40 protein-coding genes and 2 pseudogenes are annotated in these 50,838 nt (G+C 62.7%); 26 read left to right on the plus strand and 16 right to left on the minus strand.

The genetic code is table 11. The features are described from left to right. Nucleotides 1-126 precede the first annotated feature (126 nt). From LN996_RS13745 to LN996_RS13790, 10 genes are all read right to left on the minus strand, one after another. Nucleotides 127-1,365 carry a DUF3500 domain-containing protein gene (locus LN996_RS13745; protein WP_231340929.1) on the minus strand — a complete coding sequence of 413 codons (1,239 nt, stop codon included), beginning with the start codon at nt 1,363-1,365 and terminating at the stop codon, nt 127-129. Beyond that, a complete protein-coding gene (locus tag LN996_RS13750) occupies nt 1,343-3,067 on the minus strand; it encodes an FAD-dependent monooxygenase (RefSeq protein WP_308102724.1) in 1,725 nt (574 codons plus the stop codon). Before LN996_RS13750 ends, LN996_RS13745 begins: the two co-directional genes overlap by 23 nt. Next, the gene (locus tag LN996_RS13755; protein WP_231340930.1) at nt 3,064-3,921 is read right to left on the minus strand and encodes a fumarylacetoacetate hydrolase family protein; all 858 of its coding nucleotides are present in this window, start codon (nt 3,919-3,921) and stop codon (nt 3,064-3,066) included. Before LN996_RS13755 ends, LN996_RS13750 begins: the two co-directional genes overlap by 4 nt. Nucleotides 3,922-4,010: 89 nt before the next feature. Further along, nucleotides 4,011-4,865: an alpha/beta hydrolase gene (locus tag LN996_RS13760; RefSeq protein WP_231340931.1), complete on the minus strand. Its 855-nt coding sequence runs from the start codon at nt 4,863-4,865 to the stop codon at nt 4,011-4,013. Between the two features lie 98 nt (nt 4,866-4,963). After that, entirely contained in the window at nt 4,964-5,941 is a 978-nt protein-coding gene (locus LN996_RS13765; protein ID WP_231340932.1) for an alpha/beta hydrolase, read from the minus strand. Continuing rightward, nucleotides 5,938-6,948, minus strand: coding sequence for an alpha/beta hydrolase (locus LN996_RS13770; RefSeq protein WP_231340933.1), 1,011 nt, complete (start codon nt 6,946-6,948; stop codon nt 5,938-5,940). Before LN996_RS13770 ends, LN996_RS13765 begins: the two co-directional genes overlap by 4 nt. Nucleotides 6,949-7,000: 52 nt before the next feature. Then, nucleotides 7,001-8,008, minus strand: a complete 1,008-nt coding sequence (locus tag LN996_RS13775; RefSeq protein ID WP_231340934.1) for an ABC transporter ATP-binding protein — start codon at nt 8,006-8,008, stop codon at nt 7,001-7,003. Then, nucleotides 8,005-10,044, minus strand: coding sequence for a dipeptide/oligopeptide/nickel ABC transporter permease/ATP-binding protein (locus tag LN996_RS13780; RefSeq protein ID WP_231340935.1), 2,040 nt, complete (start codon nt 10,042-10,044; stop codon nt 8,005-8,007). The genes LN996_RS13775 and LN996_RS13780 overlap by 4 nt, the downstream gene beginning before the upstream one ends. After that, complete coding sequence (locus tag LN996_RS13785; RefSeq protein WP_308102725.1) at nt 10,041-10,994, minus strand: ABC transporter permease; 954 nt, start codon at nt 10,992-10,994, stop codon at nt 10,041-10,043. The genes LN996_RS13780 and LN996_RS13785 overlap by 4 nt, the downstream gene beginning before the upstream one ends. Before the next feature lie 54 nt (nt 10,995-11,048). Beyond that, complete coding sequence (locus LN996_RS13790) at nt 11,049-12,605, minus strand: ABC transporter substrate-binding protein (protein WP_231340937.1); 1,557 nt, start codon at nt 12,603-12,605, stop codon at nt 11,049-11,051. Between the two features lie 237 nt (nt 12,606-12,842). Between LN996_RS13790 and LN996_RS13795 the strand changes: the two genes are divergently transcribed. Next, entirely contained in the window at nt 12,843-13,667 is an 825-nt protein-coding gene (locus tag LN996_RS13795; protein WP_231340938.1) for an IclR family transcriptional regulator, read from the plus strand. Here the strand turns inward: LN996_RS13795 and LN996_RS13800 are convergent. After that, nucleotides 13,664-14,311: a TetR/AcrR family transcriptional regulator gene (locus LN996_RS13800; protein ID WP_231340939.1), complete on the minus strand. Its 648-nt coding sequence runs from the start codon at nt 14,309-14,311 to the stop codon at nt 13,664-13,666. The two genes, LN996_RS13795 and LN996_RS13800, sit on opposite strands and share 4 nt — an antisense overlap. A 111-nt stretch (nt 14,312-14,422) precedes the next feature. On the opposite strand from LN996_RS13800, the gene LN996_RS13805 reads away from it, so the two are divergent. Both LN996_RS13805 and uvrA read left to right on the plus strand, forming a co-directional pair. Beyond that, nucleotides 14,423-16,813 carry an alpha-L-rhamnosidase gene (locus tag LN996_RS13805; protein ID WP_231340940.1) on the plus strand — a complete coding sequence of 797 codons (2,391 nt, stop codon included), beginning with the start codon at nt 14,423-14,425 and terminating at the stop codon, nt 16,811-16,813. A 65-nt stretch (nt 16,814-16,878) separates the two neighbouring features. Next, nucleotides 16,879-19,401 (plus strand): excinuclease ABC subunit UvrA, encoded by a 2,523-nt coding sequence (uvrA, locus tag LN996_RS13810; RefSeq protein ID WP_231340941.1) that lies wholly within the window; start codon nt 16,879-16,881, stop codon nt 19,399-19,401. Between the two features lies 1 nt (nt 19,402). Here the strand turns inward: uvrA and LN996_RS13815 are convergent, their stop codons facing one another. Beyond that, the gene (locus LN996_RS13815) at nt 19,403-21,151 is read right to left on the minus strand and encodes a pyruvate dehydrogenase (RefSeq protein WP_231340942.1); all 1,749 of its coding nucleotides are present in this window, start codon (nt 21,149-21,151) and stop codon (nt 19,403-19,405) included. A gap of 631 nt (nt 21,152-21,782) precedes the next feature. Here LN996_RS13815 and ligD point away from each other — a divergent pair. The 3 genes and pseudogenes from ligD to LN996_RS13830 form a co-directional block, all read left to right on the plus strand. Further along, nucleotides 21,783-23,027 (plus strand): non-homologous end-joining DNA ligase, encoded by a 1,245-nt coding sequence (gene ligD / locus LN996_RS13820; RefSeq protein WP_231340943.1) that lies wholly within the window; start codon nt 21,783-21,785, stop codon nt 23,025-23,027. Nucleotide 23,028: 1 nt separating this feature from the next. Continuing rightward, nucleotides 23,029-24,306: a cation:proton antiporter gene (locus LN996_RS13825; protein WP_231340944.1), complete on the plus strand. Its 1,278-nt coding sequence runs from the start codon at nt 23,029-23,031 to the stop codon at nt 24,304-24,306. Between the two features lie 35 nt (nt 24,307-24,341). Beyond that, a pseudogene (locus tag LN996_RS13830) lies at nt 24,342-24,950 on the plus strand (SDR family oxidoreductase); the annotation flags it as partial. A gap of 54 nt (nt 24,951-25,004) precedes the next feature. Here LN996_RS13830 and LN996_RS13835 read toward each other — a convergent pair. Next, nucleotides 25,005-25,085 (minus strand): annotated as a pseudogene (locus LN996_RS13835) (HVA1 family protein); the annotation flags it as partial. Between the two features lie 42 nt (nt 25,086-25,127). Next, nucleotides 25,128-26,603, minus strand: coding sequence for an APC family permease (locus tag LN996_RS13840; RefSeq protein ID WP_231340945.1), 1,476 nt, complete (start codon nt 26,601-26,603; stop codon nt 25,128-25,130). Between the two features lie 205 nt (nt 26,604-26,808). Between LN996_RS13840 and LN996_RS13845 the strand changes: the two genes are divergently transcribed. From LN996_RS13845 to LN996_RS13855, 3 genes are all read left to right on the plus strand, one after another. Continuing rightward, complete coding sequence (locus LN996_RS13845) at nt 26,809-27,621, plus strand: hydrolase (RefSeq protein ID WP_231340946.1); 813 nt, start codon at nt 26,809-26,811, stop codon at nt 27,619-27,621. 94 nt (nt 27,622-27,715) lie between these two features. Next, nucleotides 27,716-28,648 (plus strand): ABC transporter ATP-binding protein, encoded by a 933-nt coding sequence (locus tag LN996_RS13850; RefSeq protein WP_231340947.1) that lies wholly within the window; start codon nt 27,716-27,718, stop codon nt 28,646-28,648. Between the two features lies 1 nt (nt 28,649). Further along, entirely contained in the window at nt 28,650-29,948 is a 1,299-nt protein-coding gene (locus LN996_RS13855; RefSeq protein WP_231340948.1) for an ABC transporter permease, read from the plus strand. 80 nt (nt 29,949-30,028) lie between these two features. Here the strand turns inward: LN996_RS13855 and LN996_RS13860 are convergent, their stop codons facing one another. After that, nucleotides 30,029-30,454, minus strand: coding sequence for a ChaB family protein (locus LN996_RS13860; protein WP_231340949.1), 426 nt, complete (start codon nt 30,452-30,454; stop codon nt 30,029-30,031). Nucleotides 30,455-30,677: 223 nt separating this feature from the next. Here LN996_RS13860 and LN996_RS13865 point away from each other — a divergent pair, with 223 nt between their 5' ends. The 15 genes from LN996_RS13865 to LN996_RS13935 all read left to right on the plus strand — a co-directional run bounded on the left by LN996_RS13865 (nt 30,678) and on the right by LN996_RS13935 (nt 46,622). Beyond that, nucleotides 30,678-31,457, plus strand: coding sequence for a type 1 glutamine amidotransferase domain-containing protein (locus LN996_RS13865; RefSeq protein WP_231340950.1), 780 nt, complete (start codon nt 30,678-30,680; stop codon nt 31,455-31,457). Nucleotides 31,458-31,605: 148 nt separating this feature from the next. Then, entirely contained in the window at nt 31,606-32,805 is a 1,200-nt protein-coding gene (locus LN996_RS13870; protein ID WP_231340951.1) for a pyridoxal phosphate-dependent aminotransferase, read from the plus strand. Further along, nucleotides 32,802-33,761 (plus strand): D-glycerate dehydrogenase, encoded by a 960-nt coding sequence (locus tag LN996_RS13875; protein ID WP_231340952.1) that lies wholly within the window; start codon nt 32,802-32,804, stop codon nt 33,759-33,761. Before LN996_RS13870 ends, LN996_RS13875 begins: the two co-directional genes overlap by 4 nt. Nucleotides 33,762-33,840: 79 nt before the next feature. Further along, entirely contained in the window at nt 33,841-34,221 is a 381-nt protein-coding gene (locus LN996_RS13880) for a bleomycin resistance protein (protein ID WP_231340953.1), read from the plus strand. A 144-nt stretch (nt 34,222-34,365) separates the two neighbouring features. Further along, entirely contained in the window at nt 34,366-35,058 is a 693-nt protein-coding gene (locus LN996_RS13885) for a histidine phosphatase family protein (RefSeq protein WP_231340954.1), read from the plus strand. 24 nt (nt 35,059-35,082) lie between these two features. Next, nucleotides 35,083-35,652 carry a DUF3090 domain-containing protein gene (locus LN996_RS13890; protein WP_231340955.1) on the plus strand — a complete coding sequence of 190 codons (570 nt, stop codon included), beginning with the start codon at nt 35,083-35,085 and terminating at the stop codon, nt 35,650-35,652. Then, nucleotides 35,652-36,419 (plus strand): SCO1664 family protein, encoded by a 768-nt coding sequence (locus LN996_RS13895; RefSeq protein ID WP_231340956.1) that lies wholly within the window; start codon nt 35,652-35,654, stop codon nt 36,417-36,419. Before LN996_RS13890 ends, LN996_RS13895 begins: the two co-directional genes overlap by 1 nt. A 395-nt stretch (nt 36,420-36,814) precedes the next feature. Continuing rightward, a complete protein-coding gene (locus LN996_RS13900; RefSeq protein WP_231340957.1) occupies nt 36,815-38,314 on the plus strand; it encodes an aldehyde dehydrogenase in 1,500 nt (499 codons plus the stop codon). A gap of 26 nt (nt 38,315-38,340) precedes the next feature. Further along, complete coding sequence (locus tag LN996_RS13905) at nt 38,341-40,404, plus strand: primary-amine oxidase (protein ID WP_231340958.1); 2,064 nt, start codon at nt 38,341-38,343, stop codon at nt 40,402-40,404. A 25-nt stretch (nt 40,405-40,429) separates the two neighbouring features. Then, nucleotides 40,430-41,164 carry a TetR family transcriptional regulator gene (locus LN996_RS13910; protein WP_231340959.1) on the plus strand — a complete coding sequence of 245 codons (735 nt, stop codon included), beginning with the start codon at nt 40,430-40,432 and terminating at the stop codon, nt 41,162-41,164. Nucleotides 41,165-41,221: 57 nt separating this feature from the next. Next, entirely contained in the window at nt 41,222-42,565 is a 1,344-nt protein-coding gene (locus tag LN996_RS13915) for a phenylacetate--CoA ligase family protein (protein ID WP_231340960.1), read from the plus strand. Continuing rightward, entirely contained in the window at nt 42,562-43,752 is a 1,191-nt protein-coding gene (locus tag LN996_RS13920) for a thiolase family protein (RefSeq protein ID WP_231340961.1), read from the plus strand. Before LN996_RS13915 ends, LN996_RS13920 begins: the two co-directional genes overlap by 4 nt. Next, nucleotides 43,752-44,546, plus strand: a complete 795-nt coding sequence (locus LN996_RS13925) for a S9 family peptidase (RefSeq protein WP_231340962.1) — start codon at nt 43,752-43,754, stop codon at nt 44,544-44,546. Before LN996_RS13920 ends, LN996_RS13925 begins: the two co-directional genes overlap by 1 nt. 69 nt (nt 44,547-44,615) lie before the next feature. Continuing rightward, nucleotides 44,616-46,061: an APC family permease gene (locus LN996_RS13930; RefSeq protein ID WP_231340963.1), complete on the plus strand. Its 1,446-nt coding sequence runs from the start codon at nt 44,616-44,618 to the stop codon at nt 46,059-46,061. A 3-nt stretch (nt 46,062-46,064) separates the two neighbouring features. Continuing rightward, nucleotides 46,065-46,622, plus strand: a complete 558-nt coding sequence (locus LN996_RS13935) for a hypothetical protein (protein WP_231340964.1) — start codon at nt 46,065-46,067, stop codon at nt 46,620-46,622. Between the two features lie 236 nt (nt 46,623-46,858). Here the strand turns inward: LN996_RS13935 and LN996_RS13940 are convergent, their stop codons facing one another. Then, a complete protein-coding gene (locus LN996_RS13940) occupies nt 46,859-47,797 on the minus strand; it encodes a LysR family transcriptional regulator (RefSeq protein WP_231340965.1) in 939 nt (312 codons plus the stop codon). 238 nt (nt 47,798-48,035) lie between these two features. On the opposite strand from LN996_RS13940, the gene LN996_RS13945 reads away from it, so the two are divergent. Beyond that, nucleotides 48,036-49,154: a PrpF domain-containing protein gene (locus tag LN996_RS13945; protein ID WP_231340966.1), complete on the plus strand. Its 1,119-nt coding sequence runs from the start codon at nt 48,036-48,038 to the stop codon at nt 49,152-49,154. A 12-nt stretch (nt 49,155-49,166) separates the two neighbouring features. Beyond that, nucleotides 49,167-50,612, plus strand: a complete 1,446-nt coding sequence (locus LN996_RS13950) for an SLC13 family permease (protein WP_231340967.1) — start codon at nt 49,167-49,169, stop codon at nt 50,610-50,612. Nucleotides 50,613-50,838: the final 226 nt, after the last annotated feature.

The following is a 50,838-nucleotide window of genomic DNA, read 5'->3' on the forward strand; positions in this document are numbered from 1 at the left end:
CTCGCCGGTCTTGAATCTACACCCCCCCCCCCCCCCCCCCCCCCCCCCCCCGCTCTTTTTATGCCCGCCCCGCGCGGCGCGCCCGTCGTGTTCGCGGGGGCGGGCCCCCCACCGGCGTTCACCTGCTTAGTGGGTGCCGTACTGTTCAACCAGCGCACGGCCGTAGTCATTGCCGTTCGGGGTGCGGACCACAGTGTGCATGTGGAACGGAGCGGGTTGGTCGTTGTCCAGGAAAACTCCGCTGTGGTGGTCCAATTCCAGGATGACCACCGGGCTCTGGATACGGAAGTAGAAGGCTTCTTCGCCCTGCCAGCCGCCGATCCACGAGAACCAGGTGTCTGAGTAGTGCTCCCGGATTTCCCGATGGCGGGCTGACCGAGGCCCGGCCGGCAGGTAGGCGATGGAGTCTTCCACGATCTTGTCCAGAACTGCCAGGGCCGCCGCCGGCACCGTACTGACCAGGATGCCCTCGTAGGGAATGACCCTGTTGTCCTGGAAGCACCCAGCCAAATGGCGTTCGTCCCCCGGATGCAGGCGCCCTTCGGGCATTGCCGGGTCCTGCATATGCTCGAAGATGACGGCTGCGGCACGGAGCTCGTCCGGCAAAGCGGCCATGAACTCCCGGGCCCAGTGGATGCGTTCCTTGAAGACCTTGACGCCTTGGTGCGGGCCGGCGTCGACGATGTCTGGTTCCGCACCAAGGAAGACCGGCGAAATCACCAACTGGCTGCCGACCACAAGGCAGTTGAGCGCCAGGTGGTGGCCGAACAGCTGCCAGCCCCAGGGATCCGATGAGGACGGTGTGCCGTAGAGCGCAAAGTTGTAGCTGAACTCGTTCATGAGCAGTGGCAGGTCCACCAACCCGCCGAGGAACCCATTGATCCGCATCAGGTTCCGGGCCAGGGCATGTCCCTCCGGACTCAGGCCGGCCTCCACCACGGCCAAGGCGGCGTCCCGGACTGCGGGGTCGAGTTCGTCCAGGCGCAAGCCGGTGTCGTGCTGCATGAATTCCGGGTTGGCCCAGCTTTGCCATTCCAGGGCGTCCACGGCGTAGTTCAGCCGCTCCCGCTGGGCAGAGGTCAGCAACGCCAGCAGCTTTTCGGCTGCGGCCACCATGTCCGACGTCGGCGCCTCCTCACCGGGTTTGGCTTGGCTGAGGGGGTACAGTCCTTCACGGACGGCGCCGTCGCTGGTCACCCCCACAAACGGCGCCGGGTACAGTTTCTTCCACCCCTCGATCATGGGTCCTGCGAAGGAGTCATCCTTGGCAGTCTCCGCATAGGAGCGTGCGTCCAGGCCCCGGAGTTCCGCTACGCGGGGATGGTCCGGCGCGTAGAGGTAGTCACGAAATGACGGCGTCGGCATGTGCGGCCTCCTTGGCTTTCAGTGATGCGGGGCCGTTCCAGCCCGCAGCGATGGTCAGTGCGTGTGCAGCTGCTTCGGCGGACGAACCGCGCCATGCAATGTGCTGGTCGGGACGGACGAGTACAGCGTCGGCGGCCCACAGCTCAGCCATCGGAATTCCGTTGCTGTCCGGTCCCGGTGCGATGACGGCCGCCGGCACGCCCAGGCCACCGGCAGATGCCACAACAGGAGCGTATACATCCTCCAGAGCTGCGCCGGCCAGGGATCCGGCGTCGACAAGCAGGGTGAAACCTGGACCCAGGAGATCATAGATCGACGTTCCATCCTCCAGCCAGGCATGCGGAAGCAATGCTCCTGGTGAGGCAGAGGGCGTGTAGCGGATGGGATCCTCGGCCGGTACAGGAGAGCCGTCGGGGACCACCAGCGGCGACCCGGAATAGCTGTACCCGAGGACAAGTCCCAAAGAATCGAATTCACTTTGCTTCACGCCAAGTGCGCTGTGGGCGCCCGCCCTGGCGGCGTCGCCTTCGGCTCCTTCACGTTCCAGGGCCGGATCCGCAAAGTGGTACGCGAGGGCCTTGCCGTTGGCGGCAGCATCGTTGATGGTCCGCTCGGCAACGGGTCGGCGCTCAAGGCCGTAGCTCTCAAGCAATTCCGGCCCCGCCCAGCCGTCCATGGCAGCTGCGATCTTCCATGCAAGGTTGGCGGCGTCTCCGATGCACGTGTTGAATCCGTGTCCACCCCACGGCGGGTTCTGGTGGGCTGCGTCTCCGACGAGGAAGACACCATCCCTGCCATAGGAAGGCGCCAGGAGCATCCGTGCTGTCCAAGGATCTGTGGCGACAACGTCAACATCGACGTCGGCCCCCACCAAGGAACGAACCAGCGTTGCGGGATCCGGGTCCTCTGCACCTGCTGAACCGTCCACGCCCTGGATGATGGCCCACCACGTCTGGTCCATGTTCATGCGCCCCACCATGCCTGCGGTGCCCGGGCCAAGGACCCAATACTGCACTGCGGGGTCCAGGCTGATGGTCTCGGCCAGGTCTCTGGAGCGGAAAAGGATGCTGACGTTGGACAGTGCTGCCGATCCGCCGTTGAGTCGGATACCCAAGCTTCGCCGCACGGTGGACGAACCGCCGTCGGCCCCTGCCAGGAAACGGCTGCGGACCGTTCGGCCCTGGCCCGCCGCGTCAACCACGTTAACGTGCTGCCCTTGTGCCCCGGCGGCAAAGGACTCCACGCGCAGTCCCGTCAGCATGGTGGCATGCCCAGAGGCAGCCACGGCTTCACGAAGTACGGACTCCAACACCGGTTGGGGAACCTGTTGACCGCCTTCGGGTTGGGGCCCGTAGCGGTCGGTCACCAGCTGGAAGGCGTTGGAAAAGCGGCGGATCTCCCGGCCGGTCAACGAGGAACAGAAGATGACGTCCTGGGAGAACTCCACGGGAAGGGGCGCCGCGTCACGTAGCGCCGTAGCCAGTCCAATCCGGCGCAGATGCGTCATGGTGCGCGCATTGGTGGTCTTTGCCCGCGGCCGGTCCTGGTCAATGGAGGTTCGTGGCTCAATCACCAGGCTGCGGATCCCCCGGTGGGCCAGGTCGAGGGCCAGGAACAGCCCGCTGGGTCCGCCGCCGGAGATCAGCACGGGGACCTCGTCCGGAACGTCCTGGAGCCGCGCGTCCTGAACGGCGCTCATCATGCCCTCGCCCGGATGGACTGTTCACCGATGGGGGTAACCAACGTCCCCAGCTTGTCGATCTCGACCTCCACGGTGTCGCCGGCCTGCAAGAGCCACTGCGGTGTCCTGGCATAGCCCACGCCTTCGGGCGTACCAGAAGCAATGACGTCGCCCGGGTGAAGCGTGAACGTCTGGCTGATCAGCGAAATGATGGACGGCACCGGGAAGATCATGTCCCGGGTGTTGCCGTTCTGGACTTCGATGCCATTGACCCGGGTGCGGACCTGGAGGCCATCGCGCAGGTCGCCAACTTCGTCCCGGCTGACCAACGGGCCAAGAGGGCCAGTGAAGTCGCCGTTCTTACCAAGTGTCCACTGGGACGTGAGTTTTTGGGCGCGGCGGGCAGTGATGTCGTTGAAGGTGGAATAGCCGAACACGGCATCCCCCGCCGCAGCCTCGTCGGCGGACTCGACACGCTTGCCGATGTACGCGGCAACTTCGCCTTCCCAATCCAGGCCGTCTTCGCCGCCCGGTACTGGAACGGGGATGTTTCCTACGGACAGGGACGCTGTCCAGCGCCCGAACAGGGTGGGATACGCCGGCAGTTCCTGGTCTTTGTAGCTGCCTTCGGCTGCGTGGGCTTTGTAGTTGAGGCCAACGCAGATGACACGTGCAGATGCAGGAACCAGGGGCACTTCCGTGACGTCCTGTCGCTGCAGGCCGGCTGCGGAGTCAGCGATGGCGTCCGGTGCTGTCTCCTGCCAGCGGGCTGCCTCCGCCCAAAAGTCCGTGACGGACGCCAGCGGGAAAACACGCTCACCGCTGAGGGCCGCAACCCAAGTGCCGCCGTCGTGGTTGATGCCTATGTAGTGCATGGTGGGCCTTTCAGCTTCGCCCGGAGGCGGTCATGGGTAGAAGGGCACGGCAAATTACCCCAAGGGTGATGCCGAACAGGTTCGTGGGACTAGGGAAGACCGGCCTGCTGCCGGAAAAACTTGACCGTGGCAGCCAGCGCCTTCTCAGCTGCTGCTGGACTGCCGTCCGGAAGGGACCACATGTGGTCCGCATCCTCGATCAGGAGAAGCTCGACGTCGGCACCGGCCTTGTCGAGCTCACTCGCCAGGGATTGCGACTGGGCTGCGGGAACGAAGCGATCAGCCGTGCCGTGGATCAGCAGGAACGGCGGGGCGTCTGAGCTCACGTGACTGATGGGGCTTGCGGCAGAGGCGAGGTCCGGGTTGTCGGCCAGAACCGCGCCGACCAGCAGCTCTTCGCGCGAACCAGGATCGCTGGAGCGCGCGACGGCGTTGGGCAGCGCCTGCGCCCCCATGCGGTTCAGGTCCGTGGGCGGGTACCAAGCGGCAACTGCTGAGACACTGCTCCCTCCCTGCTGGCCGGCTCCAGCAAGACCCACAAGGCTGGCAAGGTGGCCGCCCGCTGAGTCGCCCCAGGCATAGATGCGGCCCGGGTCCACACCGTACTCATCGGCATGGTTGCGGAGCCACCGGACCGCGGCTCGGGCATCATCCATTTGTGCAGGGAAATGGGCCTCCCCGCTCAACCGATAGTCGGTGGAAGCGACCACAAAGCCTGCGTCGGTAAGGACTTCGAACGGAGTCAGCCCGAACCCGTCACACACAGGGCCCAGGGAGGAACGCTCACCTACGCGCCAACCGCCGCCGTGGAAATGGACGATGGCGGGCCGGGCCGTTGGGCTTTCCTGGTTGGCCGGGAAGTACAGGTCCAACAGCAGGGGGCGCGAACCGTCGTCGCCGGTCCGGGCGAATTCAACGCCCTTCAACACGCGACCATCCGTCATCATCGACTCCCTCTGTTGCCTTCGCCGGATCGGGTACGTTCCGGCCTGTTCATCCAAGAATGTCGGACTGGAGGCCTCAGCTGAACTGTTGATTCCAATCATTGAAACCGCGTCGCTGACACCAGTTCCGCCGCGAGGAAGGCCAAGCCCCGCTGCACGATGCCCATGGCGGCAGAGTGATTGAGGTAGCCGTGGGTGGCCCCTTGCTCCAGGCGGAACTCCACAGCGACTCCTGCTTCCCGAAGACTGGCCGCGTAGAGCTCAGCCGAACCGCGCAGGTCGTCATATTCGCAGGCGAGGATTGCTGCGGGCGCCATTCCGGCGGGATCTGATTCACCGGGTACCGCATATGACGATGCCATGCCGACAGGTCCGCCGACATAGTTTTCCATCATGGCCGCGCAATCGTCGGCGGTGAAACGGAGGATGCGCGGAAGGGAGGACAACACGTCCGAATGCTCCTCGAACGGCGGCAACGCCGCGTGCAGCAACGGATACGCCAGTAGCATCTTGGCTGGCTGAAGCTCTCCGATGTCCTTGAGGTACATGGCTGCTCCTACGGCCAGGTTGGCGCCGGCGCTTGCCCCTCCCAGGCACAGCCTGTCCGGATCGATTCCATAGTCACGGGCCCAACGAACCGCCCAGAACCAAGCGGCGAGGACGTCTTCGTGCGGTACCGGGAAGTGCACGCCCTCCCGGGCAAGGCGGTAGTCCACGGAAAACACCAATCCACCGCTTCGCTGCGCAACTTCGCGAGCCAGCTGATCGGCCTCCCGCATGTCCAGGTCGCCGCCTGCGAATCCACCGCCGTGCAGCCACACAAGGCCGGGAACACCGGCGTCGGGATCACCGGGCTTTCCTGGAACCGAAGTTCCATAAACGCGGATGGGCACCGGACCGTTCGGCCCGGGTGCGAGGACTGCTTGAATAGGCATCTCCGGGACCGAATAGTCCAAACGGCCACCGCTGAAGGCCTCAAGCCTGTCGGGTCCGGATGGTATGGAAAGCAGTTCTGCGAAGGTTTCCACCCCGGCCACGTGCTCCATGACGCCTGCGAGCTCGTGATCCAGGCTCATGGCCGGGCAGAATCAGCGGATTCCGGGCTTTGTCCAGGCTCGGCAGGCCCGCCCAGGCCAAATTCGCCCCGGAAGTAATCGATGCTTGTCGCCAGGATCCGGTCCAGTTGGTCTTCGGCAAAGAAGAAGCAGTGATCAGCGCCCGCAACGGTGATGAGTTCGTGTTTGACGTTGGACTTCCTGAGCAAATCGGCCAACAGTTCACTTTGGGCCAGGGGCACCAAACCGTCGGAGTCACCGTGCACCAGAAGGAACGAGGCGGCCTCCCCGGTGACATAGCTGCTGGGGCTGGCCGCGTCCAGGGGTGCAGGGTCAGTTGAACCACCTACCAGCATGGTCTCCGGACGCACCGACACACCATCGGGCACAGCGGCCAAGAGTGCCGGTCCCATGAAGTCGTTGGCCGCGGTCATCGGGGGCATGTCGTTCAGCGAGGACACGCCGTAGAAGTCCACAACCGCGAGTACCGAACTGGGCTGGCCCTGAACTCCCAAACCACCTTCGAGCTCTTCCCGGGATCCGGTGAGTCCAAGCAACGCCGCCAAGTGGCCGCCTGCCGATTCACCCCACGCACCCATCCTGTCCGGATCGATGCCCAGTTGGTCTGCGTGGTGCCTAAGGTACCGGACGGCGGCTTTGACGTCGTGCAGCTGGGCCGGGAACGGAGCTTCCAAGGAATGCCTGTAGTCCACAGTTGCGCATGCGATGCCTGCCTCGTTCAGAAGCCGGAACACAGAGTCGGGCTCGAAAGTTGGGGGTAGTTCCCTCCGGTCTCCCAGCTGGAACGCGCCTCCATGGATCCACAGCACCAGCGGGACGGCGGTTCCTGCCTTCTTTCGCGGAAGCCAGATGTCCATGGAGAGGCGGCGGAACCCGACGGCAATCGCATAACTAAGTTCCCGATGGACCAGCGAGTCAGCGGACACTTCCACGGGCCGGCCTGGGGAATGGAAAGCCGGAAACGGAGGTGGCTTGGGCGTACGGTGTTCAGCGGTTTCGAGTGTCAAGACGTGCTCCTGAAAGATTCGGGGATAGTGGTCGATTCGGTTCTGGGTCCGATCAGGCGTAATGGCAGGCAACATCCGCTTCGCCCACCCGTCGCAAGGCCGGCCGCTCAGTGGCACAAAGATCAGTGGCCAAGGGACAGCGCTGACGGAAGGGACACCCACCCGGCGTTGCTGCGACAGCCGCGGCGGTCCGGACACCGAGTGACTCGCGGACGGCGCGGCGCTCTGCCTGCTCGGCGGGCCGCGGGACAGGTGAAGCGGCTACCAGGGCTTGGGTAAAAGGGTGCTTCGGGTTCTCGGTCACGGCCGCGGCCGGACCGGACTCCATGACCTGTCCCCGGTACAGCACCACAACGCGCTGGGCGAGGAACTGGACCACGGAGATGTCGTGGGCAATGAACAGGTAGCTCAGGCCCAGCTCGTCCCGCAAATCCGCCAAGAGGTTAAGCACCTGTGCCTGCGTGGACAGGTCCAGGGCGCTGACTGCTTCGTCGCAGACCACCAGCTTGGGCTCGCAAATCAGCGCCCGGGCAACGGAAATGCGTTGCCGCTGGCCGCCCGAGAATTGACTGGGGTACCGGTCCACGGCTTCCCGTGGAAGCCCGACCCGCTCCAGCATGTCTTCGGCCTTGGTCCGGGCCTCGGGTGCCGGGACGCCGCGAACCCGCAAGGGTTCGGCCAGTGAAGCTCCGACGGTTTTGCGGGGGTTCAGGGACGAGTTGGGATCCTGGAACACGGCCCGGAGCTCGCTGCCAATGGCCCTGCGCTTGGACGGATTGGCTTCGGTGATGTCCTCCCCCTGGAACGCAACGGTGCCGCCGGAGGTCTTCTGCAGTCCCAGGATCGCCTTGCCGATGGTTGATTTTCCCGATCCCGACTCCCCCACCAGCCCCACAGTTTCGCCGCGCTGGATCGTGAAGCTGACACCGTCGACGGCGGGCTGTGCGGTGGCTGCCTTCCGACCGCGGCCGTAGCGGACCACCAGGTCCTGGACCTGAAGCATCGGCTGGTGCTGGACGGTGGTACCGGCGTCCTGCCTGAGTGGAGTTTCGATGCTCATGCCATGTCCTTTTCGATGATGTCCAATCGGTGTCGGGCGGGAACTTCCGCCGGCACCGGGTTTACCACGGGAACGTCGGTTGCCACCCACGCCAGTCCTTCCATGGCGAGTTCGTCGGCCTTGACGCAGCGCACCCTGCCCTCGCCGGATCCTGAAGGAAGCAACGGAACCGGCACTTCGCATGCAGATCCGGCGAACTGGCAGCGTGCGGCGAACCGGCAGTCCGACGGCCAGTCCTTGGGCTGGGGCACCTGGCCTTTGATGGTGGCAAGACGCTCAGGCATGTCGTGGGCAGAGTTCGCGTGGGGATCCGCAGCCAGGAGGGCAAGCGTGTAGGGGTGTCGTGGATCGTCGAGAATACTGACCATTGCACCGTTCTCCACCACCTGGCCCGCGTACATGACGGCTACCTGGTCACAGATATCGGCAACAACGCCGAGGTCGTGCGTCACCATGACCACGGACATGCCGGTGTCCTTCACCAGTGAACGCAACAGGGAGAGGATCTCCGCCTGGACGGTGACATCAAGGGCTGTGGTGGGCTCATCGGCCACCAGCAAGCGAGGCTTCCCGGACAGCGCCAGGGCGATGGCGACCCGTTGGGCCATGCCGCCGGAGATCTGGTGCGGGTAGGTTTTCAGGATACGTGGGGCGTCAACAATGCCAACCTTCTCCAGCAAGTCCAGGGCCTCGGCCCTGGCTGCGGCCCTGCCAAAGGAGCGCAGCCGCCGGATCGCGGAGGTCAGTTGATAGCCAACGGTAAACATGGGGTCAAGGGCCCGCATCGGTTCTTGGGAGATCAGGGCAATGTCGCGTCCCCGGACAGCTTCCATGTCCTTGTCTGTAGCCGCGGCAAGGTTCTTGCCGTTCCACAGGATCTGGCCCCCGGTCACGGCGACGCCGGAGGGCAGCAACCCCATGAGTGAAAGCGCGGTCATCGTCTTGCCGCAGCCCGACTCGCCAACCAGGCCAAGGACGGTGCCGGGTTCGACGTCGAAGGAGACGTCCGTGACCAGTGGCGTGCCGCCGTCGACCCCTACCGAGAGTCCGCGAACGCTCAGCTGGCCCGCTACGGGAGGATTCTGCACGACTGGTGCGGCCGCCGCAGCGGCGGCGGCCTGGATGGCCCTCTTCCGCCGGATGGCCGCCGAGGGCAGGTGCGATGCCGTGGCGTTGGGGGCCTTGCCCAGGGCGTTGCCGATGGCGTTGGCAGAGAGCACAGTCAGTGCCAGCACCACCCCGGTCGGAACCATCAGCCAAGGGGCGTCGTAGACGTGCTGCGAAGCGCTCTGGATCATTCCACCCCAGCTGGGCTGCGGGAGGGGTGGACCGAAGCCGATGAACGCAAGACCAGCCTGGATCAGCAGGCCTACCGCGAAGATCAGTGCGGATTGCACCACGATGGTGGTGGACAGGCCCGGCAGAACGTGACGGACGCTGATGGCAAGTGGATTCAGCCCATCCACCTTGGCGGCATCCACGTAGAGCTGGTTTTGCAAGGACTTCGCCTGGCCCAGCATCACACGGTAAATACCGGCGGAGATGAGTACGCCCAGGATTCCCATGATCAGTGGAATGTTGGTACCCACGGCGCCGATGACCGCCAGGATGATCACCGTTCCGGGCAGGGACATCATGATCTCGGTAACGCGGCTGATGACGCCCTCCGCACGCTGGCTGTTCGCCGCCGCCAAAGCCATCAGCGTGCCGAGCCCGACGCCGACCATCACCGTGATGAACGAGGTCCCCAGGGTTTCGGCTGCTGAGGCGAAGATGCGGCTGAGGATGTCCCGGCCCAATTCGTCAGTGCCCAGCCAATGTGCTGCTGTTGGACCGGAAAGGACGGCAGTGAAGTCCTGGTCTTCGGTCTTGAAAGGCATCCACCACGGCGCTGTCAGGGAGGCGATGATCATGGCAGCGAGCCACACCGTGCCGGCCAGGCCCGCAGGAGATGCGAGCAAGCGATGCCCTGACAGCCTGGTGAGGGCACTCTTACGCTGGGTGGAGGGAGTAGTTGCCGGGAGTGTGGGAATCATGAGGCACGCAACTTCGGGTCAAGGAATTTGGTGGCGAGTTCGAGCACCAGGTTCACGGCGACCACCACGACGGTGGCGATGACCACCACGCCTTGTACTGCGGGGGCGTCGTGGGTGCTGACGGACGTCTGGACGGCTTGGCCAAGGCCCGGCATGGCAAACAGCTGCTCGGCAATGACTGAGCCACCGAAAAGGCCGATGAACTGTAACGCGATGCCGGCCACGATGGGGAGGCTCGCATAACGCAGGGCGTGGACATAGAGGATTTTCCACGTGGGGGTTGCCGTGGCACGAAGGGTGCGGATGTGTTCCTGCTGCAAGGCTTCAAGCATCGATGCCCGGGTTTGGCGGGCGATGAAAGCGGCACCGCCCACGGCCAGGGTGATCACGGGCAAGGCCAGGGACATCGCCCAATCCTGCGGGGAAACGTCGAACGGTACATACCCCGTGGCGGGAAAGACGGATGACTGGACTGCGAATAGATAGACGAAAATGACGCCGATCCAGAAAGCGGGGAGGGCAACAAGGAGGCCAACGAAACCGCCGATGAGCTGGTCCAGCAACCCGCCACGCACAGCGGCCGTGACTCCGAGGACGATTCCGAAGACGGCGCTCAGGATGGTCGCGCCGGCGGCGAGGGATGCAGTGACCGGGAGCCTGTTGGCAAGATCGGTAGTGATGGACCTGCCGTCAATCAACGAGTTTCCAAAGTTTCCCTGAGCGGCATCACCCAGCCAGCGGAAGAACTGGACCAGCAACGGGTCATTCCAGCCGAGTGTCTGGTTCAACCGGTCGATTGCGTCCTGCGAGGCGCCCGCACCGAGGGACACCGCCCCCGGGCTGCCCGACATGGCGTGGACCAGCAGGAATGCCAGCACCGCCACCACCAGCACGGTGGCAAGCGCCATCAGCAGGCGCTTGGTGATGAACATTGCCATGGTGACCTCCATTGGTCGGACCGGACGCCAATCCCCTGAAGGACTGGCGTCCGGTCTATCGGTGGATCAGTTGGTGGGGGCGTAGGACGAGAGCAGCGGGTATACGTTGGTCCCGGCAAACTTCACCTGCTGGACCTTTTTGGTGTTGTACCCCTGGTTGGTCAGGGACTCGTACAGCGGGATCATCCAGCCGGACTCCACCAAGCGGGTGTTTACCTTGGTCAGGGCTGCCTTCTTGGCGGCGTCGTCCTTGGCCGCTGCGGCCTCGGCGGTTGCCGCGTTCAGCTGATCATCCGTGGCCTTCTGGACGTTGGTGAAGCCGCTGAGGATCGCCCCATACATCAGGCCGACCGGGTTGTCCCAGCCCAGCGGGGCATAACCCAGCGGGGTGGTTGCCACTGCGGCAAATGCTTCATCAGTGGAGGCTGCCAGTTTGACGTTCATGGTGATCCCGACGGCTGCCAGGTCTTTCTGGACTGCCTGCAGATCCGTCTGCGTCTGGGCGCTGGCGATGATGGTGAAGTCGAAGCCGTCGGCATAGCCTGCCTCAGCCAGCAGGCTCTTTGCCTTGGCAGGATCGTAGGCGTAGGTGGTGTTCAACTTTTCAGTGAAACCTGCCGAGTCCTTGGGCAGGGCGTTCCACGCCGGGATGTCACCTTTGTGCAGGGCATCAACCAGTGCCTGTCGATTGATGGCGTACTGGAAGGCCTGGCGGACTTTTTCGCTTGCGAAGGCCGGCGCGGTCTTGCCGGTCTTGTCGAACGAGATCATGGTCTGGACGGTTCCACCGATCTGGGATACCCCCACACCCTTGGACTTGGCGAAGTCAACCGTGGGCGAGGTCAGGGAAGCAACGTCTGCCTGCCCGGAAACCAAGGCGTTCGCCCTGGCTTGGGGATCCATGATGACGCTGAACGTGATCTTGTTGTACGGGTACTTGGAAGCATCAGCGTTCTTGTCGTTCTTGGTGAACACGTACTTGTTGCCCTTGACCGTGGTGGCGCTGTCCAGCGTGTAGGGGCCCGAGCCATCCGGGGTGGTCGCCAGGCTGGCGGTGTCAGTGACCGCGTTCTTTCCCACGATCATGCCCAACGTGGAGGTGAGGTTCTTTTCAAAGCCTGGCTGGGCCTTGGCGAAGGTGATGGCCACCTGGGTGGGAGTCACCACATCAACGGACGTAATTTCCTGCGCGCCACCCTTGGCCACGGCCGAGTAGGCGCTGAGGGCAGTGTCACTGCGGCGGTCGAGATTGGCCTTAATCAGTGCGGCATCCAAAGTGGAACCATCGGTGAAGGTCACGCCTTCCTTGAGGGTCAGGGTGAGGACGGTGTTGTCGGCGTTGTAGCTGAATTCCTTGGCGAGTCCCGGGCCGACGCTGCCATCGGGCTGCAGCGTCATCAGGTTTTCGTACAGGCCTTCGAAGAACTGCCGCTGGGCATCTGAAACACGCAAGGGGTCGTAGCCGAACGATGCACTGTCGCTGTCTGTTGCGATGGTCAGCGTGCTCTTGTCCACGGTGGACGTGGCAGCTGTACCGCCGCCGCAGGCTGTCAGGGATCCCAAGAGGAGCGCCCCGGCCAGGACGGCCGCGCTCCGACGTGCAGGTGAGGTGAGGAGATTCATGTGCTGCGCCTTCGCATTCGTGATGGAATCGTGAGTCGAGATGTGGGACCGGCGGCCTGAACAAGATCGGCTATGACCTGTACGGACCGATCCGTCGGCGCCCTCTCGTCAGATGGCTTCCGGTAACCGACTTCTTCAAGAGTCGTAGACGGGCAGCACGATGCCCCCTGTGGATTTCATTGGTTGAAACAGTATTGTGGTGGAGATCACTCAATAACTTGAAAGGATTCAAGCTTCATGTCGATGGACGACGGGACTGCAGCCGACAAACCGCAGCGCGGCAAGCGGCCAAAACAAGGCGAACCCGTCATTGACCGCGCACTGAGCCTGCTCGCAGTCTTCAGCGACCGGCGTCGTGCTTTGACCCTGTCCGACATGGCGCGGTTGGCAGGCATACCGGCCCCCACCGCCCTCCGCCTGATCGCGCGACTGGTCGCATGGGGAGCGCTGGAGCGAATGGAAGATGGCCGTTACGTCGTGGGTGTCAGGCTGTGGGAGGTGGCGTCTCTTTCGCCCCGCGGCCATGGCGTCCGTGAGATCGCGCTGCCCTATCTCGAGGACCTTTACGCTGTGACGCGCCACCACGTCCTCCTGGCCGTGCGCGATGGGAACGAAGCCGTCCTGATCGAGCGGTTGTCGTCCAAGGAAGCGACGGAAGTCGCCTACCGCGTTGGCGGACGCGCGCCCTTGAGGTCGACGGCGGTGGGCCTGGTCCTGTTGTCGGGGGCCGATACAGCATTCCAGGAGTCAGTCATCAACCAACCGCCCGACGTCGAAGCGGGTGTGGATTCAATGCCGGAAGGTCAATTGAGGCGGACGCTGTCCGACGTTCGGCGCACGGGAGTAGCGATGATCCGCCGGTCGGCGCCATCGCGGACGGTGTCGGTTGCCTCACCCATTTATGGCGCCGAGGGGACGGTGGTTGCGGCATTGTCAATCGTGGTTCCCGATGGCGCGACGCCTCCAAACGTCCTCGCGCCGGCCGTGCAAGCCGCTGCCAGGGCGGTCTCGCGAAACTTGGGCTACAACGCTGGGCCGAGCGAAAGTGTCCGGATGCGCTAGAGCGAGTCCGCAGCGTTTACGTGTTTGGGCGCCAGCAGCGCGCGGGCCAGTCGGCGTGCGTAATCCCGGATGGCCGCCACCAGATCCAGTTCGCCGCCGGAAAGCACCCATTGCAGCTGCAGCCCATCACTGACGGCAATGATCTCGCGGGCGCAAAGGCCCACATTGGTGTCCGTCCTCAGGAAACCGCGCTCGACGCCGAATGCCAACAGTTGGGAAGTTTCCCCCACCGCCCGTTCATACCAGGTGGCATATAGCTGGTGCGCCGGTGTGGAGGCATCCGCTGCTTCGGCCGAGATCAGGACGAACAACTCAATGAGGCCCGGCTCCCGCACCAGTTCACGGGTGGATTCGACCATGTTCGTGAAAACTTCGAGCGGGTCATCGCCGTCGTCCCGCCGCTGGGAACTCCACCACAAAGCCGTTTGCTCCAGTCGACGTTCCGCGACGCCCAGGAGCAGGTGCTTCTTGGAACGGAAGTGGTGGAGCAGGCCGCCTTCACTGAGTCCGACATCTGAGGCGATCTGCGAAAGCGGCACCTTGTGGTAGCCGGACGTCGCAAACAGCAGCGTGGCGGCCTCCAGGATTTCGGCCCGCTTGGCCCGCCCAACTTCGTAGCTTCCTGTCTTCCGCCTTGTTCGCACATTCTCAGGGTAGCTTTACCGCCCTCGAATAAAAACAGTGTGCACTCAGTTTTTATGGTTTAGCATTGGCACAACGTCCAGGCCAGGCCGTCCAGCCCCAGAGGAGTCCCCTTGAATGACCACAAGTTCCCCGATTCCCCCAGCGAAGCCCTGCGTCACGCCTCCTGGATATCGCCCGCAGAGACACATCCTGCTGAACTACATCCGACCAAAGCAGGCACCCGGCCCGCGTACTGGCTGCGAAGCAGCTTCGCTTGGTCTCCTGCCCAAGGGACTGCGACGGTCACCGCTACAGCCCACGGCATCTATGAACTGTTCATCAACGGCACCCGCGTGGGAGACGAAGAGCTGACCCCTGGTTTCACCTCCTACCGCAAGCGCCTCCAGGTGCAGGAATGGGACATCACGGACCTCCTTGTTGAGGGAATGAATGCCATCTCTGCCCTGCTTTCCGACGGCTGGTTCCGGGGCCGGCATGGCTTCGAGCGTCGGGCCGACGGCTTTGGCACGGAGACTGCTTTCCTCGCCTCCGTTTGCTCACCCGCGGGGGTGCTGGCAGCAAGCGACGAAACCTGGGAGTCAAGCGAAAGCCACATCACCAGGGCAGACCTCATGGACGGACAAACGGTGGACTTCCGGCGCTTCCGCAGCCAAAGCGACACCACGACGGCGGATGGCTGGCTTCCGGTCGTCGCCCGCCACGGTGGGCTCTACGACAACCGCGATCGCCTGGTGCGGCCGGTTGCTCCGCCCGTCCGGCGCACTGAGGAACTCAGCCCCGTCAGCATTGCCGCACCCGCCCCAGGTGTGACGGTGGTGGATTTCGGCCAGAACATCAACGGGTGGGTCCGTTTGGGAGGACTCGGTCCGGAAGGCACCCGGACGACACTGCGGCATGGTGAGGTCCTTGACGACTCCGGCCTGTTGTCCACCACGAACATCCAAGCTTTTGACTTCGCCAGCAAGGCTCCCCTGCCCGCGGGCCAAATCGACGAGGTGATCTCCGCAGGACGCCCCAGTGATGTATTCGAGCCACGGCACACAACGCATGGCTTTAGGTACGTGCAGATTGAAGGCAAGGCAGGACCCATCCCCCCGGAGGACATCACCGCGGTGGTGGTCCACACGGACCTCAAGCGCTCGGGGACGTTTGAGTGCAGCGATCCCCGGCTGAATTCCCTTCACGACGCCATCCTCTGGAGCTTCCGGGGAAATGCCTGCGATGTTCCTACGGACTGTCCACAGCGCGAACGGTCCGGCTTCACCGGTGATTGGCAGGTCTTCGTCGATACTGCCGCCCTCATGTTCGATGTGTCCGGTTTCAGCACCAAGTGGCTGCGTGACCTGGTCGCTGATCAGTGGCCGGACGGCCGTGTTCCCACGGTTGTGCCCAATCCTGCCGGCGACGGACCGTCAGGAAACGTCTTCGAAGACCTCGCTACCGGCTCGGCCGGTTGGGGCGATGCTGCGGTGTTCGTCCCGTGGTCGCTGTGGCGGGCCTACGGTGACCGGGAAATACTGGCGGAGGCGTTTCCGTCCATGTGCGCCTGGGTCGATTACGCCGCCAGCTCCGCAGCCGACGGACGCCACCTTGACCGGTCAGCCGAGCGGCCCATTCCCCTGCCCCACGAGCCATACCTGTGGGACACCGGATTCCACTTCGGCGAATGGCTCGAGCCCGATACCCCACCGAATCCCGACCCCTCCCGCGATCATGGCGTCGTTGCCACTGCTTTCCTCTACCGATCCGCGACACTGCTGGCGCGGACAGCGACCGTACTCGGCGATTCCCGGGCCGAGACCCGCTACGCAACACTGGCCGGCCACGTGCTCGCCGCGTGGCAGGCAGAATACCTGGACAGCAAGGGCCGCCTCAGCGAAGAATCCCAAGGACACTACGTGCGGGCGCTCGCCTTTGGATTGGTTCCGCCCGCCCTCCAACCCTTGACCGCCGCCCGGCTCGTGGAACTGATCCGGCAAAATCACAACCGCCTCGGCACAGGGTTCCTCGCCACCGGCCTCCTCCTGCCAGCCCTGGCCGACCACGGCTACCCCGATGTCGCCTATGAACTGCTGCTCACGGGCGGCACACCATCCTGGTTGGGAATGCTCGACGCCGGCGCCACCACCATGTGGGAGTGGTGGGACGGGATCACCAGCGGCGGGGCTCGGGGTTCCCTCAACCACTACAGCAAGGGTGCGGTGGGTTCATTCCTGTACACGCACGTGGCCGGAATCCGCCTGCCGGAGAACCCGGATGTTACTGGGACTGCCTACCGAACAGTGACCATCGCCCCACAACCAGGCGGGGGCATCACCTCAGCGCGTGCCGCCGTCGAGACGCTACATGGCCGCATCAGCAGTGCCTGGCAGATCGAACGCGGTAAATTCACCCTGCAGGTCGGCATCCCTCGCGGCGTAGCGGCCACCATCGAACTGCCCGATGGAACAAGCCACACGGCATCGGCCGGTACGCACCACTTCATCTCTGCCACCGGGTAGCGCCAAGGGCGAACTTAGGGTCTGTTCCACGCGTGCCCGGCCCGGGCGCCGATAGAGTCATTCCAATGGACAGTAAACTGAGAAATTCGAAGCGGCCCGTTCCCCACCAGTCGACCCCACAGTTTGCAGACCCTGAAGATGGCTTTGTCAGAGTCCGGGGAGCCCGCGAGAACAACCTCCGCACCGTGGACGTGGACGTCCCCAGGGATGCAATCGTAGCCTTCACCGGAGTCTCCGGCTCAGGAAAATCCTCCTTGGCCTTCGGCACCATCTTCGCCGAAGCCCAGCGGCGCTACTTCGAATCCGTGGCACCCTATGCCCGTCGGCTCATCCAACAGGGCCACAATCCCAAGGTGGAGTCCATCACGGGGCTGCCACCCGCCGTCGCGCTCCAACAACGCCGCGGCACGGCGACCGCCCGCTCCAGCGTCGGCACAGTAACGACTCTTTCCAACTCCCTGCGCATGCTCTTCTCCCGCGCCGGAAGTTACCCGGAAGGCGCCAGCCAGCTGGACTCTGACGCATTCTCCCCCAACACAGCCGCCGGAGCCTGTCCCCAGTGCCACGGCCTGGGCGTCGCGCACACGGTCAGCGAATCATCCCTGGTGCCCGACCCATCCCTCAGCATCAGGGACGGGGCGATCGCCGCATGGCCCGGAGCATGGCAAGGCAAGAATCTCCGTGACATCCTCACCCACCTGGGCTACGACGTGGATACACCCTGGCAAAAGCTGCCGAAGAAAGACCGCGACTGGATCCTCTTCACCGAAGAGCAGCCAGTGGTGGAAGTGACGCCCCAGCGTGACCGTGTAGCCAAGCCCTACAAAGGCCGGTTCTGGAGCGCCAAAAGCTACGTCCTCCACACTCTCGCGGACTCCAAGAGCACCACCATGCGTGACCGGGTGCTGCGTTACATGGAGACCGGCCGGTGTCCGAAATGCCAAGGCAGCGGGCTCAGGCCCGAAGCGCTCGCAGTCACCTTCGCCGGAAAGACCATCGCCGAACTCAATGCCCTGCCGATGACCGATCTGGCGGCGGTCATCCGGCCCACGACAGAACTCACCAGCGCCGGGACGGCTTCCCGCACCCACTCTTCCGGAGAAAGCAACGAGGTTGCCGTCGCCATCACCCGGGACCTGCTCAACAGGGTCACCGTGCTCCTGGAATTGGGCCTGGGCTACCTGGCCCTTGGGCGGGCGACACCAACTCTCTCGCCCGGGGAGATGCAAAGGCTCAGGATCGCAACGCAACTGCGCTCCGGCCTCTTCGGCGTCATCTACGTCCTCGACGAGCCCTCCGCCGGGCTTCATCCAGCGGACGCCGAGCCGCTGCTTGACGTCCTGAACCAGCTCAAGGCCTCCGGGAACTCCGTGTTCGTGGTGGAGCACAACATGGACTTCGTCCGGGCCGCGGACTGGTTGGTGGATGTGGGACCGCACGCGGGCGAAGGTGGCGGAGAGGTCCTCTACAGCGGCCCCGTGGACGGGCTGAAACATGTCCATGATTCTGTGACCAAGCCATTCCTCTTCCCGGGAAGTGGCAAAAGGAATCACCGTAGTCCTCGATCCTGGACTGAGTCGCTGGAGCTTCGAGGGGTCACCAGGCACAACCTCCGCGATCTGGGGATTGAGTTCCCTTTGGGCGTGCTCACGGCCGTGACGGGTGTTTCCGGCTCAGGCAAGTCCACGCTGGTCAGCCAGGTTCTGGCAGACCTTGTTGGCGCAAGGCTGCATCCGGAATCATCGGAGAACGAGGCTGCCACAACGGCACCGGACACAGGATCCGTGTCGGGACTGCACCGGCTCGACCGGCTCGTGAAAGTTGACCAGAAGCCCATCGGCCGTACGCCGCGTTCCAACTTGGCCACCTACACGGGCCTCTTCGATGGTGTCCGGAAGGAATTCGCGGCGACGGATGGCGCCCGTGCCAGGGGGTTCGGTGCAGGAAGGTTCTCCTTCAACGTCGCCGGAGGCCGCTGCGAAACGTGCCAGGGAGAGGGGTTTGTGGCGGTTGAATTGCTCTTCCTGCCAGGAAGCTACGGCCCCTGCCCCGAGTGCGACGGTTCCCGGTTCAACCCGGACACTCTGGAAGTGACCTTCCGTGGCCGGAACATTGCCGAGGTCCTTGGTATGACCGTCACCGCAGCCTCTGACTTCCTCTCCGACATCCCGTCCGTCTCGCGAAGCCTCCAGACCTTGCAGGAAGTAGGGCTGGGATACCTCAGGCTTGGACAGCCTGCCACCGAGCTCTCAGGCGGTGAAGCGCAACGCATCAAACTCGCCACCGAATTGCAGCGCATCCAGCGAGGCCACACGCTCTACCTGCTGGACGAACCCACCACCGGCCTGCACCCCGCTGACGTCCAACTGCTGATGAAGCAACTCAACAGGCTCGTCGATGCCGGCAACACCGTGATCGTCGTGGAACACGGGATGGACGTAGTGGCGGACGCGGATTGGGTGATCGACTTGGGACCCGGCGGAGGCGACGCCGGCGGCATGGTGATCGCCGCCGGCCCGCCCGCCGTCGTGGCACGCTCAAAGGGAAGCAGAACGGCACCGTACCTCGCCGCTGCGCTCGGGCAGTGAGCTAGCGCCGCGGGATGTTGCGCAGGTTGCTGCGCGCCATGCTCACAGCTTCCCCCGCGCCCCGGTTCAGGACCACCTTGGACATGGCCGTGGCGAAGCCGATCACCTGCGATCCGGAGATCTTCGGCGGAATGGACAGCGCATTCGGATCAGTGATGAGCTCCACCAGGGACGGACCCGGGTGTGCAAAGGCAGACCTGTACGCAGCCTCGATATCCGCTGGATCCGTGACCCGCACGGCGTGGAAGCCCAGCGCCTTGGCTACCCCGGCATAGTTGGCGTCCGGCACATCCACGCCAAAGTCGGGAAGGCCGTCCACCAGCATTTCCAACTTGACCATGCCCAAGGTCGAGTTGTTGAACACCACCACGTTCACGGGTAACTTGTGCGCCGCAATGGTGATCAGCTCGCCCAGCAGCATGGACAGGCCACCGTCGCCGGAGACAGATACCACCTGACGGCCGGGATAGGCCACTTGTGCGCCGATCGCATGCGGAACGGCGTTGGCCATGGAGCCGTGCAGGAAGGAACCGATCAGCCGTCGGGTACCCAACGGGTTGATGTACCGGGCGGTCCAGACGTTGCACATGCCGGTATCGGCTGTGAAGACAGCGTCGTCGGCTGCGACCTGGTCCAGTAATGAGGCCGCATATTCGGGGTGGATCGGCTGCTTCTTCTCCACCTTGCGAGTGTAGGCACCTACTGCTTTATTCATCAGGCGGTCGTGCTTCTTGAGCATCTGATCCAGGAATCGGCGGTTCTTCTTGGGGTGCACCAAGGGCAGCAGCGCTTGGAGTGTCGGCAGCACGTCACCGTGGACGGCAATGTCGACGTCGGTCCGCCGCCCCAGCCGCTGCGCCGCCCGATCCACTTGGGCTGTCCGGGTATCGGGCAGGAATTGGTCATACGGAAAATCAGTACCCAGCAGGATCAGCAGGTCCGCGTCCTCGATGCCCTCCGCCGCGGCACCATAGCCGAGCAGTCCGGTCATGCCGATGTCGAACGGATTGTCGTACTGGACAAAGTCCTTGCCCCGGAGTGAATGGCCAATGGGTGCCTTGGTCAGTTCGGCCAGCGCAATGAGTTCGCTGTGGGAGCCCTCGACGCCGGCACCGGCGAAAATGGCGACCTTGCCGGCGTCGTTAATTGCCTCAGCCAGTTGCTGGACGCTGTCGGGGTCGGGGACCAAGCTGGCGGTCCGGAACGTGGCAGGCAAGGGGGTGGGGGCTGTGGCCTCAAGACCGGCGATGTCACCAGGGAGGGTGACCACGGCGACTCCCCCGAGGCCAATCGCGTTCTGGATGGCACTATGCATCACACGCGGCGCCTGCTCGGCCGTACTCACCAGCTCCGAATACACCGAGCACTCATTGAAGAGCCTGTCAGGATGCGTTTCCTGGAAGAATCCTGATCCAATCTGCTTGCTGGGGATGTGGGAGGCAATGGCCAGAACCGGGGCTCCGGTGCGGTTGGCGTCATACAGTCCGTTGATCAGATGCAAATTGCCGGGACCGCAGGATCCTGCACACACAGCGAGCTTGCCGGTTAATTGAGCCTCCGCAGAGGCGGCGAACGCGGCCGCCTCCTCATGGCGCACGTGGATCCAGTCGATGCCTCCCTTCGCCGAACCTCCGGTTTGGCGAACAGCGTCCACGATCGGGTTGAGGCTGTCACCGACGATTCCGTAGATCCGCTGCACGCCGGCAGCCTGAAGTTGTTCGATGAGCTGGGTGGCAAGTTCCTTGGCCATAGTGTGCAGGCTCCCTCAGTTCGTGGTGGTGGGCTGACATGGCCAAATATAGTCGGCTTGGCTTAGCCCCGGCTGGGATCAACACCTCTGCGCGAGGGTTGGGAGGAAGGGAAATGTATGTGGCCTCGTCATTCAGGAAAACGTGTTAACCCTGTCCGTTTATTGTTTCCACGTTGCCCTCCACGAGTTTCTCTCAAACTCCCAGGTCATGTCCTATGAATTCGAGTCGCAGGGGGTATGGGACGCCTCGCAGGCATAACGAGTGCGGTGAATTCGAACTTCACGTCCGCACTTTTACGTCTTCCACAAATGCCGCCCATAATTTTGGCGGATTGCCATGGAGGGTTGCCATGAACAGTCGGAGCAGAACGGCTGACGACCGGCATCAATCCATGCCCATTGGTCGGGGCGAACAGGGTTACCTTTGGTCTTTGCGAGTTTCTTTGATTTTCCATTACCTGGGGATTGTCCGGGCAATCCAATCACTCCATTCTTTGATGCTTTACCATTACCATACCTGCTTATATTTTAACGGCCAGCGGAGGAATTCAGGGTCGGGCTGGGGTGGCATAGAAGCACTTTTTGTTCAGTTCCTCTGGCTGGGACAGCTGTTCGTTGCTAGCGTGACCGCATGAGCCCCTCCAAGACCCCAGCGGAGATCCTCGACATTGACGGCGCCGAGGTCCGTATCTCGAATCCGGACAAGGTGGTTTTTCCCGAACCCGGGCTGACCAAACTCGATCTGGTCCGCTACTACCTTGCTGTTGCAGAAGGCGCGCTGCGTGGGGCCGGTGGCCGGCCGATGGTCCTCAAGCGCTTTCCCAAGGGCATCGACGCCGAGCCATTCTTCCAAAAACGCGTGCCCGAAAACCACCCTCCGTTCATCGACACCGCAACCCTGCATTACTCATCCGGAACATCCGCGGAAGAGACCGTCCTCCGGGACGCCGCAGGGTTGGCTTGGGTGGTCAATCTGGGCTGCCTTGACCTCAACCCCCATCCCGTCCGCGCCGAGGACCTGGACCACCCTGACGAGCTTCGGGTGGACCTTGACCCCATGCCAGGGGTGGACTGGTCGCAGATCGTCGATACCGCGTACGTCGCACAAGAAGTCCTCGACGACGTCGGGCTGGTGGGGTGGCCGAAAACCAGCGGCTCGCGGGGACTCCACATCCTGGTCCGGATCGCGCCGGAATGGTCATACCGCGACGTGCGGCTTGCCGCTGAAACCTTGGCCCGCGAAGTGGAAAACCGTGCCCCCGGACTCGCTACAGCGCGGTGGTGGAAAGAGGAACGGGGTGAAAGTGTCTTTGTCGACTTCAACCAGAACGCAAAGGACCGAACTGTCGCTTCCGCCTACTCGGTCCGTTCCCTGCCGGATGCCCGCGTCTCAACACCGCTCACCTGGAAAGAAGTGCGCACGGCTCGGCCGGACCAGTTCACCGTGCGCACCGTGCTCGATCGCTTCTCGGACGTGGGTGATCCCCACGCCGGCATAGACGACGCTGCAGGTTCGCTCGATGGGCTGCTGGCATTAGCGGTCGAACTGGGCCCTGCCGAGAAGGCTCCCAGGAACGGGGATGGCTCGGGTCGCCGGATGTCCACGATGCCGCTCATTGAGGTGGCCCGGACGAAGACCAAGCCTGAGGCCCTCACTGCCTTGGATGAGTGGAAAGCGAGGCACCCGGATCTCGTTTCGGCGTTGCACCCTGCTGACGTCCTTGTTGACGGCATGAGGGGGTCCAGCTCGCTCTGGTACAGGGTGCGCGTGAACCTGCAGCATGTTCCTGAGCCCGAACGTCCGGCGCAGGAGGAACTCATTGCCGACTACGACCCGTGGGCCGGCAAGGAGTGGCCGGGGCGGCCAGGGTCCTGACATGCAAGGCCTGTCCGCTTCGCTGGTCCTGATCGCAGCATTGGCAGTTGCAGCACCCATTGCCGCGCGTTTGCTTGATCCCGTGATCAAGGTGCCCATCGTGGTGTTCGAGATTCTCCTGGGGATCCTGCTTGGCCCCAGCCTTTTGGGGTGGGTCCACTCCACCCCATTCACCGACACTTTGGCCGACTTCGGCCTGGCCATGCTCTTCTTCGTTGCGGGGAACGAAATCGACTTCACGGCAATCCGGGGTCGCCCCATCAAGCGAGCCTCGGCAGGCTGGGTCATCTCCCTGGCGGCCGGGGTCGGCGCCGGATTTGTCCTGGCGCCTGCTCCCGAGGCCGCCGTGATCATCGGTGTCGCCCTGTGCTCCACCGCCCTGGGCACGCTGCTGCCCATCATCCGCGACGCCGGCGAATCGAAGTCGCCGCCGGGGATTGCCGTTGCAGCCCTGGGGGCCGTCGGGGAGTTTGGTCCGCTGATTGCGATCTCACTGTTCTTCACCGGCAAGCAAGTGGGCACCGCGTCCGCTGTGCTGCTGGGGTTCGTTCTCCTGACCGGCATAGCCATCGTCTACGCCTCACGGGCAAAGCACACGTTGTTCCATGCCCAAGTCACCAGGACCCTCCACACCAGCAGCCAGTTCGCCATGCGGTCCATCATGCTCATTCTCAGTTCACTGGTAGTCCTGAGCATGGTGCTGGGGCTCGATATGCTGCTGGGCGCTTTCGCCGCAGGTGTCCTCTGGCAGGTCATCATTGCCCGGGCACCTGAAGTTGACCGGCGGGTCATCGAGACCAAAATCGACGCCGTCGCCTTCGGCTTCCTGGTTCCAGTCTTCTTCATCGATACCGGCATTGATTTCGATCTTGGCGCGCTGACATCAAGCCCGGCAACTCTCGCGCTCATCCCCCTGTTCCTGGTCCTCCTGCTGATCATCCGCGGCTTGCCGTCCTTGCTTGCTGCTCCCCGTGGCTCGACCCGTGCCGTCAAACGTGCCCTGGTCCTGTTCGGAGCAACGGGCCTGCCGATCATCGTGGCCGTGACCACCATCGGGCGGGAACACGGATTTATCACCAGTGGAATCTCCTCCGCACTGGTTGGCGCAGGAATGCTCTCAGTCCTGCTGTTTCCACTGCTGGCGCTTCGACAACTGCAGCGCGAGGAACCACGGCTCCCCAACGTTCCGCTTCCATCCGACAACAGTCCGGACCAAACGCACCAAGCGCCCGACGGCGACCTCCCGCCGTCGGACGCTTCACCCACCGGCGGGAACTAGACACTCGCCTCGGGACTTTGCAGACGTATCCCTGCATGCCTGTCACCGCCTGCGAACAAATTTCGCCGCCCAAACAGCACCAGCCTGAACCTGGACTGGATGTGGAGCTGACACCCAAGGCCGACCTCGGCGAAGCGAGCTACCTTGGAACCGGCCGCCTGGAAGGCCGCAAGGCGATCGTCAGGGAGCGGATTCGGGAATCGGCGCCGCCACCGCAATTGCCTTCGCACGGGAGGGCGCCGACGTCGTCCTTTCCTACCTGCCCGAAGAGGAAGAGGACGCGGCCCAATCGCAGGCATTATCGAAGCTGCCGGCCGACAGGCAGTGAAAGTGCCTGGCGACCTCAAAACCCGGAGACGTGCCAGGACGTGGTGGATACCGCCGTCGCCGTCCTGGGCGGAGTCGACATCCTGGTCACCAACGCCGGCAAGCAAGTGGCGCGGGAAAGAACAGCGGACATCACAGACGAGCAATTCGACCACACGCTGAAAACCAATGTCTACGCGATGTTCTGGCTGACCAAGGCCGCCCTTCCCCATCTGCCCGTGGGTTCCACCATCATCAGCATCAACAACTTCACCAAGGGGTTGGCCCGGCAGCTGGCACCCCAGGGCATCCGGGTCAACGCCGTAGCACCCGGACCCAGGTCCGGGCGGCGGCTACCGGTATGGAGATGGACGCAGTGACGGGACATCGTGCTACGTCGCCTCTGTCAGCGCGGAGCCTTTGTGCGCGGCCCGGGCGCCGGTTTTATCGGATTCCACCACATACTGTGGCTTCCGGCTCTGACTTCAAGCGCCGCACAATCGTAAGCATAGTGATTATTGTCGGGGAACCCTCCCGCGGCCCTGCTCCGGGTCGCTGGGCCCCACCGTGCTGTTGGACTTTCTGGTGATTAGCCACGTGATGAACCAAAGCACAATTCCGATGGCCATCAGCCCACCGGCCACCTGGTATTGGATGGGGTTCCTGCCGACCCACGGACCCGCAAGGAAAGCGCAGAGGACGGCAGCCACCAGTGGCAGTTGCCCTGGCGAGGTGAAGAAGACCTTGCGGTTCGGGTCCTTCTTGCGGCGGAGCACAACGCACGCCACGTTGACCACAGTGAAGACGCACAACAGCAGAAAGGCCGTGGTCCCGGACAGGTTGGCCACGATGTTGCTTCCCGGATCGCTGCTGACGTACACGATCAATCCCAGGGCTAGAAGGGTGGAGAACGTGATGCCGGCCCACGGTGAACGGCGACCCGGCAGTACCTTGCCCAGACCTCGTGGCAGGACGTTCTGGCGGGCCATTCCGTAGATCAGGCGGCTGGCCATCAGCATGTTGATCAGCGCTGTGTTGGCAACCGCGAAGACTGCCAGGAACGGGAAGACCTTGTCGATGGGGAAATCCGGGGAACCTTTGTGGACGACTTCAAGGAGGGCCGCCCCTTCGGATTCCCTGATCTCACCCAGCTCCGCGGGGGACAACACGCTGACAACAGACACCGCCACCAGCATGTAAAGGAGCACGGCGATGCCAAGGCCTGTCAGCATGGTGCGTGGAAAGATCCGCTCCGGGTTCTTGGTCTCCTCCACCATGTTGACCGAGTCTTCGAACCCGACCATCGCGAAAAAAGCTATGGACGTGGCAGCAGTGACGGCCAGGAACAATCCTTTGTCCTGGTAGTCCGTGAAGACAGTGATTTCCTGGATGTTCCCGGTTCCCTGGGCCAGCACGAAGAAGCCGACCCCGATCACGATGCATAAGGCGACTACCTCAACCAACGTCAGGACGACGTTGAACTTCACGCTCTCGCCAACACCGCGCAGGTTGATCACTGCGAGCAACAGCATGAAGCCAAGGGCAACAGCTGTCATCAGTCCCCTGTCCGGCGCGCCCATCCACCCGTTGACCTCCAAACCTCCAAACAGGTTCTGGGCAAGGACGTTGGCCGATGTGGATGCACTGGTGATGCCGGAACAGACGACGGCGAATGCCACAAGGAACGTGACGAAGTGGATCCCGAATGCTTTGTGCGTATAGAGCGCCGCCCCCGCCGCTTGAGGGTACTGCGTCACCAGTTCCAAATAGGAGAATGCAGTGAGCGTCGCGACGATGAAGGCGAGGAGGAATGGGAGCCATACGATGCCCCCGACTGTTCCGGCCATGGTCCCTGTGACTGCATAGACGCCCGCTCCAAGGATGTCACCGACGATGAACAGGAGCAGCAGTTTCGATCCCAGAACGCGCTTAAGCTGCGGTTCTTCGTCTGAGGTTGGTGCCTGGTAGACGTTGTCGGAAGTGGTGCTCATGGTTGACCTCCACGGCGGCTGCACGGTTCCCTGATCGTGTTAGTGACCTGACGTATCCCACTGTGATCCTGTGGCTTGGGTTTGGCAACACTGTTCGGACTGGCGCTGCCCTTCCTGGCAAGCGATCCCGTGCAATAATCTGGGCCCACCAGCCTGCGGCGCAAGGCGGACAGCAGGACCCTTATTCTGGCGGAAAGGACCACCCATGCTGATCTGCGCGGCTTGTGCCGTTGAGCGTGACGAACCCGTCCCGGAGCTCTGCCCCATCTGCACTGATGAACGGCAGTATGTGCCCGACGAAGGACAAAACTGGCTCAGCCTGGAGGAGCTGATGCTGGCCGGACAGCGAATAACGTTGGAGGAGACCGAGCCGGGACTTATCGGGATCAGCACTGAACCGAAAGTCGGAATCGGCCAGACCGCCCAGTTGGTGGTGACATCCGTGGGCGCGTTGCTGTGGGACCCCGTGGGATACGTCGACGACGATGCCGCGGAGGCCGTCATGAAACAGGGTCCTGTCCTGGCCATCGCCGCCAGCCATCCCCACATGTTCGGCGTGCAGGTTGAATGGTCGCGGAGGCTTGGGGGCGTCCCTGTCCTGGTGGCCGACGCAGACCGTCAATGGCTGGGACGCGATGATCCGAACATCGCCTATTGGTCAGGCAGCAGGCCTGTCGCCGGAGGCTTGACGCTTCGGCAGACCGGAGGACACTTCCCGGGCAGCGCAGTGGCCCACTGGCCAGCAGGTGCAGGCGGGAAAGGTGTTCTGCTCACCGGTGACAGCGTGTTTCCCAATCCTGATCGACGCTCGATCTCCTTCATGCGCAGCTACCCTAATCGCTTGCCGCTATCCGGCGCTGTGGCGTTGCGGATCGCCGCGGAGTTGGAGGGGCTCGAGTTCGACCGCATCTACGGCAATTTCAACAACGTCATCGCTTCCGGAGCCAAGGCCGCACTTCACGATTCGGCTCAGAGACATGCTGCCTGGGCGCGGGGCGATTTCGACCACCTGACCTGAATTGCCAACGAACAAAGCCCCCCTAACGGTTACAGTGTGAGCTCGAACCGAATCGTGACGCGCTTTCCTTGAGAATCTTTATAGAGTGAATGACATGACTGCAGGGGGCGCGGCCATCGAGCCGCTGGTTCACATCAAAGACTTCAGGATGGATTTCGGGGCGACGACGGTCATCAAGGACCTCTCCTTCGATGTCCAAGCCGGGGAAACGTTTGGGTTCCTGGGCAGTAACGGCTCGGGAAAAACCACCACGCTCAGGGCGCTGCTGGGCATCTACCAGCCCACCGCCGGAACCCTGCACATTGATGGAAAAGCCTTCGAACCCCGTGACGGTGCCCGGCTTGGCTACCTGCCGGAGGAACGCGGCCTGTACAAGAAGGAACATGTCCTGGACGTCATGGTCTACTTCGGCAGGCTCAAAGGCCTGTCCAAAGCAGCTGCGCGTGCCTGGTCCCTGGAGTATCTCGAGCGGGTCAGACTGGCGGACAAAGCGAACCTCAATGTGGACAAGCTTTCCGGTGGCCAGCAGCAGAAGATCCAGCTGGGTGTAACGATCATGAACAACCCGGAGCTGCTCATCCTGGACGAGCCGACCAAAGGGTTCGACCCCGTGAACCGTCGCTTGCTGATGGACATCATAGAAGAACAGAAACTCGGCGGGGCGACCGTCATCATGGTTACGCACCAGATGGAAGAAGTCGAACGCCTTTGCGACCGGGTGATCCTCCTCAAAGACGGCACCTCACGCGCCTATGGAACGGTTTCGGAGGTTCAGGACCAGTTCGGCGGCACTGTATATCGGCTGTCTTTTGAAGGAGCGCTGCCAGCTTCTCCCCTCTTCGAGATCGTCGCCCAAGGCCCCGGCACGGCAGATCTGGCGCCCAAGGACGGCGCTACGGAAACCGCGGTGCTGAGGGAGCTCATCTCTTCCGGCGTTGGAGTCCGCAGCTTCACCACCGAACGGGTTTCCCTCGAGGAGATCTTCATCAGCGTCTACGGCGAACAAAACACCTTGGCGGAGGCCTGATATGAGCACTACAACCAAACCCTCACCAGCAATAGCTCCAGCACCCACCAAGCGCCCTCCCTTGAGCCGCCACAACCTCGGCACTGTTGTCGGCTTCGAGTTCACCAGAACGGTGAAAAAGCCACGCTTCTGGATCGCAACCCTCGCCATACCTGTGGTGATGGCCATCATCTTCGTGCTCATCTTTGCCAGCAACACGTCCACCTCTGCCACCGCACAGGCCCAGAAGAATGCGTCCCTGAGCTTCACCTACACGGACGCGTCAGGAATCATCTCCGAGGCAGCCGCGACAGCCATGGGTGGCAGCAAGGCTTCTGATCCTGAGACCGCACTTTCCGACGTCAGGGCCGGCACGAGCGATGCGTACTTCGCTTACCCGGCCGACCCGGCCACTGAAACCGTCAGGGTCTACGGCACCGACAGGGGCGTGTTCGCCAACAACACCTACGAGGCGGTCGCAAAGCAATTACTGGCTGTTGCGGCACAAGCCACTATCAACTCCCCCGAACTCACGGCGGCCGCCGGCGGTGAAGTGAAGGTCCGGACCGAGACGTTCCGGGATGGGAACGTCTCGGGAGGATTCGGCTCCGCCTTGCCGCCCCTGATGTTCCTGCTGCTGTTCTACGTTGTCATCCTGCTGCTCTCCAACCAGATGCTGAACAGCACCCTTGAAGAGAAGGAAAACAGGGTCACCGAGATGATCTTGACCACGCTTAATCCGACCACGCTCATCGTCGGGAAGATCATCTCCCTGTTCTTGATCGGCCTCGTACAGGTTTCGGTCTTCCTGGCCCCGGTCGTTGTCGGTTACGTCTTTTTCCGCGACCGGCTGTCCTTGCCCGACTTCGATCTGTCCTCGTTAACTTTCGAACCCGGTCCCCTCATCATCGGCGCACTGCTTCTCCTCAGCGGGTTTACCCTGTTCACCGCAGTCCTGGTTGCCATTGGAGCGGTCATGCCCACCGCGAAAGAGGCCGGTGTCATCTTCGGCCCGCTCATGGCATTGATCTTTGTCCCGTTCTACGCGATCAGCCTGATCCTTTCGGACCCTACCGCGCCCATCGTGCAGGTCTTCACGTACTTCCCCCTCTCCGCACCGGTCACCGCGATGCTTCGTAACGGATTTGGAACACTGGGCACCGGGGAAGCGATCGTCATCATCGCCATGCTTTTCATCCTCGGCGCCCTGATCCTGCGGTTGGCCGTCCACCTGTTCCGCTACGGTTCCATCCAGTACTCCAGCAAGCTCTCCATCACCAAGACCTTGAGGCGACGCCCAGCCGAACTCACCGGGAAATAGGACCCGGGCCGCCCATGGCAGTGCTACCGCTGCAATCACGGTCCAGGGGACGATTGCTGGCGCGAATTCTGTACGGCGGCTTATCCTTCCCGGGCTTTTCGGGTTGCAGCGTCATTGGCTTTTTGCAGGGCCTCAACCAGTTCATCCTTGTCCATGGTCGAACGCCCCTTGATATCCAATTCGCGGGCCCGCTGGTAGAGGTGCTCTTTGGAGGCATTGGCGTCCACTCCCCCAGCCGTGGGCGCATTTTTAGTGATTCCTTCTTCCGCCCGCTGATCCGAAGGACCCCTTTCTTCCTTTGCCTCCCAGTGGTCGCCTACCTTTTCGTAGCTGTGTTTCAGCGAAGCGAACGCGGTACGGGCGGCCCGGCCCTCATCGCCATCGTAGGAATCCATGGCCGAATCGTAGGTCTTGGCGAATGTGTCCTGAGCCTTCTGGTCGGAGCGCTGAAGGGTCGACGGTAACTCGTCCTTCCGGGCATGATCGTTCTTGCCGGTCTTGGGCATTGCACTCACACTCCTGACGTAGGGAACCACTCAAGCATGTGTCATTGTCCGGTTGGCCATCAAGCAGTCGCGAACACCAGGCTCAGGCGACACTGGATCCGATCCCCAAGCGCTGCCGTTCGGTTCTGGAGGAAAGTACCCAACCTGGCCAGCCGTCCGGCCTTCCCGAAGAGACCGAAATTGGAGGGGGCGTAGGGTGGAAGGTGGACGAAAGGAGCACCTCATGAAGAAAATCCTCATGGTACTAACCAGCGTTTCCGAGCTCGGCGATACGGGAGAGAAGACCGGCTACAACGTAGCCGAAGCTGCACATCCCTGGAAGGTTTTCAAAGACTCAGGCCACTTTGTCGATTTTGCTTCCATCAAGGGAGGCCAGCCTCCGCGCGATGAAGTGGACCCGGATGATCCCATCCAGGTCGCCTTTACGACGGACGAGACAACACGTGCCGGACTCTACAACACTGCCCGCGTGGACGTCATCGATCCCGGGCAGTACGACGCCGTCTACCTCGTTGGCGGCCACGGCACTATGTGGGACTTCCCGGACAGCGAAGGCCTGCAGAACCTCGTTGCCAGCGTGTACAACGCCGGCGGCTTGGTCGGGGCGGTCTGCCATGGGCCCGCCGGACTGTTGAAGGTGGAACTGGAGAACGGGTTCCGGCTGGTCGAAGGCCGGGACGTTGCCGCGTTCACCAATGACGAGGAAGTGGCCGCAGGGAAAGACAAGGTCATCCCGTTCTTCCTGGCCGACCGGCTCGAGGAACAGGGGGCACACCACGTCTCCGCGGGAGTATTCGAAGAGAAGGTGGTGGTGGACGACCGTCTGGTGACCGGCCAGAACCCTGCCTCGGCGGCTGGTGTGGCCAAGGAAATGGAGAAGCTTTTCGCCGACGTCATCCATCAGGAAAAGGCTGAGGAGCAACACGAGGCCGAGGCCCTGCGGGCCGAAAAGGACGCCGGAAAAAATGCCAGGAAGCAGGCAGCGGCGGACGCCGAACACTAGTGCCCAGGCGGTGTGACGCCCGGGGCACGTAGGTTTCAACGTCCCTGGGCTCACATAAGGAGCCATTGAGCGGGCCATTTCCTCTCTGATATATTAATGCCGTATTAGATGTCTACTAACGGCTCTTACTCAACGAGGAGTGAACTGCATGCAGCAACTCGCGCATCGACTCGAACGGCTCGGCACCGAAACAGCTTTCAGCGTCGCCCAAGCCGCGGCGGCCTGGAAGGCGAAGGGGAATCTGGTCTACCCCTTCCACCTCGGCGATATCAACATCCCGACCGCCCCGCACATTGTCGAGGCCATGACCAAGGCAATCGCAGACGGTTACACGGGCTATTGCCCCGGACCAGGCATCCCCCAACTGCGCGAAGCCCTCGCCGAAGACATCGGATCACGGCGCGGCATCAGCCTGTCCCCGGACAACATCGTCGTCATGACTGGCGGCAAGCCGGTCATTACCAAGTTCCTGCAGGCGGTCATGAATCCCGGCCAGGAGGTGCTCTACCCGAACCCAGGGTTCCCGATCTATGAGTCGCAGATCGAATACCTCGGAGGTACGGCGGTGCCGTACCGCTACCTGCCTACGAGCCAGGGCTTCTCCATCGATCTCGACCAGGTCCGCGCGTCAATTACCTCCAACACCGTTGCGATCATTTACAACGACCTCCAGAACCCCATCTCCGCGGAATCCACAGCGGCCGAGCGTGAAGCCATCGCCCAGCTCGCCCAGGAACACAACCTCTGGGTGCTCTCCGACGAGGCCTACTTCGAAACCCGCTACGAGGGCGTCTCGAACTCGATCGCTTCGATCCCAGGCATGGCCGAACGCACCGTCATCCTTTATACCTTCAGCAAGAAGTTCGCCATGACCGGCTCACGTCTTGGCTGTGCGGTCGCGCCGCCTGAAATCGCCAAAGTGCTCAGCACCCTCAATACCAACGACGAATCATGCACCACCCACTACGTTCAATGGGCCGGCATCGAAGCACTCCGAGGAACCCAGGAACCCGTCCAGCAGATGCTCGACAACCTTCGGGAGCGCCGGGATGCTGCCTGCGAACTCGTGAACGCCGTCCCCGGGATGCACGTCGCGGTGCCACAATCGACGTTCTACCTCTTCCCGGATGTCACCGACGTCATGGAGAAAATGGGGTATACGGCCGTCGGCGACTTCGCCAGCGACGCACTGTATAAGACCGGCGTTTCTTTCTGTACCCGCGAGCACTTCGGCCGGCGCCAACCAGGTGAAGAGCGTCAATACATCCGGCTCGCCTACTCAGGTATCGACGTCGCCGATATCCGTGACGGCCTCGGCCGCCTTCGCGACTGGATCGTGACCGCATGAGCCGTGTCGTCGTCACGGGGCGCATCCCCGATGCAGCGATTGAAAAGCTCCGTGCTGAGCATGAGGTCGATGCCTGGACCGGCGCGGAATCCATCACCCGCGAAGAACTCCTGCGCAGGGTCGCCGGCGCAGACGCGGTTGTGTCCCTGCTCACCGAACGCGTCGACACTGAACTGCTCGACGCCGCCGGCCCGCAACTCAAAGTCGTGGCGAACGTCGCAGTCGGCTATGACAACATCGACGTTCGCGCGTGTGCCAAACGGGGCATCGTGGCCACCAACACTCCCGGCGTGCTGACGGAGGCCACGGCCGACATCGCGTTCGGTCTCATCCTCATGGCAACCCGGCGGCTCAGTGAGGGGGAACGGCTCATCCGCTCCGGCCAGGCATGGAAGTGGGGCATGTTCTTTCTACTCGGCAGCAGTCTGCAGGGCAAGACGCTCGGGGTCGTTGGCATGGGTGGCATCGGCCAAGCGACGGCGCGCCGGGCCAAAGCCTTCGGCATGGAGATCATCTATCAGTCGCGCAGAGAAACCGACCCCAGGATTGCCGCCGAACTCGACGCCCGGCGGGTCGATCTCGACGAACTGCTGGCCGTCTCCGACGTCGTATCCCTGCACTGCCCCTACGGTCCCGCCACCCATCACCTGATCGGGGCCGAGCAACTCGCTGCGATGAAGAGCTCGGCATTCCTCGTCAACACCGCGCGCGGACCGATCATCGACGAAGAAGCATTGGCGTCGGCACTCCGAGATCACGTCATCGCGGGAGCCGGACTGGACGTTTACGAGCAGGAACCCCGCGTGCATCCCGGGCTTCTGGACCTGGACAATGTCGCGTTGCTTCCACACCTCGGCTCGGCCACAGTGGAGACACGCACCGCCATGGCCATGCTCGCTGCCGACAACGCCCTCGCCGTGTTGAGCGGCGAACTGCCCCCTGCACCGATCGCCTAGGGAATCAAACTCTGTTGGGGGTGTCTGTCGTTGGCGGACACCCCCAACCAAGTAGTTCAATCCGTGCCACTATTGGTCCATGGCCTCGCCCCCGGTGCACGATCTCGCCGTTCCAAATCTGCCATCGCAAGACTTCGATGCGACCGAGGCGTTCTACAGCGCCTTCGGTTTTGAACGCCTGTTCCGCGATCAGGGATGGATGATCCTCACGCGGGCCGGACTGCAGCTGGAGTTCTTTCCGGCCCCGGACCTCGATCCGCTGTCCAGCAACTTCATGTGTTGCTTGCGTGTTGCTGATGTCGACGAACTGTACGACGCCATTCTCCGATCCGGTGTACCCGTCGCTATGGCGGGCATGCCACGTCTGCACCCGGTCCGCATGCAAACATGGGGACTCCGCGCCGGATACCTCGTAGACCCCGATGGTACGCAGCTCACCCTCATCGAGCAGCGGGCCTGAAGACGCAGGTGATGCTTCTACCATCGTCGCCGCCTCAGCCTTGCCCGTAGCCAGGCCCCGATAACCACTGAGCCCGGAACGGTGACAAGCGTGTACACGGGAAACTAGACCCCTCACCTGCAGGCGGGTAGCTAGGCTGGGTGAATGGCAACACTTATTCTCGTGCGGCACGGCCGTACTACAGCCAATGCCAGTGGACTGCTCGCCGGTCGTGCCATCGGCGTCAGCCTGGACCAGGTGGGGCGCGACCAAGCGGCTCTGACCGGAGAGCGGCTCGCGACCGTGCCCGTCGTCGGCGTCGTGACGAGTCCGCTTGAGCGTTGCCAGCAGACCGCCCAGCTCATCATCGATCGCCAGGCTGGCACCCCTTACACCCCTGTGGATCCCGATCTCACTGAATGCGATTACGGCCAGTGGCAGGGCCGCAAACTCAGTGATCTCGCGACCGAAAACCTGTGGCCTCTGGTGCAGTCGCAACCATCCGCCGTCGTCTTTCCGGGCGGTGAGTCCATGGCAGCGATGCAGTCCCGGTCGGTGGCGGCGATCCGGCGCCACGATGCAGCCTTCGAAGCCGAGTATGGGCCAGAGGCCGTCTGGGTGGCGGTGAGCCATGGTGACGTCATCAAGTCAATCCTCGCCGACGCGCTGGGAATGCACCTTGACCTGTTCCAGCGTATAAGCGTCAGCCCTGCCTCCGTATCAATCGTCAACTACAGCGCCAGCCGGCCGAGCGTATACGCGACCAACACAGAAGCAGGTGATCTGTCATGGCTGTCGAAAGGCATCCGTTCGGGCGATGCGCCGGTGGGTGGCGGTGCAGGGCAGAAGACGCCGTAAGGCTCATGTGCCTAAAATACTGACATGCCTACACGCGTTCACGAGTTTTCCTGGCCTGATCGGGTTGTCATTGGCACCATTGGCGTTCCAGGAGCGCGTACGTTCTACTTGCAGGTGCGCACAGGCGCGAACATCGTGAGTATTGCCCTCGAGAAGGAACAGTCGGCTCTGCTTGCGGAGAAGATCGACGAGGTCCTTGACCAGCTCATCACCATTGACGGCAACCCCTTCAGCGTTCCTACGAGTACGCCGATTGAGCTCGTCGACAATGACCCGCTTGAGGCCCCTCATGAACAGTTTCGAACCGGTGCCATGACCTTGGATTGGGACCCAACCACGGCTCAGATCGTCATAGAGGCCTATCCCCTCAGCGATGTCGATCCTGACGACATCGACGAACCGCTCAACGAGAACAGCGCCAACGAGAACAGCGCCAACGAAACAGAAATGATGCTGGTGCGTATGCCGGTAGGCACTGCCCGCGCCTTCGCCAAGCGCACCCGTGAGATCGTCGGCGCAGGGCGCCCAGCATGCCCGCTCTGCGGGTACCCCATGGACGCCGACGGACACGACTGCACACTCCCCGAGGCCTAGTGCCGGCGCCGGACCTGGTAACGGCCGAGCTGACTCTTACCGGCCGCATTACGACGGCCTCAAACGCTACATTCCTGGGCAGTATCAGCAACGTGCCTGTGGTCTACAAGCCGATAGCTGGCGAAAGTCCGCTCTGGGATTTTCCCGACGGAAAACTCGCCCACCGGGAGGTGGCTGCGTATCTGGTGTCTCAGGTCCTGGGCTGGAACATAGTGCCACGCACTTGGCTGCGTGAAGGTCCCCTGGGCCAGGGAATGGTGCAGCTCTGGCAGGAACAGGACCCCGCCCAAAGCCCCGTGGACCTGATCGCTGCTGACAATATGCCGGATACCGGCTGGAAACACGTTCTTGAGGGACGCGATGAGGACGGAAGCCTGGTCGCCCTCGTCCACGAAGACTCGCCGGCTCTAAGGCGCATGGCGGTGTTCGACGTGCTGGTCAACAACGCTGACCGCAAGGGCAACCACGTTCTTGCCATGCCTGACGGGCACCGGCACGGAGTCGACCATGGGCTCACCTTTCACAGTGAACACAAGCTCCGCACAGTGCTGTGGGGATGGCTGGGAGACACTCTCACAGCCGAGGAGCGCGCTGGTATCGATCGTGTCAGCGAAGGGCTGCATGGCGCGCTTGGCCTGGACCTGGCTGAATTGCTCAGCGATGAAGAAATCGAATCGCTCGCCGCGCGCTGTGACCGGTTGCGCTTGGCAGGGCAGTTTCCCGCTCCGAGCGGTGACATGCCGGCGGTGCCCTGGCCGCTGTTCTAGGGGAAATTACGGCTACGGCTTCGAGCGCGCTTACTGGCAGACGAAGCCCTACCCCTGCGTCGGCCTGCGTCGCGAAGACTTCCAGCGGCAGTTCTTCGGCCTGGACGGCTTCGACCCGGAGGCTTCCTACGGCTCGTGCTTGGTCTTGGTCGAAGATACTATGCCGCCGGTCACCGACCTGGTGGAAGCGCAGGTCTACGGCGCCAAGCTTGCTATGCGGCTCGGTGATCAGGCGCGGACCGCCGGCGGCTGAGCACGTCGCCTTGGCCGGGTTGCAAATCGGCGGCCGCGAACACCCACCCGAACAATTCTTGTTGTTGGAAGCACCCAGACCTTGCGCTTGTCAGTCACTGCCACTAATGTGGCATTTACTGTCATTTAGTGAGGTGTGTCATATGTTTGTTTCAACAGAGTTTGTTCCACCCCCAGTCCTGGATTCCTTCCTTTCACGTAAGCATCGGATGCTGATCGCGGACCAGTGGGTGGATGCCGTCAGTGGCGCGGAGATAGACGTTCTTGATCCGTCTACTGGCTGTTTCATAGCCAAAGTTCCAGCGGCCGACGAGCCGGACGTGGACCTGGCGGTGCGCGCAGCCCGAACAGCGCTGGAGGGGCCGTGGGGATCGGTGCTGCCGCATCATCGTGCCCAGCTGATGCACCGGCTCGCCGACCTCATTGAGGAGCGGGGCGAGGAAATCGCGTCTTTGGAGGCCCTGGAACAAGGAAAGCTTCTCGACGTCGCACGGACGGTCGAGGTCGGCATGGCAGCCGACTACGTCCGTTACATGGCCGGTTGGGCCACGAAGATCGAGGGCAGCACCTTCGACCTTTCGCCAACCGACGACGACGGCACGCGGTTCCATGCCTTCACCCGGCGTGAGCCAGTGGGCGTTGTGGCTGCCATCGTGCCGTGGAACTTCCCCCATCTCATGGCTGTATGGAAGGTAGCGCCAGCGCTTGCGACCGGGTGCACTGTGGTGCTCAAACCCGCAGAGCAAACACCGCTGACCGCGCTGCTGCTCGCCGAGCTGGTCCTTGAGGCCGGATTCCCGTCAGGCGTGCTCAATGTTGTCACGGGCTTGGGTTACCAAGCGGGTGCGGCGCTCAGCAAGCACAAGGGCATCGACAAGATCGCGTTCACCGGTTCGACCAGCGTCGGGAAGCAAATCGGTATCGAGGCCATGAAGAACATGACCCGGACCTCTCTTGAGCTCGGCGGCAAGTCCCCGGTAGTGGTCCTCGACGACATTGATCCGGAATTCATCGGCGCGGGGATGCTGCGCGCGCTGTTCTTCAATTCCGGACAGCAATGCGTTGCCGGCTCACGGCTGTATCTGCCCCGCCGTCGTTACGACGAGTACCTGACGAGGATCACATCCTTGGCCGACAGCCTCCGCATCGGTTCCCCTTTCGACTCCAATGTTCATCTGGGTCCCCTGATTTCTGCCGAACAGCGTGACAGGGTATGCAGCTACATCGAATCGGGCCGCGCAGAAGGCGCCGAGGTCATTCTGGGAGGAAATGCCATAGACGGACCCGGCTACTTCGTGGAACCGACCATCCTGGCGAACACCGATCATTCGATGAAGGTGGTGCAGGAAGAAATCTTCGGTCCCGTACTGGTCGCCATGCCCTACGACGACATTGAGCAGCTCGTCGAGATGGCCAACGACTCCGAGTACGCCTTGGCCGCCAGCATCTGGAGCCAGAACATCAGTCGGGTGCACGAACTCATACCCCGCCTCAAAGCGGGGACCATATGGATCAACACCCATGGCGTCCTCGACGCGAACATGCCATTCGGAGGCTTCAAGCAGTCAGGCTTGGGCCGTGAGCATGGCAAGGCGGCGATCGAACACTACACCGAGACCAAGTCGGTGTGCATTGCCTACTGAGCTGTGTATGAAGAGGAGCAAGTGAAATGACCAAGCAAACAGTTGAGGCTCAAAGCCTTCGCCTGGAAGAGCAGGCAATGGGGCTGTCCATTGGCGACACGCGGAGGTCGCCCGAGCGCGCGGTGACCAGGGCCCGCAAAGTACAGACCCTCCGTGAGCGGTACGCAACCCGTGCAGAGGAACTCACAGAATTTGCACACCCGCTGGATCCGCTGTCGCCTGATGAATACGAGCGGGTGGCCGCCACGGTCCGCCACGACGCCCGGTTTGAATACCACATGCGGTTCGCTTCGATCGAACTAACTGAGCCCACCAAACAGCAAATGGCCAGCGGCGCGGAAATCGAGCGACAAGCAGAGGTGCTGCTTCTCGATGGACGCCGCCGGGTGACCCACTTGCTCAGTGTCGATGTCCGTAAAGAAACAGTTCTGTCCTGGACCGACATGCCGGGCCAACAACCGGCCATCACCATCGACGAGTTCGTCGATATCGAGATAGAAACGAAGTCGGACCCTCGCGTGCAGGAAGCCTTGCGCAAGCGTGGCCTGGACCTCCAACAGCGCGCCATGGTCATGGTGGATCCTTGGTCCGCCGGCAACTTTGGGGTGGAAGAAGAGCAAGGGCGGCGCATCGCCCGCGGCGTCTTCTACATGAGATCCCAGAACGACGACAACCAGTACGCCCACCCGGTGGACGGGCTGGTGGCCCTCATCGACCTTGACACGCTGGAATTGGTGGGGCTGGAGGACGAGGACGTCTACCCGGTCCCAATGGAAGACGCCAACTATGGGGCCAAGTTCATCGACACCATGCGCGAGGACATCAAGCCCCTCGACATTGTCCAGCCGCAAGGGCCGAGTTTCACGGTCGAGGGTTGGAAGGTCAACTGGCAGAAGTGGAGTTTCCGGGTCGGCTTCAGCCAGCGTGAAGGCCTGGTTCTGCACGACATCCGCTATAACGACAACGGAAACGATCGCTCCATCATGTACCGTGCTTCCATCGCGGAAATGACCGTTCCGTATGGTGACACATCCCTCACCCAGCGTCGTAAGAACGCATTTGATGTTGGTGAATACGGGCTCGGAATGTGCGCCAACGCCTTGGAACTTGGGTGCGACTGCCTCGGCGAGATTTACTACTTCGACTCCACGGTCATCAGCGCCCAAGGTGACCTCGATCCCCGCAACAACGTGATCTGCCTCCATGAGGAAGATGCCGGGATCCTCTGGAAGCACTACGACCAGCGCACCGACAAGACCGAAGTCCGCCGCTCCCGGCGCCTGGTGATCTCGTCCATATCCACCATCGGCAACTACGAATATGGGTTCTACTGGTACTTCTATCAGGACGGCACCATGGAACTGGAAGTCAAGGCTACCGGGATCGTCCAGACCGGTGCGCTGCACGATGGAGAAACAAACCGGCACGGGACCAAACTGGGCCCGAACCTGTACGCGCCCCACCATCAGCACTTCTTCTGCGTCCGCTTGGATCCGATGGTGGACGGCATCCAGAACCGCGTTACCGAGGTCAATACCCATGCGGACCCCCTGGGACCAAGCAACCCCTACGGAAACGCCTTCTATCCGGTGAAGACAACTTTCAACACCGAGTTGGAAGCCATCCGGGACTTGAACCTGGAGACCTCCCGTTCATGGGTGATCGAGAGTTCCACTACTAAGAATGCGCTGGGTGGAACCCCCGGCTACCGGTTGGTGCCGGGTGAGAACTGCAAGCCCTACGCCCAGCCGGGATCATCCATCGCCGCTCGGGCTGAGTACATGTACCACCATCTGTGGGTGACACCTTGGAACAAGGACGAGAAGTACCCTGCCGGGATGTTCCCCAACCAGGATCCAGGGGCCGACGGACTTCAAGTCTGGACTGCGGAGGACCGGAACATCCGTGATCAGGACGTCGTCCTTTGGTACACGCTGGGCCATCACCACCTGGTCCGCCCTGAGGATTGGCCAGTCATGCCCGTAGCGCGGATGGGATTCGCACTCAAACCATCGGGGTTCTTCACACAGAGTCCGGCAATCGACGTGCCACCCTCGGAGGCCGTGGGACACTGCCAGAGTCACTGTTAGAAGCACAACCGGGAGGTACCAGCCCATGTCGCCAACGAGCGAGCGTCGTAAATACGCGATTGCAGCCGCCGCCATCAAATTGTTCATCGACCGCGGGTATGACGCCGTCACGGCCGAGGAGATTGCAGCGGAGGCCGGCGTTGCGGCCCGCACGTTCTTCCGCTACTTCCCCACCAAGGAGCAGGCAGCTTTCCCCGACCACGAGGAGCGCGTCCAGCGGTTCAAGGGAGCACTGGCGGCACATGTGCTCACGGCCGACCCGATTGAGGCCGCCATCGATGTGAGCCTGGCATCGGCACACGAGTACTTCGAACAGCCGGAGCTTTACCGGCCACGGTACCGGCTGGTGCACACCGAACAAGCGCTGCGTGATCACGAACGCATCGCTGACCGTGCCTACGAGCTGGCCATCGAGGAATTACTCGTCGGCCCCCCCCACCACCGAGGCAGCAGCGGCCAAGCCACCCAGCCGGAGACCGAACTTGCCGCTCGCATTTTCGCGGCGGGTTTGGTGGCGGCCGTTGACGGCGTCTTGGACACGTGGGCGTTCCACGAGGACGTCAACCTTCCAGCATTGCTGGACAGTGCAAGGGTTCTTGTGCGCCGGTCCGCGCGCGCGCTCTTCAAAACGGCCCACACCGGTTCCTCCACAGGGGCAGAGGAAACCAGTCAGGGGCTGGTGCTGGTCATCTCAGAGGACCTCGAACTGCAGCAGCAGATCGCGGCCCTCGTCACCCGGCACCGGTCCCTGGCGCAATGACACCAGCGGCAGGCTCGCTCCCCAGGCCTCCGCGCCTTAAAGCCATCAGGAGCAATAATGCAATCAAACCCCACCACGACGGAGACCGCGGGCCTCGTCCGCGACCAGGTCCGTCTCCTCCAGGAAGAACGGCTAAGGGCCCAACTCGAATACGTTCAAGGGCACTCACCGTTTTATCGGAGGAAGTTTGCCGACGCCGGCATAGCGTTCGACGCGATCCGTTCCGTCGCAGACCTGGCCGCCCTTCCGTTCACGGAAAAGTCTGAACTTCGCGAAAGCCAGCTGACTACCCCACCGTTGGGCGACCACGCGGCTGCAGCGCTGAGGGATGTAGTGAGAGTCCATGCGTCCAGCGGAACCACCGGACGGCCAAGCTACGTTGGCGTCACGGCAAAAGACGCAGACGCCTGGGCGGAGGTTGCGGCCCGTGTGTACCGCTGCCAGGGCGTCACTGAAGACGATGTGGTGATTCATGGGCTGGCGTTGGGCTTCTTCGTCGGTGGATTGCCACTGGCCGAAGGAGTGCAGCGCACCGGGGCCACCTTCGTCCCCGTTGGTATTGGCGCTACAGACCGCTTGGTACAGAGTGCACGCGACCTTGGCGCAACCGTCCTCTCCTGTACACCGTCTTTCGCGCGTTACCTCATCGACTACATGCGGAACCGACTCGGCGAGGACCCTTGGAGCCTGGGATTCCGGCGCATCCTGGTCGGAGCCGAACCCGGCGGATCCATCCCATCGGTCCGCCAGGAGATCGAGTCGGCGTTCGGCGCGGAGGTATATGAAAGCGTTGGCAATGCCGACGTCTTGCCCGTGTATTCGGCAATGTGCAACGAATTCGATGGAAACCACCTGCTCGCCGAAGACCACGTCATCTTCGAACTCATCGACCCGGAAACCGGGAACGTCATTGACTGGGGGGATGGCGCCGAGGGAGAGCTGGTCACGACACATCTTTTGCGGCAGTGCGTCCCCTTGATCCGCTTCCGCACGCGCGACCGTGTTCGCGTCAGGACCGGCGCTTGTTCGTGCGGCAGGCTGTCTCCCCGCATCACCTGCATTGGGCGAACCGACGACCTCCTCATTGTCAACGGTGTGAACGTCTGGCCCTCAGCGATCAGCGACGTCGTGTCCTCAATGGTGCCGGCCACCACGGGAGCCTTTGAGATTCTGCTGAGTCAAGAACCCCCACTTGTGGTGCCACCCCTACAGCTCCGCGTGGAGCACGGTGAGGCCGAAGATCTCTCCGCGCTCAAGGCAGACCTTGAGCGGGAGCTGCGTGACCGGTTGATTGCCCGCTGCGAGGTTGAGTTGGTTCCGCGCGGCACTTTGGAACGATCAGAAGGCAAGACCCGCCTGATCCGGGTGCAGGCCGCCACAGACACAGGGGTACGCGCATGAGGTTCGAACGCGCATTTATCCCCTTGGGGGCTGCCTGGTCCACGCCGTTCAGCCGTTGGCAGGGCAGCCTGGCATCTCTGTCCAGCTTGGAACTGGCTGCCGATGTGACGCGGCGGGCGCTGGCGGACCGGGGGGTGGACTCCGCATCCCTCACCAGCATCGCGCTGGGCATGACAATTCCACAGCCTGAGGCCTTTTACGCGACGCCGACCTTGGCGTATCGGATCGGTGCGCCCGCACTGGGCGGTCCTGTGATCGCGCAAGCCTGCGCGACCTCGGCGGCCGTCGTGTCCCACGCCGCACAAACGGTCGAAGGCAGCGACGAGGATGAACTCGTGCTGGCAGTCACCGCTGACCGCACCAGCAATGGTCCCCATTTGGTCTACCCAACAGGATCCGGCCGCGTCCAGTCGGAGGACTGGGTGCTCGATAACTTTGCGCGGGATCCGCTGACCGGGAAACCGATGGTTGAGACCGCGGAGCGGGTTGCCCGCGAAGCAGGATTCTCCAGGGCGCAGCTTGACGACATGACTCTGCTTCGCTCCACCCAGTACCAGCGCGCCCTTGCCGGGGACCGGGCATTTCAGCGCCGCTACTTCGTACAGGTCGAAGTCCCCGGACCGCGTGGAAGCATCCGGATGGTTGACGCAGACGAGGGTGTCCGGGAATCCACAAAGGAAGGCTTGGCTGCCTTGGCGCCGACGGTTCATGGTGGCGTAGTGACCTCCGGGTCCCAGACCCACCCTGCAGATGGTGCGGCCGGAATGCTGGTCACAACCCGCTCCCGCGCCAGATCTCTGAGCAATCACGGCGTTGCACAGATCCTTTCTGTGGGCACGGCCCGGGCAGAGCTTGGAGCCATGCCAAAGGCGCCGGTTCTTGCAGCCGGACGCGCACTTCGCGACGCTGCCATTTCACCCGGCCAGCTTGATGTGGTCACCACGCACAACCCTTTCGTCGTCAACGATCTGTGGCTATGCCGGGAGCTTGAGCTGAATCCGGACCTGCTTAACCCCTATGGGTCGAGCCTGATCTATGGGCATCCCCAAGCACCCACCGGCATGCGAGCGATGGCTGAGCTAATCGAGGCGCTGACCCTGCAAGGTGGCGGTACGGGTTTGTTCACCGGGTGCGCGGCCGGGGACAGCGCGGCAGCTGTGGTCCTTCGGGTGGATCTGGCCTCGTGATGTCGGCGCTCGACCCCTCCGAGGACCTGCTCAGCGACTGGTTCGCAGACCTGGAGGATTGGGACCGCAACCACAGCGACGGACCCGAGGTTTCGGTACGGACAGTGCCATACGGCGACCTCCCGGACCAAGTGGCCGACGTATGGCAGCTTGTGGACGAAGCATCGGACCGCATCGTTGTGAGTATTCACGGAGGATTCTTTTCCGAAGAGTACAGGCGGGAGATCCACACACCACTTTCGAGGGCCCTTGCCCGCCGGGGCTTCACTGTTTGGAACATCGAGTACCGGCGTGCGCCCCCTGGGCACGGCGGCTTCAGGGAAACCACCGATGACGTCCGCAGGGCGGTCGCCTTTGTCGCATCCGCTGAATCCAGCAGAGTCGCTGTGATCGGGCACTCCGCCGGCGGGTACCTCGCAGAGTGGGTATCAGCCTTGGAACCGGTCGACCTCGTGGTCGCCATGGCGGCAGTGACCGACCTTGAGGCATCCACACGCTCGGGCGCCGACGACGGCGCAATTTCGACCTGGCTCGGCGCCGCACCTGACCACCGCCCTGAGATCTACGAGGCGTCACGCCTGCAACACCAATGGCCAACAAACGCCAGACATGTGCTGCTTCACGGCACCCATGACCGGGCCGTCCCCGCAGCTCAAAGTCGCTGTCACGCTGCCGCCGCCTTGGCGGCAGGTGAAGACGTCTCCCTCACGACACTCACCAAAACCGGCCACTACGCATTCATCGACCCACGACAGCCAGCCTTCGAGTGTGCTGCTCAGGCGCTGGCACCCTGATTTCCCCACGACCAAATACTGCTCACCGCCACCAATGAAGGTGGTCATCTGAGAGAAAGAAGTACTTCAATGTCGAATGAAGAACATCCAGAGCAAAGAAATTCCACGCTGACCGCCCCCAGTGGTCCCGCACTCGCCAGGAATCGTCTGGGAACACTGTCGATTGCGAGTCTGGTGGTATCTGCGGTTGCCCCGGTCTCCGTCATGGCGGCCGCCACCCCGGTCATCTTCGCTGTTCACGGCTCCGCCACTCCGGCAACGTACCTCATTGCCGGAATTCTATTCGCCGTCTTCTCCGTCGGCTATGTTGCAATGAGCAGGCATATGGTCAATGCCGGCGGCTTCGTGGCATACGTCGCCAGAGCCATGGGCCCCACTGCAGGCACGGCAACAGCCGCCGTTACCTTGCTGTTCTATCTGGCAGCCTTGGTTGCCTTCTACGCGATTGCCGGCGTCGTCGCAGCAGGAACCTTCGGGCTGGAATTCAACGCATACTGGGTCACGTTCGCGGGCATCGCGATCGTCGGAGTCCTTGGCTACCTGGGGATCTCAGTGAACGTCAAGCTCCTGGTGCTGCTGCTTGCAGTCGAGGTAGCGGCATTGGGAATTGTGGACGTAGCCCTGCTGGTTCAAGGTGGACCGCAGGGATATTCATTGGCTGGCTTCGACCCAGCTGTGATCATCGGCCCCGGCTTCGGAGTAGCCCTTCTGCTGTCCATGACGTGCTACAGCGGGTTGGAGGCAACCGTGGTTTTCTCGGAAGAAGCCCGGGACCCCCGCCGCACCATTCGCCGGGCAGTCTACGTCTCGCTGGGCTTCGTCACGGGCTTCTACGCAGTGACAAGCTGGTTGATCACCGTCCATGTCGGCCCCGATGCAGTTCAGTCCATCGCGGCTGAGGATCCCGCGGGCTTCTTTTTCGCCGTCGTGGAAAGCGCCATGGGGCCCGGCTTCACCCGTTTCCTGGAAATCCTGGTGGCAACAAGCTTCCTGGCGCTGTTCATCGGCTTCCAGAGCATGATTTCGCGTTACGTCTTCGCTCTTGCCCGCGCAGGAGCGCTGCCCCGACGGTTGGGCGCCACGAAGGGCGGTAACGGCAACCCGGCAGCAGCCTCTCTGGCGGTGACAGGAACAATCGCCATAGCCATGTTGGCCTTTACCCTGGCCGGGGCAGACCCTGTGGCCGTCACTTACAGCTGGCTCGTGGGCTTGGGCACGGTAGGGTTGCTGGCCGTCCTTTCCCTGGTCAGCGTCTCCATTCTCATCTTCTTCTCACGACACGAAACCTCAGGAAATGCGTGGGCAACCCGGATCGCTCCGGCCGTTGCCGCGATCGGAATGATCTGCGTCCTGGTGCTCGCCATCCAGAATTACCAGTTCCTGGGGGCCACGGATGAGACCGCGCGTTGGCTGCTCTTGCTGATTCCAGGTGCCGCCGCCGTCGGTTGGGCGTACGCTGCCCAACGCCGTCGCAAGGGACTGGTACTTGACTACGCCACGGATCTGGGCGGCTAATTCATGGATGAGACCCTGTCCCATGCCGCTCCTCCAGCGACGGCAAGGAACCTCTACCGGCCACGTCCGGCCGCCGCGTTGCCCATCAAGCGGGCAGAAGTGTTGGGGCGCCACGCACGTTGGACCGCCGCAGCGGCGTCCGTCGGAATCGCAGCCCACCTGGGGATGGTCTCGGCCGGAGGCTGGATGATCGCCATGGGTCTCTGCATGGCTTTCGTATGCGTCCCTTGCGCATGGGTCATGTGGCGCGCCCCCTCTCTACGTACGGCCCGGATGCTTGTGGGAATGTCCCTGGCAATGGCTCTCCTCCACGTGGCCCTCGTACTGGGCGCGACGTCCCCGACGGGACACGCGCATGCCGGAGCAGAGCCCTTGAGCGAGGTGGTTGCGGCTCATTCCCCCCATGTCCTCCCGGCTTTGGGAGTTGTGGGCGCCGACTTCATCGTGGCTTGGCTTTCTGCGAGCTGGCTTCGAAGGGCTGGGTCTTTGACGCCTGATATTCACCGCAATCAGGACGCCTGTCTCAACCTTGTGCCTGAACCCCATCAGGCACCGTCTTAGGATGCCGGTCCCCGTCACCAATTCGTCGACGGGGACCGGAAACAGCAGCGGACGGTCGGGACGCGGGAAGAACCTGTGACCACCCAGGAAGGTCTGAATCCCATGCCCCCACCTTGGTGCCGTCGTCGGGCAGTCCGGCGGCGGCCAGAGGTGGCCAGCGTCCGGTTTGGCCAAGTCTACGAGTAGAGGCCCAAGAGTGTTGATGTCGACGTCAAGGGGATGAGCGCCGCCCTGCCTCAGAGATAATCCGCACCCCGTTCTCGTGCAATTTCCAGAAGCGTTGAGTGGAAAGCCACCTCCGCAGGCGCATACACCTTGTCCTGGCGCTGGGCAAGGAGTACCCGTCGCTGTGGCGCGTCAGCTCCAAGGCTGAGGATCCTGACATCCGGATGCTGCAGGGCGACCGCTGTCTTGGGAACCATCGCCACCCCCATGCCGACGCTGACCATGGCTTGGGCCTCCTGGTAATCGTTGGCCAGGAATCCAATGCTCGGCTCAAAGCCGGCGTCGTGGGCGGATCGGTGAAGTACCTCCACCACCGGGTGGGCCTCCGCACGGACTATCCACGACTCCGTTCGGAGCTCTTTCATGGTCACTTGATCACGGTCAGCGAGGGGGTGCCCCTTGGCCACCAGAATCACCGTGCTCTCCTGGAAGACTTCGGTGATTCGAATGGACTCATCATTGAAGCGGTTCCATGGGTAGTCCCACAGCAAGCACAATCCGGTCACTCCGGACTCCAGGTCCGAGACGAGCTCGTCGAATCGGGCGCTGCGCACCGAGAGGCCGATCGCAGGATAGCGCTTCTTGAAGGCGCGGATCACCAAGGGCAAGAATGAACCGGCCAAGGTGGGAAACGTACCGACTGTCAGCGAGCCCCGCTTCAGGCCGGCGATTTGGCCAAGGTCGGACCGGGCCGCGCGCATCTGTCCTACGATCTTTCGCGCGTGTCCTGCCAACACCTGACCGGCCTCAGTGGGAACCACTCCGCGGGATCGGCGATTCAAAAGTGGCTGCCCCACTTCCTGCTCCAGCTTCCGCAACTGCTGCGAGACGGCCGAGGGCGAATACATCATGATGTCAGCCGCCGCCGTGATGGACCCTTGTTCCACCACCTCCACCAGGAGGGCGAGCCGCCGGATATCGAATAAATCCACATTCTCATCCTTAAGCAATGCTTCATCCTTCCTCGTATTTGGTTCATTCTATGCAGTTAACCGTTCGTAGGGGCTGTTTTAGAGCCCAATCGATACGAGCAGGAACGCAAGTGAAGATCCCTGGAGACTGCTGCGACTGTGAATGAAGCAAACCTTCACTCCCCCTAACCTATCCAACATTGTCTTCATATGTGATCCGCATCATCCTCGTAATAGGCCACAGATTCACTAAGAGCCACGGGAAGCAGGGAACACCATGAAGATAGAAGCCGAATGGATGCGCGGAGGCACCAGTAAGTGCTGGGTCTTTGAAACGGACCATCTGGATAAGGCACACACCAAACTCGATGATCTCCTGCCCCGGCTCTTCGGGAGTCCGGATTCCCGCCAAATTGATGGAGTGGGCGGAGCTACCTCGACTACAAGCAAAGCAATGATCCTCAGCCGATCTGCAGTAGAGGACGTCGACGTCGAATTCACCTTCGCCCAGGTGGGGATCGAAGAGGCCGCTGTCGATTGGGGCAGCAACTGCGGCAACTGCTCGGCAGTTGTGGGTCTCTACGCCATCGAAAAAGGGTGGGTTGTGCCCACCGGCGATTCCACGCGCATCGTCACACGCAACACCAACACCGGCCAGATCATCATTCAGCGGGTCTCAACTCCAGCCGGCGCCCTGCCGATCGTTCCGGATGCGCAGATGCCCGGCGTCGTGTTTCCCGGATACAGAGTAGGTCTCGGCTTCCAGGATCCTGCCGGCAAGACCACGGGAAAACTGCTGCCCACCGGCGCAGCAACCGACACACTCGTGGCCGGCGGAACAAGCTGGACCGTCTCGATGGTCGACGCCGGAGCACCAGTCGTGATTGTCCGCGCCGAAGAGTTGGGGCTGGACACCGCCCGCTTCGACACATGGAAGGCCGGCGTTGAACTGCAGTTGGACACCCTGGATCTTATCCGTCGCCAGGCCGCAGTCCGCATGGGAATGGCGGCAACGCCCGCTGACGCCGCGCGGGCAGTCCCCAAGCTTGCAATCGTCGGACCCCCTACGGGGCCGGACGCAGAAGACGACGTCAACGTCATGATGCTCTCCATGGGTAAACCGCATCCTGCCCTGGCCATCACCGGCAGCATTGCCCTGACTCTCGCCGCCCGAACGCCCGGCACTGTGCTCAACACCATTACAGGCAGCACATCGGAAGCAGTCCTGAGACTCAGGACACCTGCCGGGGTCATCGAAACCTGGAGCGAGGAACACGAAGGGACCCTTCTGGTGGGCGTGGACCGCACAGCCCGCACCATCGCGACCAGCATCATCCACCTCCCGGAGACTCTCGGCAACGCAGTCGAAGCCTCACTAGCAACAGCCACTCGATGAGGAGAAACCACCATGGCTAAGACTATTTACCAACCAGCTCCCGAGGCAGAGAGCGACATCCGGGAAGAACGTTCCCCGCGACCCATTAACCGCCGCCGTATCCTGCTGATAACGGTTGCCGCTTCCGTCATCCTGGGTCTGGTTGCCATCCTGTTCGGGGGTGCCATCTTCAACCCGGCGGCTACCCCGGAATCGGAGCCGACCATGACCGCCACCCAGATCATCCCGCTGGTCATCCTCGTGGTGATGTTTGTCGTCGCCACCAAATGGCCCTTGAACATCGGTGTGATGGGACTCGTAGCCTCCTTCGGCGTCGGCTACTTCATGCTCGGCATGACCGACAAGGAGATCCTGGCCGACTTCCCCGCCAACATCGTGATCACTATCATCGGCGTCACGTATTTCTTCAGCATGGCCCAGCGGAACGGGACCATCGACATCATTGTCCAGAACTGCGTCCGGCTTGTGCGCGGCAAGACGTTGTTACTGCCGTGGGTCTTCTTCCTCCTGGCAGCGTCGCTGACCGCGTTGGGCACGTTCTCCCCCGCCGCCGTCGCATTGCTGGCCCCTGCCGCCATCGGCTTGGCCTACGAATCACGCATCCACCCCGTCCTCATGGGCGCCTTCATTATCAACGGAGCCCATGCAGGCGGCTTCTCCCCACTCTCTGTCGCCGGAGTCCTGGTCCACGACATCGCGGTGAAGAACGGCTTCCCGATCTCCCAAGGCGCCCTCTTCGCTTCCAGCTTCACCGTGAACCTCATCCTGTCAGTCGCGACCGTGGTGCTGTTCGCCCTCCTGGGAAAACTCCGCGACGGCGCCACGGGCCAGCACGCCGATCTGGAGACACGCAAGACCCGGCCCCACGGCCAGCAGATCCTCACCCTGGCACTCATCGTCGCCATGCTGGTCTGCGCCCTGGGTTTCCACATGCCAATCGGTTTCGTGGCCCTCTCCGCCGGGCTCCTGCTGGCACTGGTCAACATCAAGGAACACCGGACCTTCATCGGCGGAATTTCCTGGTCAACCGTCCTGCTCGTAGCCGGAATGATCACCTACGTTTCCCTGCTGCAACACGTAGGGGTCATCGACACCCTCGCCGAGCAAGCCCTTGCACTCGGCGCACCGCTCCTGATCGCCCTGGTGCTCTGCTACGTCATCGGCGTCGGCTCGGCCTTCGCCTCGTCCACCGCACTTCTGACCGCCTTCATCCCCTTGGCTGGTCCCCTGCTGGCAACGAGCTCACTCAGTGCGTCGGGAACGGTGGCCGCCCTAGCCATCGCCGCAACCGTCGTCGATGTTTCGCCGTTTTCCACCGACGGCGCCCTGGTGGTGGCGAACGCCCGCGAAGACGACCGTCAGCGCGTCTACAAGCAGCTCATGATGTACGCCGGCGGAGTAGTCCTGGTGGCACCCGCACTTGCGTGGGCCTTGTTGGTACCAACCGGCATCATGTAAGCATCATTGCCCGAAAGGCTGCCGGCATCATTGATCGGCCGGCGTGGGGATTGCGCCTTGCACACCATCGCAACAGGTAGCCCGAGAGACGGGCGCAAAAGCGCAAAGACTCACACACCCCAGGCCGGGGGGGCCCCCCCCCCGCCCCGGGGGGGGGGGGTGTTTGGGGGGGCGCGGGAGGGGGGGCGGGGTGACGGGCACCCCGGGGGGCAGAGGGGGGGCGGGG

The sequence above is a fragment of the Arthrobacter sp. AK01 genome (assembly GCF_021109375.1).
GTDB lineage: Bacteria > Actinomycetota > Actinomycetes > Actinomycetales > Micrococcaceae > Arthrobacter.

What these genes read in the sequence shown, in the direction of transcription:
- LN996_RS13745 (WP_231340929.1), bottom strand. Translation starts at nt 1,365, where the DNA reads ATGCCGACGCCGTCATTTCGTGACTACCTCTACGCGCCGGACCATCCC.
- LN996_RS13750 (WP_308102724.1), bottom strand. Translation starts at nt 3,067, where the DNA reads ATGATGAGCGCCGTTCAGGACGCGCGGCTCCAGGACGTTCCGGACGAG.
- LN996_RS13755 (WP_231340930.1), bottom strand. Translation starts at nt 3,921, where the DNA reads ATGCACTACATAGGCATCAACCACGACGGCGGCACTTGGGTTGCGGCC.
- LN996_RS13760 (WP_231340931.1), bottom strand. Translation starts at nt 4,865, where the DNA reads ATGACGGATGGTCGCGTGTTGAAGGGCGTTGAATTCGCCCGGACCGGC.
- LN996_RS13765 (WP_231340932.1), bottom strand. Translation starts at nt 5,941, where the DNA reads ATGAGCCTGGATCACGAGCTCGCAGGCGTCATGGAGCACGTGGCCGGG.
- LN996_RS13775 (WP_231340934.1), bottom strand. Translation starts at nt 8,008, where the DNA reads ATGAGCATCGAAACTCCACTCAGGCAGGACGCCGGTACCACCGTCCAG.
- LN996_RS13780 (WP_231340935.1), bottom strand. Translation starts at nt 10,044, where the DNA reads ATGATTCCCACACTCCCGGCAACTACTCCCTCCACCCAGCGTAAGAGT.
- LN996_RS13785 (WP_308102725.1), bottom strand. Translation starts at nt 10,994, where the DNA reads ATGGAGGTCACCATGGCAATGTTCATCACCAAGCGCCTGCTGATGGCG.
- LN996_RS13790 (WP_231340937.1), bottom strand. Translation starts at nt 12,605, where the DNA reads ATGAATCTCCTCACCTCACCTGCACGTCGGAGCGCGGCCGTCCTGGCC.
- LN996_RS13795 (WP_231340938.1), top strand. Translation starts at nt 12,843, where the DNA reads ATGTCGATGGACGACGGGACTGCAGCCGACAAACCGCAGCGCGGCAAG.
- uvrA (WP_231340941.1), top strand. Translation starts at nt 16,879, where the DNA reads ATGGACAGTAAACTGAGAAATTCGAAGCGGCCCGTTCCCCACCAGTCG.
- LN996_RS13815 (WP_231340942.1), bottom strand. Translation starts at nt 21,151, where the DNA reads ATGGCCAAGGAACTTGCCACCCAGCTCATCGAACAACTTCAGGCTGCC.
- ligD (WP_231340943.1), top strand. Translation starts at nt 21,783, where the DNA reads ATGAGCCCCTCCAAGACCCCAGCGGAGATCCTCGACATTGACGGCGCC.
- LN996_RS13825 (WP_231340944.1), top strand. Translation starts at nt 23,029, where the DNA reads ATGCAAGGCCTGTCCGCTTCGCTGGTCCTGATCGCAGCATTGGCAGTT.
- LN996_RS13840 (WP_231340945.1), bottom strand. Translation starts at nt 26,603, where the DNA reads ATGAGCACCACTTCCGACAACGTCTACCAGGCACCAACCTCAGACGAA.
- LN996_RS13845 (WP_231340946.1), top strand. Translation starts at nt 26,809, where the DNA reads ATGCTGATCTGCGCGGCTTGTGCCGTTGAGCGTGACGAACCCGTCCCG.
- LN996_RS13850 (WP_231340947.1), top strand. Translation starts at nt 27,716, where the DNA reads ATGACTGCAGGGGGCGCGGCCATCGAGCCGCTGGTTCACATCAAAGAC.
- LN996_RS13855 (WP_231340948.1), top strand. Translation starts at nt 28,650, where the DNA reads ATGAGCACTACAACCAAACCCTCACCAGCAATAGCTCCAGCACCCACC.
- LN996_RS13860 (WP_231340949.1), bottom strand. Translation starts at nt 30,454, where the DNA reads ATGCCCAAGACCGGCAAGAACGATCATGCCCGGAAGGACGAGTTACCG.
- LN996_RS13865 (WP_231340950.1), top strand. Translation starts at nt 30,678, where the DNA reads ATGAAGAAAATCCTCATGGTACTAACCAGCGTTTCCGAGCTCGGCGAT.
- LN996_RS13870 (WP_231340951.1), top strand. Translation starts at nt 31,606, where the DNA reads ATGCAGCAACTCGCGCATCGACTCGAACGGCTCGGCACCGAAACAGCT.
- LN996_RS13875 (WP_231340952.1), top strand. Translation starts at nt 32,802, where the DNA reads ATGAGCCGTGTCGTCGTCACGGGGCGCATCCCCGATGCAGCGATTGAA.
- LN996_RS13880 (WP_231340953.1), top strand. Translation starts at nt 33,841, where the DNA reads ATGGCCTCGCCCCCGGTGCACGATCTCGCCGTTCCAAATCTGCCATCG.
- LN996_RS13885 (WP_231340954.1), top strand. Translation starts at nt 34,366, where the DNA reads ATGGCAACACTTATTCTCGTGCGGCACGGCCGTACTACAGCCAATGCC.
- LN996_RS13890 (WP_231340955.1), top strand. Translation starts at nt 35,083, where the DNA reads ATGCCTACACGCGTTCACGAGTTTTCCTGGCCTGATCGGGTTGTCATT.
- LN996_RS13900 (WP_231340957.1), top strand. Translation starts at nt 36,815, where the DNA reads ATGTTTGTTTCAACAGAGTTTGTTCCACCCCCAGTCCTGGATTCCTTC.
- LN996_RS13905 (WP_231340958.1), top strand. Translation starts at nt 38,341, where the DNA reads ATGACCAAGCAAACAGTTGAGGCTCAAAGCCTTCGCCTGGAAGAGCAG.
- LN996_RS13910 (WP_231340959.1), top strand. Translation starts at nt 40,430, where the DNA reads ATGTCGCCAACGAGCGAGCGTCGTAAATACGCGATTGCAGCCGCCGCC.
- LN996_RS13915 (WP_231340960.1), top strand. Translation starts at nt 41,222, where the DNA reads ATGCAATCAAACCCCACCACGACGGAGACCGCGGGCCTCGTCCGCGAC.
- LN996_RS13920 (WP_231340961.1), top strand. Translation starts at nt 42,562, where the DNA reads ATGAGGTTCGAACGCGCATTTATCCCCTTGGGGGCTGCCTGGTCCACG.
- LN996_RS13925 (WP_231340962.1), top strand. Translation starts at nt 43,752, where the DNA reads ATGTCGGCGCTCGACCCCTCCGAGGACCTGCTCAGCGACTGGTTCGCA.
- LN996_RS13930 (WP_231340963.1), top strand. Translation starts at nt 44,616, where the DNA reads ATGTCGAATGAAGAACATCCAGAGCAAAGAAATTCCACGCTGACCGCC.
- LN996_RS13935 (WP_231340964.1), top strand. Translation starts at nt 46,065, where the DNA reads ATGGATGAGACCCTGTCCCATGCCGCTCCTCCAGCGACGGCAAGGAAC.
- LN996_RS13945 (WP_231340966.1), top strand. Translation starts at nt 48,036, where the DNA reads ATGAAGATAGAAGCCGAATGGATGCGCGGAGGCACCAGTAAGTGCTGG.
- LN996_RS13950 (WP_231340967.1), top strand. Translation starts at nt 49,167, where the DNA reads ATGGCTAAGACTATTTACCAACCAGCTCCCGAGGCAGAGAGCGACATC.